53 protein-coding genes and 2 rRNA genes (2 of these 55 running past the window's edge) are annotated in these 56,673 nt (G+C 69.9%); 28 read left to right on the forward strand and 27 right to left on the reverse strand.

The features are described 5' to 3' along the window. Window positions 1-2,893, forward strand: a 23S ribosomal RNA gene (locus K1T34_RS28875); it begins 223 nt to the left of the window's first position. Window positions 2,894-2,949: 56 nt separating this feature from the next. Further along, a 5S ribosomal RNA gene (gene rrf, locus K1T34_RS28880) occupies window positions 2,950-3,066 on the forward strand. Window positions 3,067-3,233: 167 nt separating this feature from the next. On the opposite strand, the gene K1T34_RS28885 is transcribed toward rrf, so the two are convergent. Next, window positions 3,234-3,602 carry a VOC family protein gene (locus K1T34_RS28885; RefSeq protein WP_220237913.1) on the reverse strand — a complete coding sequence of 123 codons (369 nt, stop codon included), beginning with the start codon at window positions 3,600-3,602 and terminating at the stop codon, window positions 3,234-3,236. Between the two features lie 62 nt (window positions 3,603-3,664). Here K1T34_RS28885 and K1T34_RS28890 point away from each other — a divergent pair, with 62 nt between their 5' ends. Then, complete coding sequence (locus tag K1T34_RS28890; protein ID WP_220237914.1) at window positions 3,665-4,123, forward strand: MarR family winged helix-turn-helix transcriptional regulator; 459 nt, start codon at window positions 3,665-3,667, stop codon at window positions 4,121-4,123. Window positions 4,124-4,371: 248 nt separating this feature from the next. On the opposite strand, the gene K1T34_RS28895 is transcribed toward K1T34_RS28890, so the two are convergent. The 6 genes from K1T34_RS28895 to K1T34_RS28920 all read right to left on the reverse strand — a co-directional run bounded on the left by K1T34_RS28895 (window position 4,372) and on the right by K1T34_RS28920 (window position 9,973). Next, window positions 4,372-5,577: an Ig-like domain-containing protein gene (locus K1T34_RS28895; protein WP_220237915.1), complete on the reverse strand. Its 1,206-nt coding sequence runs from the start codon at window positions 5,575-5,577 to the stop codon at window positions 4,372-4,374. 108 nt (window positions 5,578-5,685) lie between these two features. Further along, the gene (locus K1T34_RS28900) at window positions 5,686-6,555 is read right to left on the reverse strand and encodes a patatin-like phospholipase family protein (protein ID WP_220237916.1); all 870 of its coding nucleotides are present in this window, start codon (window positions 6,553-6,555) and stop codon (window positions 5,686-5,688) included. A 64-nt stretch (window positions 6,556-6,619) separates the two neighbouring features. Continuing rightward, window positions 6,620-7,273, reverse strand: coding sequence for a DedA family protein (locus tag K1T34_RS28905; RefSeq protein ID WP_220237917.1), 654 nt, complete (start codon window positions 7,271-7,273; stop codon window positions 6,620-6,622). Window positions 7,274-7,412: 139 nt separating this feature from the next. Further along, the gene (gene lipA / locus K1T34_RS28910) at window positions 7,413-8,414 is read right to left on the reverse strand and encodes a lipoyl synthase (RefSeq protein ID WP_220237918.1); all 1,002 of its coding nucleotides are present in this window, start codon (window positions 8,412-8,414) and stop codon (window positions 7,413-7,415) included. 37 nt (window positions 8,415-8,451) lie between these two features. Continuing rightward, window positions 8,452-9,402, reverse strand: a complete 951-nt coding sequence (locus K1T34_RS28915; RefSeq protein ID WP_220237919.1) for an oxidoreductase — start codon at window positions 9,400-9,402, stop codon at window positions 8,452-8,454. Window positions 9,403-9,436: 34 nt separating this feature from the next. Further along, window positions 9,437-9,973, reverse strand: a complete 537-nt coding sequence (locus K1T34_RS28920; protein ID WP_220237920.1) for a hypothetical protein — start codon at window positions 9,971-9,973, stop codon at window positions 9,437-9,439. A 132-nt stretch (window positions 9,974-10,105) separates the two neighbouring features. On the opposite strand from K1T34_RS28920, the gene K1T34_RS28925 reads away from it, so the two are divergent. Both K1T34_RS28925 and K1T34_RS28930 read left to right on the forward strand, forming a co-directional pair. Next, on the forward strand, window positions 10,106-10,726 hold the full coding sequence (locus K1T34_RS28925; RefSeq protein ID WP_220237921.1) for a TetR/AcrR family transcriptional regulator: 621 nt from the start codon (window positions 10,106-10,108) through the stop codon (window positions 10,724-10,726). 141 nt (window positions 10,727-10,867) lie between these two features. Further along, a complete protein-coding gene (locus K1T34_RS28930; RefSeq protein ID WP_220237922.1) occupies window positions 10,868-11,800 on the forward strand; it encodes an LLM class F420-dependent oxidoreductase in 933 nt (310 codons plus the stop codon). A 76-nt stretch (window positions 11,801-11,876) separates the two neighbouring features. Here the strand turns inward: K1T34_RS28930 and lipB are convergent, their stop codons facing one another. From lipB to lpdA, 5 genes are all read right to left on the reverse strand, one after another. Next, entirely contained in the window at window positions 11,877-12,620 is a 744-nt protein-coding gene (gene lipB, locus K1T34_RS28935) for a lipoyl(octanoyl) transferase LipB (protein WP_220237923.1), read from the reverse strand. Then, entirely contained in the window at window positions 12,617-13,246 is a 630-nt protein-coding gene (locus K1T34_RS28940) for a phosphatase PAP2 family protein (protein WP_220237924.1), read from the reverse strand. Before K1T34_RS28940 ends, lipB begins: the two co-directional genes overlap by 4 nt. Continuing rightward, complete coding sequence (locus K1T34_RS28945; protein ID WP_220237925.1) at window positions 13,243-14,127, reverse strand: TIGR01777 family oxidoreductase; 885 nt, start codon at window positions 14,125-14,127, stop codon at window positions 13,243-13,245. The genes K1T34_RS28940 and K1T34_RS28945 overlap by 4 nt, the downstream gene beginning before the upstream one ends. Window positions 14,128-14,363: 236 nt before the next feature. After that, on the reverse strand, window positions 14,364-16,139 hold the full coding sequence (gene sucB, locus K1T34_RS28950; protein ID WP_220237926.1) for a 2-oxoglutarate dehydrogenase, E2 component, dihydrolipoamide succinyltransferase: 1,776 nt from the start codon (window positions 16,137-16,139) through the stop codon (window positions 14,364-14,366). A 56-nt stretch (window positions 16,140-16,195) separates the two neighbouring features. After that, entirely contained in the window at window positions 16,196-17,569 is a 1,374-nt protein-coding gene (gene lpdA, locus K1T34_RS28955) for a dihydrolipoyl dehydrogenase (RefSeq protein ID WP_220237927.1), read from the reverse strand. 182 nt (window positions 17,570-17,751) lie between these two features. On the opposite strand from lpdA, the gene K1T34_RS28960 reads away from it, so the two are divergent. Next, window positions 17,752-18,096, forward strand: coding sequence for an oxidoreductase (locus K1T34_RS28960; RefSeq protein ID WP_220237928.1), 345 nt, complete (start codon window positions 17,752-17,754; stop codon window positions 18,094-18,096). On the opposite strand, the gene K1T34_RS28965 is transcribed toward K1T34_RS28960, so the two are convergent. Together K1T34_RS28965 and K1T34_RS28970 are read right to left on the reverse strand one after the other, a co-directional pair. Beyond that, complete coding sequence (locus K1T34_RS28965; RefSeq protein WP_220237929.1) at window positions 18,093-19,061, reverse strand: SMI1/KNR4 family protein; 969 nt, start codon at window positions 19,059-19,061, stop codon at window positions 18,093-18,095. The two genes, K1T34_RS28960 and K1T34_RS28965, sit on opposite strands and share 4 nt — an antisense overlap. A gap of 68 nt (window positions 19,062-19,129) precedes the next feature. Continuing rightward, window positions 19,130-20,632: a leucyl aminopeptidase gene (locus K1T34_RS28970; RefSeq protein WP_220237930.1), complete on the reverse strand. Its 1,503-nt coding sequence runs from the start codon at window positions 20,630-20,632 to the stop codon at window positions 19,130-19,132. A gap of 102 nt (window positions 20,633-20,734) precedes the next feature. Between K1T34_RS28970 and K1T34_RS28975 the strand changes: the two genes are divergently transcribed. Continuing rightward, complete coding sequence (locus K1T34_RS28975; RefSeq protein WP_220237931.1) at window positions 20,735-21,592, forward strand: sulfatase; 858 nt, start codon at window positions 20,735-20,737, stop codon at window positions 21,590-21,592. Then, window positions 21,579-22,211, forward strand: coding sequence for a DUF402 domain-containing protein (locus tag K1T34_RS28980; protein ID WP_220237932.1), 633 nt, complete (start codon window positions 21,579-21,581; stop codon window positions 22,209-22,211). Before K1T34_RS28975 ends, K1T34_RS28980 begins: the two co-directional genes overlap by 14 nt. Window positions 22,212-22,226: 15 nt before the next feature. Here the strand turns inward: K1T34_RS28980 and K1T34_RS28985 are convergent, their stop codons facing one another. After that, entirely contained in the window at window positions 22,227-22,532 is a 306-nt protein-coding gene (locus K1T34_RS28985) for a SoxR reducing system RseC family protein (protein WP_220237933.1), read from the reverse strand. Between the two features lie 112 nt (window positions 22,533-22,644). On the opposite strand from K1T34_RS28985, the gene K1T34_RS28990 reads away from it, so the two are divergent. Beyond that, window positions 22,645-23,748 carry a branched-chain amino acid aminotransferase gene (locus K1T34_RS28990; protein WP_220237934.1) on the forward strand — a complete coding sequence of 368 codons (1,104 nt, stop codon included), beginning with the start codon at window positions 22,645-22,647 and terminating at the stop codon, window positions 23,746-23,748. 63 nt (window positions 23,749-23,811) lie between these two features. Here the strand turns inward: K1T34_RS28990 and cobT are convergent, their stop codons facing one another. Beyond that, a complete protein-coding gene (gene cobT / locus K1T34_RS28995; RefSeq protein WP_220237935.1) occupies window positions 23,812-24,891 on the reverse strand; it encodes a nicotinate-nucleotide--dimethylbenzimidazole phosphoribosyltransferase in 1,080 nt (359 codons plus the stop codon). Between the two features lie 152 nt (window positions 24,892-25,043). Between cobT and K1T34_RS29000 the strand changes: the two genes are divergently transcribed. Next, complete coding sequence (locus K1T34_RS29000) at window positions 25,044-25,613, forward strand: dihydrofolate reductase family protein (RefSeq protein WP_220237936.1); 570 nt, start codon at window positions 25,044-25,046, stop codon at window positions 25,611-25,613. A gap of 11 nt (window positions 25,614-25,624) precedes the next feature. Next, window positions 25,625-26,314 (forward strand): 2-C-methyl-D-erythritol 4-phosphate cytidylyltransferase, encoded by a 690-nt coding sequence (locus tag K1T34_RS29005; protein ID WP_220237937.1) that lies wholly within the window; start codon window positions 25,625-25,627, stop codon window positions 26,312-26,314. 36 nt (window positions 26,315-26,350) lie between these two features. Here K1T34_RS29005 and K1T34_RS29010 read toward each other — a convergent pair whose 3' ends face one another. Continuing rightward, entirely contained in the window at window positions 26,351-27,346 is a 996-nt protein-coding gene (locus K1T34_RS29010) for an aldo/keto reductase family protein (protein ID WP_220237938.1), read from the reverse strand. A gap of 192 nt (window positions 27,347-27,538) precedes the next feature. Then, entirely contained in the window at window positions 27,539-28,186 is a 648-nt protein-coding gene (locus tag K1T34_RS29015; protein ID WP_220237939.1) for a DUF3043 domain-containing protein, read from the reverse strand. Between the two features lie 145 nt (window positions 28,187-28,331). On the opposite strand from K1T34_RS29015, the gene K1T34_RS29020 reads away from it, so the two are divergent. Continuing rightward, entirely contained in the window at window positions 28,332-28,709 is a 378-nt protein-coding gene (locus K1T34_RS29020) for an iron-sulfur cluster assembly accessory protein (RefSeq protein WP_220237940.1), read from the forward strand. Between the two features lie 113 nt (window positions 28,710-28,822). Here K1T34_RS29020 and K1T34_RS29025 read toward each other — a convergent pair whose 3' ends face one another. Further along, window positions 28,823-29,005 (reverse strand): hypothetical protein, encoded by a 183-nt coding sequence (locus tag K1T34_RS29025; RefSeq protein ID WP_220237941.1) that lies wholly within the window; start codon window positions 29,003-29,005, stop codon window positions 28,823-28,825. Window positions 29,006-29,150: 145 nt separating this feature from the next. On the opposite strand from K1T34_RS29025, the gene K1T34_RS29030 reads away from it, so the two are divergent. After that, window positions 29,151-30,143: a carbohydrate kinase family protein gene (locus K1T34_RS29030; RefSeq protein WP_220237942.1), complete on the forward strand. Its 993-nt coding sequence runs from the start codon at window positions 29,151-29,153 to the stop codon at window positions 30,141-30,143. Window positions 30,144-30,400: 257 nt separating this feature from the next. Here the strand turns inward: K1T34_RS29030 and asnB are convergent, their stop codons facing one another. Then, on the reverse strand, window positions 30,401-32,335 hold the full coding sequence (gene asnB / locus K1T34_RS29035; protein ID WP_220237943.1) for an asparagine synthase (glutamine-hydrolyzing): 1,935 nt from the start codon (window positions 32,333-32,335) through the stop codon (window positions 30,401-30,403). A gap of 196 nt (window positions 32,336-32,531) precedes the next feature. Between asnB and coxB the strand changes: the two genes are divergently transcribed. Both coxB and K1T34_RS29045 read left to right on the forward strand, forming a co-directional pair. Continuing rightward, a complete protein-coding gene (gene coxB / locus K1T34_RS29040) occupies window positions 32,532-33,479 on the forward strand; it encodes a cytochrome c oxidase subunit II (RefSeq protein ID WP_220237944.1) in 948 nt (315 codons plus the stop codon). A gap of 39 nt (window positions 33,480-33,518) precedes the next feature. Further along, the gene (locus K1T34_RS29045) at window positions 33,519-33,941 is read left to right on the forward strand and encodes a cytochrome c oxidase subunit 4 (RefSeq protein WP_220237945.1); all 423 of its coding nucleotides are present in this window, start codon (window positions 33,519-33,521) and stop codon (window positions 33,939-33,941) included. Here K1T34_RS29045 and K1T34_RS29050 read toward each other — a convergent pair. Further along, window positions 33,886-34,830, reverse strand: a complete 945-nt coding sequence (locus tag K1T34_RS29050; protein ID WP_220237946.1) for a DMT family transporter — start codon at window positions 34,828-34,830, stop codon at window positions 33,886-33,888. The two genes, K1T34_RS29045 and K1T34_RS29050, sit on opposite strands and share 56 nt — an antisense overlap. A gap of 83 nt (window positions 34,831-34,913) precedes the next feature. On the opposite strand from K1T34_RS29050, the gene K1T34_RS29055 reads away from it, so the two are divergent. Beyond that, window positions 34,914-35,885: a GlxA family transcriptional regulator gene (locus K1T34_RS29055; RefSeq protein WP_220237947.1), complete on the forward strand. Its 972-nt coding sequence runs from the start codon at window positions 34,914-34,916 to the stop codon at window positions 35,883-35,885. An 82-nt stretch (window positions 35,886-35,967) separates the two neighbouring features. Here the strand turns inward: K1T34_RS29055 and trpD are convergent, their stop codons facing one another. Genes trpD through K1T34_RS29070 form a run of 3 tightly spaced genes read right to left on the reverse strand, consistent with a single transcriptional unit; the run spans window position 35,968 to window position 37,921 of the window. After that, window positions 35,968-37,017 (reverse strand): anthranilate phosphoribosyltransferase, encoded by a 1,050-nt coding sequence (trpD, locus tag K1T34_RS29060; RefSeq protein WP_220237948.1) that lies wholly within the window; start codon window positions 37,015-37,017, stop codon window positions 35,968-35,970. A gap of 7 nt (window positions 37,018-37,024) precedes the next feature. Further along, a complete protein-coding gene (locus tag K1T34_RS29065) occupies window positions 37,025-37,435 on the reverse strand; it encodes a hypothetical protein (protein WP_220237949.1) in 411 nt (136 codons plus the stop codon). Between the two features lie 60 nt (window positions 37,436-37,495). Further along, window positions 37,496-37,921 carry a ribonuclease E inhibitor RraB gene (locus K1T34_RS29070; protein WP_220237950.1) on the reverse strand — a complete coding sequence of 142 codons (426 nt, stop codon included), beginning with the start codon at window positions 37,919-37,921 and terminating at the stop codon, window positions 37,496-37,498. A gap of 95 nt (window positions 37,922-38,016) precedes the next feature. Here K1T34_RS29070 and K1T34_RS29075 point away from each other — a divergent pair, with 95 nt between their 5' ends. From K1T34_RS29075 to K1T34_RS29090, 4 genes are read left to right on the forward strand one after another with little or no spacing between them, the layout of a single operon-like run. Further along, window positions 38,017-38,643 (forward strand): heme-copper oxidase subunit III, encoded by a 627-nt coding sequence (locus K1T34_RS29075; RefSeq protein WP_220237951.1) that lies wholly within the window; start codon window positions 38,017-38,019, stop codon window positions 38,641-38,643. A 54-nt stretch (window positions 38,644-38,697) separates the two neighbouring features. After that, window positions 38,698-39,516, forward strand: coding sequence for a c-type cytochrome (locus K1T34_RS29080; RefSeq protein WP_220237952.1), 819 nt, complete (start codon window positions 38,698-38,700; stop codon window positions 39,514-39,516). After that, the gene (locus K1T34_RS29085) at window positions 39,513-40,664 is read left to right on the forward strand and encodes a ubiquinol-cytochrome c reductase iron-sulfur subunit (protein WP_220237953.1); all 1,152 of its coding nucleotides are present in this window, start codon (window positions 39,513-39,515) and stop codon (window positions 40,662-40,664) included. Before K1T34_RS29080 ends, K1T34_RS29085 begins: the two co-directional genes overlap by 4 nt. Beyond that, a complete protein-coding gene (locus K1T34_RS29090; RefSeq protein ID WP_220237954.1) occupies window positions 40,661-42,313 on the forward strand; it encodes a cytochrome bc complex cytochrome b subunit in 1,653 nt (550 codons plus the stop codon). Before K1T34_RS29085 ends, K1T34_RS29090 begins: the two co-directional genes overlap by 4 nt. A gap of 111 nt (window positions 42,314-42,424) precedes the next feature. On the opposite strand, the gene K1T34_RS29095 is transcribed toward K1T34_RS29090, so the two are convergent. Both K1T34_RS29095 and K1T34_RS29100 read right to left on the reverse strand, forming a co-directional pair. Beyond that, on the reverse strand, window positions 42,425-42,709 hold the full coding sequence (locus K1T34_RS29095; protein ID WP_220237955.1) for an Lrp/AsnC family transcriptional regulator: 285 nt from the start codon (window positions 42,707-42,709) through the stop codon (window positions 42,425-42,427). Between the two features lie 52 nt (window positions 42,710-42,761). Continuing rightward, window positions 42,762-44,480: a DEDD exonuclease domain-containing protein gene (locus K1T34_RS29100; protein WP_220237956.1), complete on the reverse strand. Its 1,719-nt coding sequence runs from the start codon at window positions 44,478-44,480 to the stop codon at window positions 42,762-42,764. Between the two features lie 268 nt (window positions 44,481-44,748). Between K1T34_RS29100 and K1T34_RS29105 the strand changes: the two genes are divergently transcribed. From K1T34_RS29105 to K1T34_RS29120, 4 genes are all read left to right on the forward strand, one after another. Next, complete coding sequence (locus K1T34_RS29105; protein ID WP_370643846.1) at window positions 44,749-46,047, forward strand: NYN domain-containing protein; 1,299 nt, start codon at window positions 44,749-44,751, stop codon at window positions 46,045-46,047. A 257-nt stretch (window positions 46,048-46,304) separates the two neighbouring features. Then, window positions 46,305-46,496, forward strand: coding sequence for a hypothetical protein (locus tag K1T34_RS29110; RefSeq protein WP_220247473.1), 192 nt, complete (start codon window positions 46,305-46,307; stop codon window positions 46,494-46,496). Between the two features lie 427 nt (window positions 46,497-46,923). Then, entirely contained in the window at window positions 46,924-47,988 is a 1,065-nt protein-coding gene (locus K1T34_RS29115; RefSeq protein ID WP_220237958.1) for a C40 family peptidase, read from the forward strand. A 104-nt stretch (window positions 47,989-48,092) separates the two neighbouring features. After that, entirely contained in the window at window positions 48,093-49,250 is a 1,158-nt protein-coding gene (locus K1T34_RS29120; RefSeq protein ID WP_220237959.1) for a glycosyltransferase family 4 protein, read from the forward strand. Between the two features lie 6 nt (window positions 49,251-49,256). On the opposite strand, the gene K1T34_RS29125 is transcribed toward K1T34_RS29120, so the two are convergent. Then, the gene (locus K1T34_RS29125; RefSeq protein WP_220237960.1) at window positions 49,257-49,883 is read right to left on the reverse strand and encodes a uridine kinase; all 627 of its coding nucleotides are present in this window, start codon (window positions 49,881-49,883) and stop codon (window positions 49,257-49,259) included. Window positions 49,884-49,978: 95 nt separating this feature from the next. On the opposite strand from K1T34_RS29125, the gene K1T34_RS29130 reads away from it, so the two are divergent. The 4 genes from K1T34_RS29130 to K1T34_RS29145 form a co-directional block, all read left to right on the forward strand. Beyond that, window positions 49,979-51,187 (forward strand): cytochrome P450, encoded by a 1,209-nt coding sequence (locus K1T34_RS29130; protein ID WP_370643395.1) that lies wholly within the window; start codon window positions 49,979-49,981, stop codon window positions 51,185-51,187. A gap of 44 nt (window positions 51,188-51,231) precedes the next feature. Then, window positions 51,232-52,518, forward strand: coding sequence for an adenosylmethionine--8-amino-7-oxononanoate transaminase (locus tag K1T34_RS29135; protein ID WP_220237961.1), 1,287 nt, complete (start codon window positions 51,232-51,234; stop codon window positions 52,516-52,518). Between the two features lie 229 nt (window positions 52,519-52,747). Next, window positions 52,748-55,006, forward strand: coding sequence for a bifunctional SulP family inorganic anion transporter/carbonic anhydrase (locus K1T34_RS29140; protein WP_220237962.1), 2,259 nt, complete (start codon window positions 52,748-52,750; stop codon window positions 55,004-55,006). Window positions 55,007-55,144: 138 nt separating this feature from the next. Beyond that, a protein-coding gene (locus tag K1T34_RS29145) for a bifunctional SulP family inorganic anion transporter/carbonic anhydrase (protein ID WP_220237963.1) crosses the window boundary here: on the forward strand, window positions 55,145-56,673 show its 5' portion. The gene runs 646 nt beyond the window's last position; 1,529 of the gene's 2,175 nt are visible here — the first part of the coding sequence; it begins with the start codon at window positions 55,145-55,147; its stop codon lies off the right edge, out of view.

Below are 56,673 nucleotides of genomic sequence, written 5' to 3' on the forward strand. Positions count from 1 at the left end.
AAAACAAAAGTGATTCCGTGAGTAGTGGCGAGCGAAAGCGGAAGAGGCTAAACCGTTTGCATGTGATACCTGTCAGGGGTTGTGTAGACGGTGTTGTGGGACCCGCCTTGAAGAGACTGACATTTCTTCGGGATGGCGCATGTGTTAGTGGAACGCCTTGGGATGGGCGACCGGAGTGGGTGAGAGTCCCGTACGCGAAAACGCATGTTGTTGTTCTTGGTGGTGTTCCCGAGTAGCAGCGAGCTCGTGGAATTTGCTGTGAATCTGCCGGGACCACCCGGTAAGCCTAAATACTTCCTGAAGACCGATAGCGGACGAGTACCGTGAGGGAAAGATGAAAAGTACCCCGGGAGGGGAGTGAAAGAGTACCTGAAACCGTGTGCCTACAAGCCGTCAGAGCTTTCGAGTGATGGCGTGCCTTTTGAAGAATGAGCCTGCGAGTTAGTGCTGCGTGGCGAGGTTAACCCGTGTGGGGTAGCCGTAGCGAAAGCGAGTCTGAATAGGGCGTTTGAGTCGCGTGGTCTAGACCCGAAGCGGAGTGATCTACCCATGGCCAGGGTGAAGCGTCGGTAAGACGTCGTGGAGGCCCGAACCCACCAGGGTTGAAAACCTGGGGGATGAGCTGTGGGTAGGGGTGAAAGGCCAATCAAACTCCGTGATAGCTGGTTCTCCCCGAAATGCATTTAGGTGCAGCGTCGCGTGTTTCTTGTTGGGGGTAGAGCTACTGGATGGTCTAGGGGCCTTACCGGGTTACCGAAATCAACCAAACTCCGAATACCAATAAGTGAGAGCGCGGCAGTGAGACGGCGGGGGATAAGCTTCGTCGTCGAGAGGGAAACAGCCCAGAACACCAGCTAAGGCCCCTAAGTGTGTGCTCAGTGGGAAAGGATGTGGGATTGCCCAGACAACCAGGAGGTTGGCTTAGAAGCAGCCACCCTTGAAAGAGTGCGTAATAGCTCACTGGTCAAGTGGTCCTGCGCCGACAATGTAGCGGGGCTTAAGCACACCGCCGAAGCTGTGTCATTGACACATTAGATCCGCTCAACCTTTCGGGGTTGTGTGTAGTCGTGTTGATGGGTAGGGGAGCGTCCTGCATCCAGTGAAGCCGTGGCGGAAGCTAGCGGTGGAGGGTGTGGGAGTGAGAATGCAGGCATGAGTAGCGAATGCAGAGTGAGAAACTCTGCCGCCGGATGACCAAGGGTTCCTGGGCCAGGCTAATCCGCCCAGGGTAAGTCGGGACCTAAGGCGAGGCCGACAGGCGTAGTCGATGGACAACGGGTTGATATTCCCGTACCCGAGCATGTGCGCCCATGATGAGGCAGTTGATACTAACCACCCAAAGCGCATGGTGAAGTCTTCGGATGGAGCTGTGTTGTGGAGCGTGGGATCTGATTCTGTAGTAGTCAAGCGATGGGGTGACGCAGGAAGGTAGCTCCGCCAGGCGATGGTTGTCCTGGTGTAAGCGTGTAGGCCGGAACATAGGCAAATCCGTGTTCCATATAGGCTGAGACGTGATGCGTAGCCGTTTGAGGCGAAGAGGGTGATCCTATGCTGCCGAGAAAAGCCTCTAGTGAGTGCATGCACGGCCCGTACCCCAAACCAACACAGGTGGTCAGGTAGAGAATACCAAGGCGATCGGGTGAACTGTGGTTAAGGAACTCGGCAAAATGCCCCCGTAACTTCGGGAGAAGGGGGGCCAAACACCTTGAAGTCCTTCGCGGACTAGGGGTGGGTGGCCGCAGAGACCAGCGGAAAGCGACTGTTTACTAAAAACACAGGTCCATGCGAAGTCGCAAGACGATGTATATGGACTGACGCCTGCCCGGTGCTGGAACGTTAAGAGGACCGGTTAATCCCTTCGGGGGTGAAGCTGAGAATTTAAGCGCCAGTAAACGGCGGTGGTAACTATAACCATCCTAAGGTAGCGAAATTCCTTGTCGGGTAAGTTCCGACCTGCACGAATGGCGTAACGACTTTCCGGCTGTCTCAACCACAGGCCCGGCGAAATTGCACTACGAGTAAAGATGCTCGTTACGCGCGGCAGGACGGAAAGACCCCGGGACCTTTACTATAGTTTGGTATTGGTTTTCGGTTCGGCTTGTGTAGGATAGGTGGGAGACTGTGAAGCGGTGACGCTAGTTACTGTGGAGTCAATGTTGAAATACCACTCTGGTCGAATTGGGAATCTGAACCTCGGGCCATGATCTGGTTCAGGGACAGTGCCTGATGGGTAGTTTAACTGGGGCGGTTGCCTCCTAAAGAGTAACGGAGGCGCCCAAAGGTTCCCTCAGCCTGGTTGGCAATCAGGTGTTGAGTGCAAGTGCACAAGGGAGCTTGACTGTGAGACAGACATGTCGAGCAGGGACGAAAGTCGGGACTAGTGATCCGGCACCACCTGGTGGAAGGGGTGTCGCTCAACGGATAAAAGGTACCCCGGGGATAACAGGCTGATCTTGCCCAAGAGTCCATATCGACGGCATGGTTTGGCACCTCGATGTCGGCTCGTCGCATCCTGGGGCCGGAGTAGGTCCCAAGGGTTGGGCTGTTCGCCCATTAAAGCGGCACGCGAGCTGGGTTTAGAACGTCGTGAGACAGTTCGGTCCCTATCCGCCGCGCGCGTAGGATACTTGAGGAAGGCTGTCCCTAGTACGAGAGGACCGGGACGGACGAACCTCTGGTGTGCCAGTTGTCCCGCCAGGGGCATGGCTGGTTGGCCACGTTCGGAAGGGATAACCGCTGAAGGCATCTAAGCGGGAAGCCTGTTCCAAGATGAGGTATCCCACCCCATGTGGGTTAAGGCCCCCAAGAGACGATTGGGTTGATAGGCCAGAAATGGAAGCACAGTAATGTGTTGTTGAGTTGACTGGTACTAATAGGCCGAGGACTTGCCTACAAAGATGTTACGCATCCACTCTACGGTTCTGAAACACCACGCGTGTTTCATAGTGTTTCGGTGGTTATAGCGCCAGGGAAACGCCCGGTCCCATTCCGAACCCGGAAGCTAAGCCTGGTAGCGCCGATGGTACTGCAACCGAAGGGTTGTGGGAGAGTAGGACGCCGCCGAACTAAATGTCAGGGTTAGGCCCCGGTTGAGAATCTTCACGGTTCTCCCGGGGCCTAACTCTATTTCCGCACCTTTTCGACCGCCGCCGGCCGGTCTAACGGACCATCCCCCGGCGGCCCCGTCCATCGAGCGCCCTTGACTGTGGACCGCGGCATCAGGCCCTCGCCTATCAGGTGCGGTCGTGGAGAGTGACTTGGTAGCCGTCGGGGTCGGCGAAGGTGAATGTCCGGCCGAAGGGGCCGTCGATCGGTGCGGAGACGATGGTGTGACCGTCGGCGACGAGCGCATCGTGAATGGGCTGGACGTTTGTGGCGTGGAGCCAGATCGCGGCGCCGATGCCGGGCTGGGCAACGGATGTGAGATCGGTGCCGGGAACGACTTCGCGGAGTGCGAACGCGATCGGCTTCGTCTCGAAGACGACGGCGTGCGGAGGTCCGGCCGGCGAGCGGACGAGGCCGAGGTACTGCTCGTAGAACGCCTGTGAAGCGTCGAGGTCGCGCGCTTGGAGCGAGATGAAGTCGGGGCCGGTGGCGGGCATGATGACGCTCCTTCGTTTCGTGTCAGGTTTCTGACACGGGCAATCTATGTCAGAATGCTGACATGAGTCAAGACGGTGTCGGCGTCGACCTGGAGACGTCACTGGGCTACCTGCTGAAAGAGGCGTCGAGTGTCCTGCGCGCAGCCATGGAGGAGGTGCTGCGGCCGCTCGGGATGAGCGTGACGCACTACTCCTGCCTCGAGCTGCTGGCTCAACGACCGGGCTTGTCGAACTCCGAGCTCGCGCGGGGCGCGTTCGTGACCCGGCAGACGATGAACGTGCTGCTCCAGGCCCTGGAACGAGAGGGCCACGTGACCAGGCCTGCGGAGGCACCCGTCGGAAAGGTTCTTCCCACGCGGCTCACGCCTCGCGGCCGACGGAGCCTTGAGAAGGCGACCGTCGCGGTCCGGTCCGTCGAGGTCCGAATGCTGGCCGGCATGACGGAGGCCGAGCAGTCAGGCGCGTTCCGGAGCCTGCGGAGCATGATCCATTCCCTGCGCGATGGCAACGACGGTGCATAGCTCGTTCCCTGACGCACGTCTCGCCGCGCCCGGATAGGCGTGCAGCCGAGCATGAAAGTCCGTGCAGGCAACCTCGAAACCGACAGACCCCGACTGCACCCTCTTCTGCGACGAGCCACAAAACCCCGGCACACAACCCACGCAGCGCCTCCAGACAACAAGAAAGGCGCCGGAGCAACAATCGCTCCGGCGCCTTCCGCCAGTCCATCACCCGCGTGCCTCACCCCAAGGCGGAGGTTCCCCAAGGCTCAGAGAGCCGAGCCCTTCTGCCAGTCCGTCCAGGACTTGGACCAGTCGCCGTACAGGTCCCACACGGGGAGCTGCGGGCCGCCCGAGTTGGTGACCTCCACGACGTCGCCGAGGCCGAAGTTCTGGAAGAACCATTCGGCGTTGGCGGCGTTCAGGTTGATGCAGCCGTGGGACACGTTGGAGCTACCCTGCTGGCCGACGCTGTTCGGGTTCTCGTGCACGAACTCACCGTCGTTCGAGATGCGCTCGGAGAACTTTTCGTCGGAGCGGTAGGCCTTCGGGTCGGGCGGGCAGACACCGTAGGTGCAGGAGTCCATCGTGTAGTTCGCCTGCTTGAACGAGATCACGTGCGGGCCGAGGTGCGTCGGCGTGGCGTCCTTGCCCATGGAGATCGGCATGGTCTTCACCATCGAGCCGTTGTGGAAGATCTGCATCTGCTCGGTGTTGCCGTCCGCCTTGGCGATCCAGGAGTCGTGCACCTTGTACGTCTCGGTGCGGTCCTCGGCGCCGAACACGCCGTTGCCGAAGTCGACGCCGTAGATCTTCGCCGAGACAGTCAGTGTGGTGTTCGGCTGCCAGTACTCCTTCGGCCGGTAGTGGACGTTCTGGTCGTCCATCCAGTACCAGCTGCCCTCCTGCTGCGGCGACGACTCCACCGACAGGGCCTTCTCCACGGCGGCCTTGTTCTTCACCTTGACGCCGAAGCTGAACACGATCGGCTGCCCCACGCCGACACCGGTCGACTTCACGGCCGACGGCGCCGGGATCAGGTTCGCGTTCGCCTGCTTCGACGGCGAAACCGTGGTGACGTTGCCGTCCTTCTCCACTGGCTTGCCGTCGGTGCCCTGGGCGTGCGCGACGATCTTGTAGGTGCCGCCGTAGCCGAGCACCTCGGAGTTGGTCCAGCTGGAGCCGTCCGTCGCGAGCTTGCCGGCGACCGACTTCCCCTTGGAGTTGGTCACCGTCACGTCGGTCAGCTTGCCGTTGGCGGCCTTGACGACGATCGGGGTGGTCGGGCTGATCCCGGAGGCGTCGGCCGGGTCGATCGACACCGTCGCCGGCGTGGCCGCGGAGGCCGCGCTCGTGCCACCCGGGGTCACGGGCGATGCGCTGCCCCCGGTGTCCCCACCGGAGGAGCAGGCCGAAACCAGCAGGGTTGCCGCGAGAATTCCGGCAACCGAAAGGAAAGTCTTCTTCGGGAACATTTTGTCTCTTTTGCGGGGTATCGCGGGCCGGCAGGCTTCTTCCATTCCAAAACTACGCGATCAGGAAGACGCCCCACGCAGCGGATAGGTGCATCGCAGTGGCGTGGATCACGCTGTGACAAGGCCTGGCGCGCCGTACAGACCGGGGCCGTCGACGACCAGTTCCTTCAGGTAGTCACGGGCCGAATGGTAGGCCTCGTCGGCGAGCTGGTCCGTCTTCGTGAAGTCGAGCGGGCTGACCCGCACGGGCGCCGGCCCGGGCAGGTAGACCACGGGTGCTCGCCGCGCCGCCGCGGGCGCCTCCAGCGCCGCCTGGTTGCGCATGCTGATCAACGCGGTGAACATCATCACCTCGGCGAACGTGCGCGGTGCACCCGGCATTTTGCCCGGAAACGCGCAGTCCAGGACCACAAGTGAGCGAGCGCCCATCGCGAGCGCCTGGCGCATCGGCACGTTGGCCACCAGGCCGCCGTCGTAGAGCAGCCGGCCGTCGTAGTCCACCGGCGGGTAGATCCCCGGGATGGCGCAGCTGGCCAGCAGCGGCTCGCGCACCGGCCCCGTGCGGAACAGCACCGGCTCGGCCGTGTCGACGTCCGTGGTCACCACGCCGAGCGGGAGCTCCAGGTCCTCGAAGCGCCGGCCGGGGCCGAGGTGGTCGTCGATGATCTTCGTGAGACCTGTGTTGGGGAACAGGTTCGTTTTGCTGTGGCGAAGCGTGCGCACCTGGCTGAACACGCCGCCGGGAAAGGCTTCGTGCTTCGTCATGTGCTTCCAGATGTCGTGCAGGCGCCCGAGCCGGTCGGCACCGGGCAGCGCCAGCACGGCCGCGTTGAGCGAACCCACCGACGTGCCCACCACGAGGTCGGGTGTCACACCGGCTTCGTCCAGCGCGCGCAGCATCCCGACCTGCGGCGCGCCCAGGCTCCCTCCGCCGCCGAGCACGAACGCCACCGGCCCGGGGAGATCGAGTGGGGTCATACCGCCGAATGTAGTAAGCGTGAGCGCTCACGGCGGCGTCACGGACGTGTGATGCCGCACCGGATCACTCCGCGACGCGGACCGGTTCCTCGGTCGGCTCGGGCGCCAGTGCCTTGCGCTTCTTCATGCGCACCAGGAAGAACACCAGCACCCCGACGACCACGGCCGCCGCCACGAGGAAGCCCGTGCTGAGCGCGCCCTCCACCTTCTTGGCCGCCTCGCCGAGCGCCGCGCCGAGGCTGATGTGCACGAGCGACCAGCACAGCGCGCCCGCGGCCGTCGCGGGCAGGAACTTCCGGAACGGCAGCCGTGACGCGCCTGCGGCGGCCGGCATTAACGTCCGCAGCACCGGCAGGAACCGCGCGAAGAACACCGCCCAAGCGCCGCGCCGCTCCAGCACGCCGGCGGCTTTGTCCCACGCGTCGAGGCCGTACTTGCGGATCAGCTTCGTCTCGCGCAGCCGTGGTCCGAACCGGCGGCCGAGTGCGTAGCCGACGGAGTCGCCGAGTGCCGCGCACACCGTGACCACGGCCGACAGCGTGAGGAACCGCGGTGTCGTGGTCGCGGTCGTCGCCGCGATGAGCAGCGCCGACTCGCCGGGAGCGATGAACCCCAGGCCGATGGTGCACTCGGCGAACACGAGCCCGCCGGCCGCGGCGACAAGGCCCGGTTCCGGGAGTCCTTGCAGCCAGTTCAGGAGATCCGTTACCAAAGCCACAAGGTAACTTTACGGATTCTTTGGAATCCGTCACTGCGCTCGGCCCGACCTCGGGGACTTCCCAGGGACTGCCCGTAGGGGCCGGGAACGACGAAGGGCCCGCTCGAGGTGAGCGGGCCCTTCACGAAGCGAACGCCGGTCAGCGTGCGAGCAGCGAGCTGGCTTCCTGCGCCGCCGGACCCTGCTCGGCCAGGTGCGCCAGGTTCTCCGGCAGCTCCTCACCGCGGTGGGCCTTGGTCTGCGCGTAGAGCCGTCCGGCGCGGTAGGAGGAGCGCACGAGCGGTCCCGCCATCACGCCGCTGAACCCGAGCGCCTCGGCCGTCTGGGAGTGCTCCACGAACTCCTCCGGCTTCACCCAGCGGTCCACGGGGTGGTGCCGCGGCGAGGGCCGCAGGTACTGCGTGATCGTGAGGATTTCGCAGCCCGCCTCGTACAGGTCGCGCATCGCGGACCCGACCTCGTCGGGCGTCTCGCCCATGCCGAGGATCAGGTTCGACTTCGTCACCAGGCCGGCCTCACGGGCCTTGGTGATGACCTCCAGCGAACGCGCGTAGCGGAACCCGGGACGGATGCGCTTGAAGATCCGCGGCACGGTCTCCACGTTGTGCGCCAAAACCTCCGGCCGCGAGCCGAAGACCTCGGCCAGCTGCTCGGGGTCGGCGTTGAAGTCCGGGATCAGCAGCTCGACACCGGTTCCCGGGTTCAACTCGTGAATCTGCCGGACGGTCTCCGCGTACAGCCAGGCGCCGCCGTCATCCAGGTCGTCGCGCGCGACGCCCGTGACGGTCGAGTACCGCAAACCCATGGCCTGCACGGATTCCGCGACCTTGCGCGGCTCGGTGCGGTCGAGGGCGGACGGTTTCCCGGTGTCGATCTGGCAGAAGTCGCAGCGGCGCGTGCACTGGTCCCCGCCGATCAGGAACGTCGCTTCGCGGTCTTCCCAGCACTCGTAGATGTTGGGACAGCCGGCTTCTTCGCAGACGGTGTGCAGGCCTTCACGCCGCACCAGGCCTTTGAGTTCGGTGAACTCCGGCCCCATCCGCACCTTCGTCTTGATCCACGACGGCTTCTTCTCAATGGGCGTCTCGCTGTTGCGGACCTCGAGCCGCAGCAACTTCCGCCCTTCAGGCGCAGCAGTCACGTCCACCACACTACGCCCGCGGTACCGGGCGAATCGCCTACTGCGGGTCGGGCGTGACGTTCGTCAAGCGGGCCGTCAAGTCCCACAATGCGGTCGCCGTCGCGAGGTCGCGGGCGGCGGCGAGCGGGCGCACCTTCGTGGGATGCCCGCGGGCGCCGAACAGGCGATCCGGGCCGTAGTAGTCGCCGCCCTCGACGTCGGGCTGCGTGGCCGCGTAGAGCTGCGGCAGCGCCCCGTGCGCGAGGTCCTGCGCCAGCACGAGGTTGCCGACATGCATCGTGCCGAGCATCAAGGCGCGCACGACGGGGTTGGGGTAGGACTTCGCCATGCCGGTCTGCAAACCGGTCTCGGTGTAGCCGGGGTGGGCGAGCACGCTGATCACCGGGGAACCGGCCGCGCGGAGCCGCCGGTCGAGCTCCAGCCCGAAGATCTGGTCGGCGAGCTTCGACTGCCCGTAGGCGGCGCCCGTGTTGAACCGGCCGTGCTCGAAGTTCGGGTCTTCCAGCCGGATGCGCGCGCCGGTGGCCGCCATGCTCGAGAGCGTGACCACCCGCGCCGCCGTGCCGCCGCGCAGCGCGGGCATCAGCAGCCACGTGAGCGCGGCCGGCCCGAGGTAGTTGGTGCCGAACTGCAGCTCGAAGCCGTCGGCGGTCTGTCCCTTGGGCGGGCCCATGAGGCCGGCGTTGTTCACGAGCACGTCGAGCGCGTCACCGGTCAGCTCGCGCACCGTCGTCGCCGCCTTGCGCACCGACGCGAGGTCGGCCAAGTCCAGCGGCACGAGCTCGGGCTCGGCGCCGGAGGCCAGCGAACGAACGCGCTCGAGAGCGGCGGCACCGCGCTCGGCCGAGCGGCACGCGAGCAGCACCCGCGCACCGTGGCCGGCGAGGACCTCCGCCGTGCGCAGACCGAGGCCCGAGTTGGCGCCGGTGACCAGGACGGTCCGGCCGGTCTGGTCGGCCAGGTCGGCCTCGGTCCAGCGTCGGTTCATGCGTTCACCTAACTACACGCCTGTAACTACGCGGTCACGCGCTGGGTGCGAGCAGGCGCATGAGGTGTCCCATGGGGCTGCGCCGCCGCACCGGGCGGTCCGCGCGGTCGCTGCCGGCGCGCACCAGCGAATCGAAGGCGTAGCCGACGCGGGTGATCTCCTCGGTGGGCTCGCCGGGCCCGGCCAGCCCCGCTGTGAGCGCCAGCGTGCGCAGCTCGCCCTCGTGCAGGTTCACCAGCGACGGGTGCCGGGTCAGCGCGCCGTCGAGCACCGCACGCAGCGTCTCGTGCTCGGACTGCGCGCGCCGCCACGCGCGGGAAACGGTGTCGACCTGGTCGCCGACGCCGTCGGCCGCGGCGTCCTCCGGGTCGGCCAGCTCGGCGCGCAGGTGCCCCCCGAGCACCTGCGTCCACTTGTACTGCAGCGCCAGCAGCAAGTTCTCTTCACAGCCGAAAACGTCGGTGGCGCCGGGGATCTCGGCGAGAACGAGCGGCTCACCGGGGGTGCGCTGCGCATAGCGCACGGCCGCCTCGAGGATCTCCCGGCGTCGGTAGAAGTCGGTCCAGCTCATGGTGTGGGCTCCCCTTCCGTGGCCCGGGTCGTACCGCGGGTTTGCGGCATACTCCCGGTACGGACCTGACGCAGTGAACATACCATGGGTATGGAGATCGCCGTCCGGCGTAAGGTTGTGAGGGTGCCGACAATGAGGTCCAGACGACTCGACTACTCGGAGTCCACACGATCCGCCCTGGTCGACAGCGCCGTCGAGCTGTTCACGAAACGCGGTTACGCGGGTACCTCGCTCGACGAGGTGGCCAAACGCGCCCGCGTGACGAAGGGCGCGCTGTACCACCACTTCAGCGGCAAGCAGGCTCTGTTCGAAGCCGCGTTCGACTCCGTGGAAAGCCTGGTCTACGACCGGCTGGAGAAGATCATGACCGGCCCCGGCACGCCGTGGGAACGGGTGCTGGGCGCGCTCAACGCGTTCATCAAGAGCTGCCTCGACCCGGCCTACCAGCGCATCGCGATCCACGAGGCGCCAGTGGTGATGGGCTGGGAACGCTGGCGCGAGGCCGAGGAGCAGTGCAGCTTCGGGCTCGTGCGGGCGGGCCTGCAGTCGCTCGTGGACGCCGGCGAGGTCGAGCCCGTGCCGGTCGACATCACCGCGCGGCTGCTGTTCGGCGCGCTGTCCAGTGCGGCCACGGAGATCGCGAGCGCGACCGACCCGAAGAAGATCGGTGAGCAGATCGAGGACGTGATCGTGCGGATGCTGCTGCGCCTGCGCCAGCCCGGCGAGGCGGGGGAGCGACCGGCCGCGAGCTGAGCGGCGTCCTGAACAGCGCCGTGGTTGCCAATCCGGCCAAAAGCAGGCCGACCCCCCGCGCGGCACGTAACCGTTGCTGCGAAGCCATTCGGCCGTGACTGTGGTCGGATTGGAAACGATCGGCACAGCTAGGCTGGCGCCATGGACTTGAGGATCTTCACGGAGCCCCAGCAGGGCGCCACCTACGACGACCTCCTGCGCGTCGCCCAAGCGACCGAGGCCGCCGGTTTCGACGCGTTCTTCCGCAGCGACCACTACCTGAAGATGGGCGACGGCGACGGCCTGCCCGGGCCCACCGACGCGTGGATCACCTTGGCCGGGCTCGCCCGCGAGACCAAGCGGATCCGGCTCGGCACGCTCGTCACCGCCGCGACGTTCCGCCACCCCGGCCCGCTCGCGATCTCCGTGGCGCAGGTCGACCAGATGTCGGGCGGGCGCGTGGAGTTCGGCCTCGGCGCGGGCTGGTTCGACACCGAGCACACCGCCTACGCGCTCACGCTGCCGCCGCTGAAGGAGCGCTTCGACCGCTACGCGGAGCAGCTGGAGATCATCACCGGCCTGTGGAAGACGCCGGTGGGCGAGATGTTCTCGTTCTCAGGTGAGCACTACACCGTCGTCGACTCGCCCGCGCTGCCGAAGCCGGCGCAGTCGCCCGCGCCGCCCGTGATCATCGGCGGCGGCGGCAAGAAGCGCACGCCCGAGCTGGCCGCGCGCTTCGCCGACGAGTTCAACCTGCCGTTCGCGAGCCCGGAAGCCGCGCTGGCGCAGTTCGAGCGCGTGGCCGCCGCGGCGGAGGCCGTGGGCCGCGACCCGAAGGAGATCCTGCGTTCGGTGGCGCTCACCGTCGCGATCGGCCGCGACGACGCCGAGGTGGCGCGCCGGGCCGGGGCCATCAGCCGTGACCTCGGTGAGCTGCGCGAGTCCGGCCTGGCCGGCACGGCGGCCCAGGTCGTCGACCGCATCGGCCAGTGGCGTGAGAAGACGGGTATCACGCGGCTCTACCTGCAGGTTCTCGACCTGCAGGACCTGGACCACCTCGAGTTCATCGCCTCGGACGTGGCACCGCAGCTGTGACTCACTCGTGAGGGGCGGCGCCGGTTCTGTTCGAACGCGGTTCTTATTCGAACGCAGTGCAGCCCCTCACGAGTTCTCAGTTCTGCAGGGCGAAGGTGACGCCCGGCGCCGAAGGCGCTTCCGGGCGCGGCAGCCAGCGGTCGTCACTCACGACCAGCTCACCTTCGAGCGCGGCCAGCACGGCGTCGCGCACCATCGGCAGCACCTCGGCCACGGTAACGTCGCGCTGCAGTTCATACGACAGCGACGTGACACCGGCGTCGCGGAGGCCGCACGGCACGATCGAGTCGAACGCGCCGAGGTCGGCGTTGCAGTTCAACTCGAGGCCGTGCATGGTCACGCCGCGCTGCACGCGGATGCCGATGGCGGCGATCTTGCGCTCGATGCCGCGGTCGTCGGCCGGGATCCACACGCCGCTGCGGCCCTCGACGCGGCCGGTGTGCACACCGAGCTGCTCGCACACCACGATCAGCGCCTCTTCGAGCCGCCGTACGTAGTGCATGACGTCGATCGGGTCGGCGAGCTCGATGATCGGGTAACCGACGAGCTGGCCGGGGCCGTGCCACGTGATCTTGCCGCCGCGGTCCACGTCGATCACCGGTGTGCCGTCGGCCGGCCGGTCCTCGGGCTCCGTGCGCTTGCCGGCGGTGTAGACCGACGGGTGTTCAAGCAGCAGCAGGGTGTCCGGTCCGGTCTGGTCGGCGCGCGCGGTGAGGATGTCGCGCTGCAGGTCCCAGGCCTCGGTGTAGTCGATCGTGCCGAGCTCCCGGACTACGACGGGTTCGGTGGCGGCACGGCAGGAATCGCTCGAAGAACTCACTCGTCGAGGCTACGCCCGTCGGGCCTGCGAAAGGGCACGAGCCGCAGTGCCGTCGCCGACACCAGGCCCATTCCCAGCACCGCGAGCGCGGCGCCGACGGTGTCCGTGACCCAATGCACACCCAGCACGATCCGGCAGGCCGCTGCCACGACGGTCGCGGCCACGGCGATCCCCACCGCCCACCGGACGAACCGCGGTGCGAACCAGCCACACACCAGCACCACGACCAGTCCGGTCGAGGCCACCGCGACGACGTGGCCGCTGGGGTAACTCAGGTCCGGGTACTCGCGCGGACGCCGGCGCAGGAACACGGGTTTGAACGCCAGGCTCGTCAGCCGGCACAGCACCAGCACGACGGCCAGCCGCACGCACAGCGACAGCTTCGAGCGGTCCCGCAACACCAGCGCGAGCAGTGCGACGCCCAGCACCCAGGGCAGCACGGGGCCGAGGACGTTCGTGACAACCCCCGCGACCAGCCCGGCGGGGTGCGTGTCCTCGCCGCGCAACGCATTCGCGACCTCCATGTCGAGCTGCAGCGGCTGCCGGTCGACGAGTAGGCCCAGCGCGACGAAAGCGGCGAACAGCACCACGCCCGTCGCGATCCAGCGGACGCGCGGCACGGTCATGTCGCGGCGGCCAGCGCGCTCTCCAGAGTGCGGTGGCGGAACTCGTAACCCGTGTGCTCCAGCCGCCGTGGAACGGCGCGCTGGCCGTACAACGCCATTTCCTCGCCGGCCTGCCCGAGCGCGAGCTTCAGCGCGACCCCCGGAACCCACCACGGCGCCGGCCGGTGCAGGGCTTGGCCGAGGGCTTTCGTGAACTCTGCGTTGGTGGCGGGCGCGGGGCCGGCGAGGTTGACCGGGCCGGTCAGCGTTTCGTGCTCCAGCGCGTGGACGAGGGCGCCGACCTCGTCGTCGAGCGAGATCCACGGCATGAACTGGCGGCCGTCGCCGAGTCGGCCGCCGAGGGCGAAGCCGAACAGCGGCCGCAGCACGTCGAGCAGGCCGCCCTTGCGCGCGAGTACGAGGCCGGTGCGGACGAGCACCACGCGGGCGCCGGCCGTGGCGGCGGGGGCGGTCGCGCTTTCCCACGTCGTGCAGAGCTCGGCCAGGAAACCCGTGCCCGTACCGGCGGTTTCGTCGACCACGTGGGAACCGGTGTTGCCGTAGAAGCCGACGGCGGAGGCGTTCACCAGCACCTTCACGCCGTGCTCGGCCACGGCTTCGGCGAGCACCTCCGTGGGCTCGACGCGGCTGTCGAGCAGCACCTGCTTGCGCATCGCGCTCCAGCGGCCCGGCAGCAGGGGTGCGCCGCAGAGGTTCACGACGGCGTCGACCCCGTCGAACGCGCCCTCGTCGATTCGCGCCGACGGCGGGTCCCAGCCGTGTTCGTCGGCCGCCCGCGCGGTGCGCCGCACGAGGCGGCGTACGTCGTGGCCGGCCGAGCGCAGCCGCGCCGCCAGTGCCGTGCCGATGAGCCCGCCGGACCCCGCGATGAGTACCCGCATGCCTGAGATCGTGTCCTATCCGTGCGTGTTCCGCACCCCCGGCCCGTGGTCGGCGACCCCGTGCGGGACCGTCCGGAATGGACAGGATGGGGGTGACCGTGGCACCGCCAGTGGCCCAGCCCGGCCGCCGGTTCCGCCACGGGGACCGCGGCCGACCGTCTACATCGGACACCCGGGAACGGCGAAGGCCCCGCACCCCTGGGGAGTGCGAGGCCTTCGACAGACCGGCAATCGCGTCAGAGGCCGAGCTCGTCCTCGAACTTGCCCTCTTCCAGACGCTGCTTGATCGTCGTGAGGAAGCGGCCGGCGTCGGCGCCGTCGACCAGGCGGTGGTCGTAGGTCAGCGGCAGGAACACCATCGAGCGGACGGCGATCGTGTCATTGCCCTCGGCGTCGGACACGACGACCGGGCGCTTCACGACGGCGCCGGTGCCGAGCATGCCGGACTGCGGCTGCACGATGATCGGCGTGTCGAACAGGGCGCCGTTGCTGCCGATGTTCGTGACGGTGAAGGTGCCACCGGTCAGCTCGTCCGGCTTGATGTGGTTGGCCCGGGCCCGCGCCGCCAGGTCGGCGATACGGTGCGCGAGACCGGCCAGGCTCAGCTCACCCGCGTCGTGGATCACGACCGACAGCAGGCCGCGGTCGGTGTCCACCGCGATGCCCAGGTGCACGGCGCCGTGGTAGGTGATCTCCTTCGTGTCCTCGTTGTAGGACGCGTTGACGTTCGGGTGCTGCTTGAGCGCCTCGACTGTGGCCTTCGCGAAGAACGGCAGGAACGTGAGGTTCACGCCCTCGCGCTCGCGGAAGGCCGCCTTCGCGCGCTGGCGCAGCTTGGCGATCTTCGTCACGTCCACCTCGTGCACCTGCGTGAGCTGCGCGGAAATCTGCAGCGACTCGCGGGTCTTGGTGGCCGTGATCTGCCGGATCCGGCTGGCCTTCTGCACCGTGCCGCGCAGGGCGGCGATGTCCGGCGAGACCGCGGCCGGAGCCGACGGGGCAGCCGCGGCCGGGGCCTGCGCGGCCGGGGCCGGGGCAGCAGCCGCGGGCGCCGGAGTGGCCGCCTTCTGCTTGGCCTCGGCCGCCGCGAGCACGTCCTGCTTGCGGATGCGGCCGCCGACACCGCTGCCGGTCAGCGTCGCCAGGTCGATGTCGTGCTCGGACGCGAGCTTGCGCACCAGCGGCGTGACGTACGGGCCGTCGGCCGAACCGTTGTCCTCGGCCTTGGCGGCCGGGGCAGCCGCGGCCGGAGCCGGAGCCGCCGGGACGGGCGCGGCAGGCGCCGGGGCAGGAGCGGGCTTGCTCTCCTGAACCGGGGCCGGAGCCGGGGCAGCCGGGGCCGGAGCGGCGGGCGCCGGGGCGGCGGCCGGAGCCGCACCCGCGGCACCGATCACCGCGAGAACCCCGCCGACCTCGACGGTCTCGTCCTCACCGGCGCGGATCTCGAGCACCGTGCCGGCGACCGGCGACGGGACCTCGGTGTCGACCTTGTCCGTGGAGATCTCGAGCAGCGGCTCGTCGACCTCGACCGGGTCGCCGACCTGCTTGAGCCAGCGGGTCACGGTGCCCTCGGTGACGCTCTCGCCCAGCTCGGGCAGCTTCACCTCGGTGCCCTGGCCACCCGACGCCGGCGCGGTGTCCGGGCGCGACGGGGCCTCGGCCTGAGGAGCCTGCGCGGCGGGCGCCGGCGTCGGCTCGGGCGCCGCCTGCGGTTCCGGAGCGGCTTCCTGCGCCGGCGCGGCGGGCGGCTCGGCAGCGGCGGGGACGCCGCCGGTGCCGTCGTCGATCACCGCGAGCTCGCCGCCGACCTCGACGGTCTCGTCCTCACCGGCGCTGATCTTCACCAGGGTGCCGGCCACGGGGGACGGGACCTCGGTGTCGACCTTGTCGGTGGAGATCTCGAGCAACGGCTCGTCGACCGCGACGGTGTCGCCTTCCTGCTTCAACCACCGGGTGACGGTGCCTTCTGTGACGCTCTCACCGAGCTCCGGCAACGTGACGGAGTAGGCCATCGTTCGCTGACTCCTCTTGATCTGTAAGTCGTGTCTTGGATTGTGCTGGTGAGACGTCAGCTGTGCACGTGCAGCGGCTTGCCCGCGAGGGCGAGGAACGCTTCACCGAGGGCCTCGGTCTGGGTGGGGTGCGCGTGGATGAGGGGGGCGACGTCCTCCGGGAACGCCTCCCAGTTGTAGACGAGCTGCGCTTCGCCGATCAGCTCGCCGACGCGGTCGCCCACCATGTGCACGCCGACGACCGGGCCGTCGGGCGCCTTGACCAGCTTCACGCCACCGGAGGTCTTGAGGATCTGGCTCTTGCCGTTGCCGCCGAGGTCGTAGGTGTAGGTGGTGACGTCGTTGCCGTACTTCTCCTTGGCCTGCGACTCGGTGAGCCCGACCGAGGCGACCTCGGGGTGCGAGTAGGTGACGCGCGGGATGCCCTTCTCGTCGATCACGCGCGGGGCGAGCCCGGCGATCTCCTCGGCGACGAAGATGCCCTGCTGGAAGCCGCGGTGGGCCAGCTGCAGTCCCGGCACGATATCGCCGACGGCGTAGACGTTCGGCAGGTTCGTGCGCAGGCGGTCGTCGGTGAGGACGAAACCGCGGTCGATCTGGACGCCGGCCTCCTCGTAGCCGTGGCCCGCGGAGTTCGGGCCGCGGCCGACGGCGACCAGCAGCAGGTCGGCGTCGATGGTCTCGCCGGACTCCAGCGAAACGCTCACGCCGTTGTCGTCCTGCTTCGCGCCGGTGAACCGCACGCCGGTCTTGAAGGCGATCTTGCGGCGGCGGAACGCGCGCTCGAGCTGCTTGGAGGCGAACTCGTCCTCGGCGGGCACCAGGCGCGGCAGAGCCTCGACCACGGTGACGTCGACGCCGAAGGAGGCCCAGACGCTCGCGAACTCCACGCCGATCACGCCGCCGCCGAGCACCACGACCTTCTTCGGCACCCAGTCGAGCGCGAGCGCCTGCTCGCTGGCGATGATCCGGCCGCCGAGCTCCAGGCCGGGCAGGGTCCGCGAGTACGAACCGGTGGCGAGGATGACGTTCTTGCCCGTGTAGCGGGTGCCCTCGACCTCGACGGTCGTGCCACCGACGAACGTGCCGGTGCCCTCGACCAGGTTGACCTTGTGGGCCTTGGCCAGACCCTGGAGGCCCTTGTACAGGCGGGCGACGACGCCGTCCTTGTACTTGTTGACCCCAGCGATGTCGATGCCTTCGAACACGGCCTTGACCCCGACCGACTCCGATTCGCGAGTTTCGTCGGCGACTTCGGCGGCGTGGAGCAGGGCCTTGGTCGGGATGCACCCACGGTGCAGGCAGGTCCCGCCCAGCTTGTCCTTCTCGATCAGCGTGACGGAAAGGCCCAGCTCGGCCGCGCGGAAAGCCGCGGCGTAGCCGCCCGATCCGCCTCCCAGGATCACAAGGTCGGCGGAGGTGTCGCTCACTTCAATAACTCCTCGGCAGCGGTGTAGGGGTGAAGCTCGGTTGTCGCGCAGCCCCGGTATAACCGCGCGCGCGACACCAGCCATCTTGTCACTACGCCGATCCGGCCGACCAACCCGGCCGTGCGACACCGACCACACCTGATCGTGGGAATAATGGAGTTCGTACTCCTGCAGGAAGAGAGGTGGTCGGAGTGGGGATCTTCGACTCGCTGCGTCGGCGAGGCCGAGGCGGCAGACGTCCGGGAACGATGCGCAAGGCCACCTCCGAAGACACCCGTCACCTGGAGGAATGGGCCGCGTCGCGGCGTGGCGTGGAGGCGTACGTCGAGCCCCGCACCACCGTGACGGAAGCCACTGTGGTCCTCATCGCCCACGACGGCGAGTGGACCCGCCGGCGCATCGGCAGCCTCCAGGCGGCACTGCACTTCGGCGAGAAGCGGTCGATTCCCGTGTACGAGGTGTCGCGGGTCGGCTACCCCAAGCGCATGCGTGAATACACGGAGCGGAAGAAGCGCGGCCAGGTCTAGCGGCAGGCTTCGAGCAGACCGAGGTGGTGTTCGAGCAGCGCGCGGAATGTCGGGTGCGCGGTACTGCCGAACGCGAGGTCGACCTCCACGGCGTGGCCGGTCGCGGTCAGCAGCACGAGTGCGGGGTCGGACACGATGACGACTCCGTTGTCGGCGCGGAGTTCGTGCGCGGGCAGCAGGCGCGGGAAGGTGACGTCGTCGGGGAGGCCGTTCGTTGTGCGGAGGAACTCGCGGTAGTCGGCGGGCAATGCCGTGGCGAGCCGGCGTTCGGCCTCTTGGAGGTCTCCTTCGGACGCCGGTGGCGGGGCCGTCTGGCCGCGTTCGCGCATGATCGCCGCGACGAGCTCCGGCCAGCTGTCCGGCTGCGTCGGGTAGCGCTCGCGCAGCGCGGCGACCAGGGCGCCGGCGCACTGGCCGGGCCACTCCGAGCCGAGGTCCAGCGGATCGGCGCCGGCGACGAGCCGTGAGGCCAGCGCGCGCGTCGCGGCCAGGGCGGCGACGTCCGGGGCCGGGTGCTGGGCAACGAGCTCCGCCCACGCCTCGAGGTCGCCCTCCGCCAGGGCCGTGCGCACGCGGTCGGGGCGGCCCGGGGCGAGTGCGGACACGACGCCCGCGACGGGGGAGCCGTCGAAGACACCGTCCAGATCGGACACCCGGCGGGTCAGGAAGGCTTGGTGCGCCGACTCTTCCGCGTCGAGATCGAGGGGGATGAGTTCGTCCGCCCACTGTGGACGGTTGCCGCGCGCCTCGAACAGCATCGCCCACGCGCGCGCCCGCACGGCGTCGTCGGCGAGCTGCGTGACCGGGCGGCCCGTGACCGCGCGCCAGTGCGTGACGAGCCGGTCGGCGTCGGCGCCCGCTGTGGCGAGCAGCAGAGCGGCGTGCCCGACGCGGCGGTCGAGGGTCGGCTCGTCGGAGGTGAGGACGTCGCGGATCGCGGCTTCGAGGTAGGCGTCACGGTCCATGGTCGCGAGGGTGCCACAAAAGAAGGCCCCCCACCGCGTGCGGTGAGGGGCCTGGCGTCGAGAACGGGTCAGCCGCGGTCGGCGATGTCGGCCAGAACGGCGGCGATGGTGCGGACGGGGACGCCCGTGCCGCCCTTGCCGGTGTAGCCCCAGGGGCCGCCGGTGTTGAAGGCGGGGCCCGCGACGTCGATGTGGGCCCACGGCAGGCCCTCGGCCACGAACTCCTTGAGGAACAGGCCGGCCGCGAGCATGCCGCCCCAGCGGTGGCCCGTGACGTTGGCCAGGTCGGCCAGGCGGGAGTCGAGGTCGGCGCGCAGCTCCTCGGGCAGCGGCATGGCCCAGCCACCCTCGCCGGTGGCCTGCATGATGCTCGCGACGCGGTCGCGGAACTCGTCGGAGCCCATCACGCCGGCGGTGCGGTTGCCGAGCGCCACCACCTGCGCGCCGGTGAGGGTGGCGGTCTCGATGAGGTAGTCGGGGTTCTCCTCGGCGGCGCGCACCATCGCGTCGGCCAGGACCAGACGGCCCTCGGCGTCGGTGTTGAGGACCTCGACGGTCTTGCCGCCGTACATGGTCAGGACGTCGCCCGGGCGGTAGGAGCTGCCCGAGGGCAGGTTCTCCGCCAGCGGGATGTGCGCGGTGACCTCGAGCGGGTACTTCAGCTTCGCGGCCAGCACGACCGACGCCAGCACCGCGGCGGCACCCGACATGTCCGAGGTCATGTGGTCCATGCCCGCGGCCGGCTTGATCGAGATGCCGCCCGAGTCGAACGTGATGCCCTTGCCGACCAGTGCCACGCGCTTGCTCGCCTTGGCCGGCTTCCAGCCCACGCGCAGCAGGCGCGGCGGACGCTCGGAACCGCCGCCGACGCCCAGGATGCCGCCGAAGCCCTTGCGCTTGAGCTGCTTCTCATCGAGCACCTCGAAGTCGAGGCCGTTGTCCTCGGCGAGCTTCTTCGCCCGGTCGGCGAACGAGGCCGGGAACAGGTCGTTGGGCGGGGTGTTGATCAGGTCGCGGGTGATGATCACCGACTCCGCGATGGCGTTGGCGGCCTTCAGCGTCGCCTTGTGCTCGCGCGCGGTGCCGTCCTCCGGGCTGACGAAGTCGGCCTTGGCCAGCGGGGCGTCGCCCTTCGCGGAGCGGTACTCGGTGAAGGTGTACGCGCCGAGCGCGGTGCCTTCGACGGCGGCCTGCAGGTCGAGCGCGGAGAGCGTGACGAACGCGCGCTCCGTGCCGGCCAGCGCCCGCGCGGCTGCACCGGCGGCGCGGCGGACCTGCTCGGCCGTCACGGCACCGTCGGTCGCCTTGCCCAGGCCCACGGCCAGCACGACGCCGGCGGCGAGCTTGCCCAGTGTGGGCAGCTTCACGACCTGCTCGGCCTTGCCGGTGGCGCCGAGCGTGGCGAGCACCTCGGCGAGTTTGCCGTCGAACGCGGCGTCGGCGACCGCGGCGCCCGCGGCGAGCACCGGGCCGTCCTCGCCCTGGAGGGTGCCGATCACCACCACGTCGGCGCGGGTCTTGGCGAGCGCCGCCTCGGTGTTCTCGGACAGGGCAAGCTTCGGCACGGTCACTTCTGGCTCCTCGCGCGTTCGCGGTGGTACCGGGCGACGTGCCCGGACGGATCGTGAGCCATGCTAATGACAAGCGCGGCCGGACGTCGGGAGGGGACCATCGTGCGACTCGGGGGCGGGCTCCTCGTGGTGCTGGCGGTGGGGGCCGCCGGGGCCGGCTACTGGGTGCTGGCGGGCGTCGTGCTCGCGGCGATCGCCGCCGGTGTCACGGCCCGGCTGCCCGAGCTCGGCGAAACGCAGGTCGAGCGCTGGACCGGCGGGATCACGCGGCTGGCACTGGTGGCCGTGCAGGCGATCGTGTTCGGCGCGTATGTCGTCCCGGCGCAACCCGCGTACGCGGCGGCCGGGCTCGTGGTCGTGGTCGCCGTGGCCGATTTCGCCGGCCTGCGGCTGCCCGCCACCTTGGTCCGCTGGCTCACGATCGTGCTGATCGCCGCCGCGGTGGTGCTGATCGTGCTGTGCGCCGTGGTGGCCCCGGTCGTGACGTCCTCGCCGATCGCCGCGCCGGACGTCGCCGGGGTCATCGTGGCGGCGGTGGTCACGCTGCCGTTCCTGCTGCCGGTCGCCGCGGACCGCGTCACCCTTCGCGCGCTGACGCTCGGCGGGCTCGCGGTGCTGGTCACTATCGTCGCGCTCGTGCAGCTCGGCCCGGACCGGCTCGGCCTTTCGGCCACGTCGATCCGCGACCTCCTCTACGCCGCCGACGCGGGTCAGCTGCAGCCGCTGCTCACCGTGGTCGTCGTGCTCGCGACGGTCCCCGCTGCCCTCACCACGTACACCGACGCCCGCGAGCGGTACGCGCCGGACAAGGGCTGGCTCGCCGCCGCGGGAGCCGTCGTCACGCTGGCCGCGGCGCTGTTCGCGACGCCGTACGCGGTGCTGGTCGTGGCCGGGCTCGGCACCGTACTGGAACTGGTGCTGCGGGCCCGCCGCTACCGTGACGCCCATGCCCGCGAGTGATCACCTCTGGGAGCCGGGGGAGACCGTCGTCGAACGGTTCCTGCGGCCCGACGGCAGCATCGGCCAGCACCACCCCTTGCGCGTGGTGTCCGACGACGGGCAGGTGCTGCTCGGCTGGCTCCCGATGGGCACGCCGATCGTCGGCAGCCGGCTCGCCGACGGCCGCACGATGGGCGAGGCCCCGCTGGAAGAGCGCTTCCGCGTGCCGCGCGTGCCGGTGCCCGACACGTGGCGCGGCACTTCGACGCTGCGGATGATTCCCGAGGGCCAGTGGTCCTCGGTGTGGTGGTTCTTCGAGCCGGACGGCACGTTCCGCGACTGGTACGTGAATCTCGAGATTCCGCTCGGACGCACCGCGAGCGGCCCGGACCGCATCGACGGCGTGCTCGACGTAGTGGTGACACCGGGTACCGGCTGGCGCTGGGACGACGAGGACGAGGCCGAAGAAGCACTCGCCGTCGGCAGGCTCACGGCCGAGCAGCTCGACCGGCTGCGCGCGGAGGGGGAGCGGATCGGGGCATTGGCCGACGCCGGCGCGTTCCCGTTCGACGGCACGCACACGGACTTCCGGCCGGACCTGTCGTGGCCCGCGCCGGAGCTGCCGGCCGCTCTGCTGTGACGCCCGGACCGTGGCTCAGGTCGCGGTGAGCAACAGGATCGCGGCGAGCACGACGTTCACCACGAGCAGGATGATCACCGACCGGGTCGGCAGGTCCCTCGCGAACACCTGGCCGTGGAGGCTGCGCCACCAGTAGACGCCGAAACCGCCCGCGGCGAGGCCGAGGACAGCGCCGAACCCGCTGCCCAGCAGCGCCCAGCCCACCATGCCGAGCAGGCCGACGCCGAACGTCAGCAGCACCGCGGTCGCGAAGATCTTCACGTCGAGGCCGACGCCCGGCTGTGCGGGTCGGCGTCCCTGGGAGGTCGCTGGGAAGCTCACCTGTCCATCGTAAGGGCATCCGCGTCTCACGCACCGAACGTGCGGGTGTGCGGCGCGTGAAACAGGCGGTCTTCCGACTAACGCGCTTCCGACCAAGCGCTAAAGTTGGGCCATGACGACAGCGACGCACTTCTCCCGAGTCCCGCACCCGAACCCCGCGACTCCCGAGCGCGTCGCCGAAGTACTCGACAAGCCCGGGTTCGGTCTGTACTTCACCGACCACATGGTCACGGTGCGCTGGAGCGAGGAGCGCGGCTGGCACGACGCCAAGGTCGGGCCGTACGAACCGTTCTCCCTCGACCCGGCCACGTCGGTGCTGCACTACGGGCAGGCGATCTTCGAAGGCCTCAAGGCCTACCGCCAGGCCGACGGCACGGTCGCCGCGTTCCGGCCCGAGGCCAACGCCGAGCGCTTCCAGGCCTCGGCCGAGCGCCTCGCGATGCCGCAGCTGCCCGTGGACGTCTTCCTCGAGTCGCTGCGCGAGCTGATCGCGGTCGACGAGCGCTGGGTGCCGACCCGCAAGGGCGACTCGCTGTACCTGCGGCCGTTCATGATCTCCACCTCGACCGGGCTAGGCGTGAACAAGCCGGCCACCGAGTACCTGTACACGCTCATCGCCTCGCCCGCCGGCTCGTACTTCGCCGGTGGCGTGAAGCCGGTCAGCGTGTGGCTGTCCACGGAGTACGTGCGGGCGGCGCCGGGCGGCACCGGCGCGGCGAAGTGCGCCGGCAACTACGCGGCGTCGTTCGTCGCGCAGGCGCAGGCCGTGGAACAGGGCTGCGACCAGGTGGTGTGGCTCGACGCCGTGGAGCGCCGCTGGGTCGAGGAGATGGGCGGGATGAACCTGTTCTTCGTCTTCGGCTCGGGCTCCGACGCCCGCGTGGTCACGCCGGAGCTGTCCGGCTCGCTGCTGCCGGGCATCACGCGCAAGTCGTTGCTGCAGCTGGCCGAGACGGCGGGTCACCGCGTCGAGGAGCGCCGGATCTCCACCGACGAGTGGGAGAAGGCCGCCGCCTCCGGCGAGCTGACCGAGGTCTTCGCCTGCGGCACCGCGGCGGTGATCACGCCCGTCGGGCACGTGAAGCACGCCGGCGGCGAGTTCACGATCGGCGACGGGCAGCCGGGTCCGATCACCATGAAGCTGCGGGAGGAACTGGTCGGCATGCAGGAAGGCGACCTGGCTTTCCCGGACGGCTGGATGCGTCCGCTGATCTGATCCACTGTGGACACGAAAGGGCCGCCCGGGTTCGTCCCGGGCGGCCCTTTTCGTTGACTGGCTTCAGGAAGCCGGCACCGGCGTGAGCGGGCCGGACACCCCGGACTGCTCGTGCGTGGTCATCTCCGCGAGCACGCGCGCGGCCATCATCAGCAGCGGCAGCGCGGTGACGGCGCCGGTGCCCTCGCCGAGGCGGACGTCGAGGTCGAGCAGCGCGCCGAGGTCGAGGTGCTCCAGCGCGAGGGCGTGGGCGGGCTCGCCGGTGAGCTGGCCGGACATCCACCAGCGGCGCGCACCGGGCGCGAGCTCCTCGGCCACCATCGCCGCCGCGCAGACGACGAGACTGTCGAGGACGACCGGGGTACGGCGGACGGCCGCCTGGGCCAGGAAACCTGCCATGGCGGCGATGTCGGCGCCGCTGGAGGTGCGCAGCAGGGCCAGCGGGTCGGCGAGGACCACGCGGGCGCGGCGCAGCGCGTCGCGCACGGCGGTGGCTTTGCGCATCCACGCGTTGTCGTCGATGCCCGAACCGCGCCCGACCACGGCCACGGGCTCGGTGCCGGTGAGCGCGGCGACCAGCACGGACGCCGGGGTGCTGTTGCCGATGCCCAGGTCGCCCGCGATGAGGAGGTCGGCGCCGCCGTCCACCTCGGCGTCGGCGACCTTGATGCCGGCCAGCACGGCTGCGCGCACCTCGTCGTCGGTGAGGGCGTCCTCGACGTCGATCGAGCCGGAGCCGCGCCGGACCTTGTACTCGCCGATGGAGCGCATGGCCGACTCTTCGGTGTCCACGGCCATGTCGACCACGCGCACGCTGGCGCCGGCCGCGGCGGCGAGCACGTTGATGGCCGCGCCGCCGGTCAGCATCGTGCCGACGAGCTGCGACGTGACCTCCGCCGGATACGCGGACACGCCCTTCTTCGCGATGCCGTGGTCGCCGGCGAACACCACGACCCGGGGCCGCGTGAACGGCCGCGGCGGCGCCTGGCCCTGGCACGACGAGATCCACACGCCGAGCTCCTCGAGCCGCCCCAGCGACCCCGCGGGCTTCACGAGCTTGCCGTGCAGGGCGATCGCCGCCGACCGGGCCTGGTCGCTGGGTGGTTCGATCTCGCCGAACTCGATGCTGGTGTCCGCGTCCACGCCAGGCCTTTCTCTCGCGGGAGTCCTCACGGGTCAACCTACCGGCCGCCGGAGAAAAAACTTCCGCGACCGTGTCGAACCGCGGCGGTACCGTTCGACGCGTCTTCGAGAGCCGCCCAGCGTGGGCGGAACCGGACGGAGGGGAGCCCCCGATGGGCAGGATCGTCAACGCCACGTTCATGACGCTCGACGGCGACATCACCAACATGGCCGCCTGGCACTGGGACTACTTCAGTGAGGAGGCCACCGCCGCCGCGCAGGCCCAGCTCGACCGCAGCGACGCGCTCATCATGGGCCGCAAGACCTACGACGGGTTCTCCGCCGCGTGGCCACAGCGGGGCGGCACCGACCTGTTCGCCGACCGGATGAACTCGATCGACAAGTACGTCGTCTCCTCGTCGCTGACCGATCCCCAGTGGACGAACAGCCACGTGCTCGGCGGTGCCGGTGGCGACGCCGTGGCCGCGGTGCGCGAGGTCAAGGAGCGCACCGACCGCGACATCCTGCAGTACGGCTTCGGCGACGTCACGCGGCTGCTGCTGGCCAACGGCCTGCTCGACGAGCTGCGCGTGTGGCTGCACCCCGTGATCTCCGGTGCGGCCAAGCCCGACGAGCTGCTTTACCGCGACACCGCGAAGGCGAACTTCACGTTCAACGGCAGCGAAGTGTTCGGCAACGGGATGGTGATCCTCAGCTACACCCCGGCGAACGCGGCCCAGTAGGGTCGCCGACCGTGGAGACGACAGCGGCAGGGGTCGTGCTGGCCAGCGGCGCCGGCACGAGGGTCGGCGCGGCGCTCAACAAGGTGTACCTGCCGATGGCGGGCCGCCGCGTCGTGGCGTGGTCGCTGGCGGCGTTCGCCGCGGTGCCCGAGGTCGGCGTGCTGGTGCTCGTGATCCGCGAGCAGGACACCGAGCTGGCCGACGAGGTGCTGGCCGCGCACCCGGGGAAGGTCGAGGTCGTCACCGGCGGTGCGACGCGGCAAGGGTCCGAGCTGAATGCCCTGCGCCACCTCGCCCCGCGCATCGAGTCGGGCGCCGTCGACGCCGTGCTGATCCACGACGCCGCCCGCCCGCTTGCGACTCCGGCGCTGATCGGCGACGTCCTCGCCAGGACCCGCGAGTTCGGCGGCGCCGTGCCGGGGCTGGCCGCCGACGACGTGGTCTCGATGGCCGCCGACGGTTCGGTCGCCGCGCCGCTGCCGGGCGCGATCCGCGTGCAGACGCCGCAGGGCTTCCGCGCCGCGCCGCTGCTGGCGGCCTACGAACAGGCCGAAACCGAGGGCTTCCTGGGCACGGACACGGCTTCGTGCATGGAACGGTTCTCCGCGCTGCCGGTGCACTGGGTGCCCGGCGGCGCGGAGAACCTGAAGATCACCTACCCGCACGACCTCGCGGTGGCCGAGCGGTTGCTCTCCCGCTGAGCGGACGCCTGGCCCGTGCCCGCTCAGCGGCGGAGATCACAGCGCCGGGCTGCGGGTCAGTGTCGCGTCGCGCTCGACGACGGACTCGAGAGCCTCGTCGATCGCCGTCATCAGGTCCTCGTCCAGCTTCACGCCGGCGGCCTTGACGTTCTCGTGCACCTGCTCCGGGCGGGAGGCGCCGATGATCGCCGAGGCGACGTTCGGGTTCTGCAGGACCCACGCCACGGCCAGCTGCGCCATGGTCAGCCCGGCCTGCGCGGCCAGCGGCTCCAGCTTGGCGACCGCGGTCAGCGTCTCGTCGTTGAGGAAACGCTTGACCATGTTCGCGCCGCCGTTCTCGTCGGTCGCGCGCGAACCCTCCGGCAGGGGCTGGCCCGCCTTGTACTTTCCGGTGAGCACGCCCTGCGCGATCGGCGACCAGACGATCTGGCTCAGCCCCTCGCGCTCGGACGCCGGCACGACCTGCGACTCGATGACGCGCCACAGCATCGAGTACTGCGGCTGGTTGGAGATGAACGGCACCTTCAGCTCACGCGCGAGCGCCGCGCCCTGCGTGATCTGGTCGGCCGACCACTCCGAGACGCCCACGTAGAGCACCTTGCCCTGGCGGACCAGGTCGGAGAAGGCGAGCATCGTCTCTTCCAGCGGGGTGCCGTGGTCGAAGCGGTGCGCCTGGTAGAGGTCGAGGTAGTCGGTGCCGAGCCGCTGCAGGGACGCGGTGGCCGACTCCATGATGTGCTTGCGCGAGAGGCCCTTGTCGTTCTGGCCCTTCGGCCCGGTGGGCCAGAACACCTTCGTGAAGATCTCGAGGCTCTCTCGGCGCTGGCCCTTCAGGCCCCGCCCGAGCACGGACTCCGCCGCCGTGTTGGCGTACACGTCGGCCGTGTCGAAGGTCGTGATGCCGGCGTCGAGCGCCGCCTTGATGCAGGCCTGGGCCTGCTCCTCTTCGACCTGGGACCCGTGGGTGAGCCAGTTGCCGTAGGAGATCTCACTGATGTTGAGGCCGCTGCGGCCGAGTCGTCGAAACTCCATGCCGCTCAGCCTAGGCGGAGGTTGTTCGCCTTGCTAACGAACCTCCCCGATCGGGCAGTGGTGGTGCTCACGGGTGGTCGGCCCCGCCGTTCAAGGTGCGTTCACAGCGCTCACCGGGTACTCGCCGGCAGATAGCCGGATACGACAACGGCCGCCTCACCTGCGAAGGTGTGGCGGCCGTCACGAAAGCGCTCAGCCGGGGATCGGGTCGCCCGGGCGCAGGCGCGGCTTCGGGACCCGCAGCTTGCGGATCTGGCTCGCGCGCACGAAGGCGTACCAGCCGACGCCGCGGGTGGGCTCCTTCGGGAACCGCTCGCGGGCCAGGCGGGAGATCTTGCGGCCGTTGACCACGCCCTCGATGGCCATGACCAGCAGCATCGCCATGCAGATGAGGGTGATGTACTGCTGCGCCGCGGGCACCGGGATCAGCAGCGCGAGGAACACGAGGATCGCGAGCGGCATGAACAGGCCCAGGATGTTGCGGCGGGAGTCCACGAGGTCGCGCACATACGCCTTGACCGGGCCGCGGTCGCGCACGGGCAGGTACTTGTCGTCACCCGACATCATGCGTTCGCGGCGCTCTTTGGCGGCAGCCCGGCGGTCGTCCTTGCTGACCGGGTTCTCCTTGCGGAGCTGCTTGTTGCGCTTCATCGCCTCGCGCATGCTGGTGGGCGGCGGGGCGACCGGTCCACGCTTGCGCCCTTCCGCTTCCCGCCGCGACGGTGTCGCCCGGCCTTTGCCCGGCGTATACGCCTTCCCGGTGGTCGACGCGGGGTCGACGACGTCGGCGTCGACGTCGTCGGCGGGGGTCTTGGTGGTGCTTCGGCGCAGGAACCTCACCTCACCAGGGTATTGCAGGCGTCACGACGATGTTCGGCAGGTCGTGCGATGTGCGACGATGGAGGGGGAACAGATCGGGTACCCGGAGAGTTGAACTTTTTCGGACGACAAGTACCCGCAGTGAGTTCGACCTAGAGGGAGTGCCATGACGACCGCTGAGCAGACCGGTGCGGCGCAGGCCGAGACCGCCGAGGAGACCCACGGCGTGACCTTGACCGACGCCGCGGCGGTCAAGGCGAAGGCCCTGCTCGAGCAGGAGGGCCGCGACGACATGCACCTGCGCATCGCCGTCCAGCCCGGTGGCTGCGCGGGTCTGCGCTACCAGCTGTTCTTCGACGAGCGCGAGCTCGACGGTGACCTCTTCCGCGACTTCGACGGTCTGCGCGTGGCGGTCGACCGGATGAGCGCTCCGTACGTGTCCGAGGCTGTGATCGACTTCGTCGACTCGATCGAGAAGCAGGGCTTCACGATCGACAACCCGAACGCGACCGGCTCGTGCGCGTGCGGTGACAGCTTCCACTGAGCCGCGCGCTCGGTCAGCAAGCACAGATCAGTCAGCAAGCAGAGACACGAAGAAGGGCCCCAGCCGACTCGGCCGGGGCCCTTCTTCGTGCTCGAAGGCGGGGTGCCGGGGCCTCAGACGTAGGCGTCGAGGTCGGCGACCTGCGCGTGGCAGGCGTCGTCGACCTGCCACGGCCGCGCGGCCCGCGGGTGCGGCATCCGGTCGGTCGTGAGTCCCTCGCTGCGGAGCGCGGACGGGATGTGGGCGCAGTCGGCGATGAGCTCGCCGAGGTCTTCCGGTTCAGTGGCCGTGTTCACTTCCGTAACGCTATTGATCCTTCAGCGACTGGGAAAGCGGTACCAGCCGGTAGTGTCGGCCGAGGCGCGGGAACTACCCGGACGGGTCATGACCTGCGGGTAACCACGCCAGAGTCGCACGCACACGACAGCCAGAGGAGAACCGGTGGCAGACAAGGCCAGGATCGCCGTGTCCGGCAGCATCGCAACCGATCACCTGATGCACTTCCCCGGCAGGTTCGCCGAGCAGCTCGTGAAGGAACAGCTCCACCGGGTGTCCCTGAGCTTCCTGGCCGACGACCTCGTCGTCCGCCGCGGCGGCATCGGCGCCAACATCGCGTTCGGCCTCGGCGTGCTGGGCGTGAACCCCGTGCTCGTGGGTGCCGTGGGCTCCGACTGGGCCGATTACGCGTCGTGGCTGGAGCGCCATGGCGTGGACACCTCCGGGGTGCTGGTGTCCGAGGTCGCGCACACCGCGCGGTTCGTGTGCACCACCGACGAGGACCTGTGCCAGATCGCGACGTTCTACGCCGGCGCCATGGCCGAGTCGCGCAACATCGAGCTCAAGCCCATCGCCGACCGCACCGGCGAGCTGAGCCTCGTGCTGATCAGCCCGGACGACCCCGAGGGCATGGTCCGCCACGCGCAGGAGTGCCGCCAGCGCGGCTACACCTTCGCCGTCGACCCCTCGCAGCAGCTGGCCCGCATGGACGGCGCCCAGGTGCGCGACTTCATCGCGGGCGCCAAGTATCTGTTCAGCAACGACTACGAGTGGGAGCTGCTGCTCCAGAAGTCGGGCTGGACCGAGGCCGACGTGCTGGAGCGCGTGGGCATGCGCATCACGACGCTGGGCGAGAAGGGCGTGGAGATCATCGGCCGCGACGGCCTCGCCCTGCAGATCGGCGCCGTCCCGGAGCGCGGCAAGGCCGATCCGACGGGCGTCGGCGACGGCTTCCGCGCCGGCTTCCTCGCCGCGCTCGAAGGCGGCCTGGAGCTGGAGCGCGCCGCGCAGCTCGGCTCGCTCATCGCCGTGCTGGTCCTGGAGACCGTCGGCACGCAGGAGTGGATCTTCGACCGCACCGACGCCCTGGCCCGCCTCGGCGACGCGTTCGGCCCGGAAGCGGCGGACGAGATCGCCACGGTGCTGCCCGCCGCCTGACGTCCCGCGCAACACGAGAGTGGCCGCCCCCGGATGCGCAGGGCGGCCACTCTCGTATCAGCGGGTCCGCACCAACCGGTTCACACGCCGTAGTACCTCAGGTCGACCCGCAACGAGTGCAGCGTGCCGTCCGAGCCGGCCGTGGTCAGAATCACTTTCCGAAAAGTTTCAGGTGAAGCACGCTGCCGGACGAGGATCTCGCCGCCAAGCTGTTCAAGCTGCGTCGAAATCCCCGTTCGGATCTGGCGGAAACCGCGTCAGAGCTTCACCGGGTAGGCCGGTTCCGGAATCTCCGGCTTGATGCGGTGCTCGACGAAGATGCCGTGCCACAGCATGAACACCAGCAGCGCCCAGATCTGGCGGCTGCGGTCGAGCTGGCCGGCCTTGTGCTCCTCCAGCAGGCGCAGCACGGCGGGCTTGTCGAGCAGCTCGTCGGTCTTCGAGTCGTTGATGATGCCGCGCGCCCAGTCGTACATCTCGTTGCGCAGCCACAGGCGGATCGGCACGGGGAAGCCGAGCTTGCGTCGGTTGAGCACGTGGGCGGGGATGATCTTCGCGAGTGCCTGGCGCAGCGCGTACTTCGTGGTGCCGTGCGCGAGTTTCTGGTCCAGGGGAATGGAAGCGGCGACCTTGAACACCTCGGCGTCGAGGAACGGCACGCGCAGCTCCAGCGAGTTGGCCATGGTGACCTTGTCGGCCTTCACGAGGATGTCGCCGCGCAGCCAGGTGAACAGGTCCACGTGCTGCATGCGCGCCACCGGGTCCCAGCCGCGCGAGATGTCGTACCAGGGCGCAGTGACGTCCTTGAAGCCCACGCCGTCCTGATAGGTCCGCAGCACGTTGCGCAACTGGTCGTCACGGAAGTTGCGGGCGTTGCCGTAGTAACGGTCCTCCAGCGGCAGCGCGCCGCGGCGCAGCAAGTCTTTGCCCCGCGTGCCTTCCGGGATCTTCGTGGACACCTTGCCGATGAGCTTGCGCACACCGCCGGGCACCTTTTCGAACGGTGCCAGCGAAATCGGCTCGTTGTAGATCGTGTAGCCGCCGAACAGCTCGTCGGCGCCCTCGCCGGACAGCACGGCCTTCACGTGCTTGCGCGCCTCGCGGGCGATGAACCACAGCGGCACCAGCGCCGGGTCGGCCACCGGGTCGTCGAGGTACCAGACGATGAGCGGCAGCGCCTCCATCATCTCGTCGGCGGAAACCGTGCGCACCACGTGCTTCACGCCGATCGCCGCGGCCGACTCGGCGGCCACGTCCACTTCGGAGTAACCCTCGCGCTCGAACCCGGTGGTGAACGCGATGAGGTTCGGGTTGTGCTCCTTCGCCAGCGTCGCGGTGGCCGTGGAGTCGATGCCGCCGGACAGGAACGCGCCGACCGTCACGTCCGGGTCGGAGATCATGTGCTTGCCCACCGAGTCGCGCATCACATTCGCGATGCGCTCGTACAGCGCTTCGGCCTCACCGGCGCCGTTCACCGGCTTCGCCGCGAACTGCGGGTGGAAGTAGCGGGTGAACTCGACCTGCCCGCCCGGCACCACACGGAACGAGGTGCCCGACTCGACGCGGCGCACCGCCGTGTGCAGCGACTCGGGCTCCGGCACGTACTGCAGCACCAGGTAGTGCTGCAGGGCCTTGCGGTCCAGCTCCTGGGCCACGCCGAGCGTGTCGGTGAGCTCCAGCAGGCTCTTCTTCTCGCTGGAGAACGCGACGCCGCCGGGGCCGGCGGCGTAGAACAGCGGCTTGATGCCGAACGGGTCCCGCGCGCCGAACACGACCTTCTCGGCGGAGTCCCAGATCATGAAGGCGAACATGCCGCGCAGCTTCTTCACTGCGTCGGCGCCCAGGTAGTGGTAAGCCGCGACGATCGCTTCGCCGTCGCCCTCGGTTTCGAACTTCGCGCCGAACTTTTCAGCCAGCTCTTCGCGCAGCTCACGGTAGTTGTAGATCTCGCCGTTGAAGTTCATGGTGTAGCGGCCCGGCGCCTCCGGCGGACCCCAGTGCAGCGGCTGGTGGGCGTGGTCGACGTCGATGAACGCCAGCCGGTTGAAGCCGTAGACGACCTCGCCGTCGGCCCAGGTGTCCTGCTCGTCGGGGCCGCGGTGGCGCTGGCAGCGCATCGCCGCGCCCACTGCTTCACGGGCGTTCGCCGCGTCGGTCTCGGTACCGCAGATCAGTCCAAGCAGGCCGCACACGCGTACTCACACACCTCAGGGTCTTCGCCGGTCCGGGGAAGGGCCCAGTATGCCGCGAACCGTGCACCGCGGACCGCATCGGGTGGACGCGCGCGCGTTGTGGTCACCCCTTGGACAGCGGGAACCGTGAACTCGGCTAGGCTCCGCCTGTCACGAAGATCGGTCGAGGAGGCTCTGGGTGAAAGGGCGAGGCGCAGTGGGAAAACCAGTGCACACCCACAGGGGTAAGCGAGTCGGCCGCGTTGCTGCGCTCGCCGCGCTGGTGGCGCTGACCGCGACGGGCTGCTCCGGGGACGAGATCCTCCGATTCGGCTGGCCGGTCGGGGTCACCCCGCAGGCCGAGGAGATGCAGAACCTCTGGACGTGGACGGTCGTCGCGGCGCTCGCCGTCGGTGTCATCGTGTGGGCCCTGATCTTCTGGACCGCGACGTTCCACCGCAAGAAGAAGAACTCCGCGGTCGAGGGTCCCGACGACCTCCCGCGGCAGTTCCAGTACAACATTCCGCTCGAGATCTTCACGGTCGTCGTCCCGACGATCATGGTCTGCGTCCTGTTCTTCTTCACGGCGACGACCGAGAGCAACGTCCTCGACAAGAAGCCCGACCCGGACGTGACCGTCGACGTGGTGGCCTTCCAGTGGAACTGGGAGTTCAAGTACGACGACGCGAACGCGAAGCGCCCGGACGGCACCCAGGTGAGCACCGTCGGCTCGTCCGGCGAGATCCCGCTGCTCGTGCTCCCCACGAACAAGACGATCGAGTACCGCTTGCGGTCCACCGACGTCATCCACTCGTTCTGGGTCCCGGAGTTCCACTTCAAGCGCGACGTGTTCCCGGACCCCGAGAAGAACAATCAGGACAGCTCGTTCCAGAACTCGATCGACCGCGAAGGCTCCTTCGTCGGCCGGTGCGCGGAACTCTGCGGCACGTACCACTCGGTGATGAACTTCGAGGTCCGCGCGCTCTCGCCGGACAAGTACGACCAGTACATCAAGCTGCGCACGGAAACGAACCCGAAGACGGGCCTGCCGAACACGGCTTCCGAGGCGCTGACGGCGATGAACTGCGGCGTGCTGTGCACCCCGCACTCGGTGACCACGCAGCCGTTCAACACCGACCGCACCGCGCGCACCGCGTCCAACTGACCGGTTCCGGCGAACCAGAGGAGTAGGGGAGAAAGTCCCATGAAGGTCGAAGCCCGGATTTTCTACATGGTGGCGGCGTTCGCCGTCGTCATGGCCGTCATCTACTGGGTCATGACCGCCCTCTACGCGACCGACCAGAAGGCCGAGCCCGTCGGCATCGTCTCGCTCTTCCTGACCGGTGGTCTCGCGTTCCTCGCGGGCAGCTACATGCAGTTCGTGTCCCGCCGGATCGAACCGCGCCCCGAGGACCGCGAGGACGCCGAGATCAGCGACGGTGCGGGCGAGCTCGGCTTCTTCAGCCCGGGCAGCTACTGGCCGATCGCCATGGCGGCCTCGGCCGCGCTGGGTGGTCTCGCGCTCGCGTTCTTCCACATCTGGCTGCTGGTCATGGCGCTCGTCGCCCTGCTCATCGCCGTGGGCGGGCTGGTGTTCGAGTACCACACGGGTCCGAACCACGAGTGACGTTTTCCCCGGTCGTTCGCGACCGGGACCTGCCGCCGCGCTGGGGTGCCAGCGCGGCGGCGAGCACCGCCAGCATTCCCAGGCCCTCCGGCCACGACAGCCGGTGGCCGAACGCCAGCACGTCCACCACCACCGCGACCACCGGGTACAGGTAGGACAGCAGCGCCACCGTCGTGGTGGGCAGCTTGCCGATGCTCGCGTACATCAGCACGTACATCACCGCTGTGTGCACGGTGCCGAGCAGCACCAGCCACAGCAGCCCCGGAACCGAGTGCGGTAACGGCGTGAACGCCAGCGCCGGGGCCAGCAGCACCGTCCCCACCGCCAACTGCACCGCCGCGAGCAGGTGCGGGCGCACGTGGGTGAGCTGCTTCGCCACGAACGACGTGCCGGCGTAGAGCACCGCCGCGCCCAGCGCGAGCGCGATCCCCGCGAACCGCACCGGTTGCCCGTCGTCGCCGTGGGCCGAGAGGGAGATCACCACCACGCCGGCGAACGCGACGCCCGCCCGGGCCAGGTGCGTCTTCGCGACTTTTTCACCCAGGAACGCCGCCGCCAGACCCACCAGGATGAGCGGCTGCGTGTGGTAGACGACGGTGCTCACGCCGATCGACGACAGCGTGTACGACGTGAACAGCAGCACCCAGTTGGCCACCAGCAGCACTCCGCCGAGCGCGGCCAGCAGCAGGTCGCGCAAGGACGGTCGCCAGCTGCGCAGATAACCGCGCGCGAGGCACCACACCACGAGCAGGACACCGCCGACGAGACAGCGGGCGAACGCGACGGCGGGCGCGGCGGCACCGCTTTCCAGCACTACCGCGCCGATCGTGCCCGACAGGGCCATGGCAGCCGACCACTGCAGGACCGGGCGGGTTTCGGGGTTCTTCATGCGTCACAGATTCGGCCCGCGAGGCCCGCGCGAACAGTGTCAGAGATGACAACGACCGCAAAACTTGTGACACGCTGGGGTGCGTGGATGTGCAACGGGTCGCGGTGGTGCTGGCCGACCGGGTCTCACCGTTCGAGCTGGGCGTCGCGTGCGAGGTGTTCGGCACCGACCGCAGTTCGGACGGAATCGAGGGCTGGGAGTTCGGCGTGTGCTCGCCGAAGGGGTCCGAAAACCACACAGTGGACACCTGGTCCGGTTTCGGGCTCACGGGACTGTCCGGATTGGACTTCGCCGCGACGGCCGATCTGCTGATCGTGCCGACGTGCGAACCGCGCACGGTGGCGCCGCCGGAACCGGTTCTTGATGTCCTCCGTGACGCCCGGGAGCGCGGCGCGTGGGTCGCCGGGTTCTGCGCCGGCGTGTTCTCCCTCGGCTACGCGGGCCTGCTCGACGGCCGCCGCTGCACCGTGCACTGGGTGTACGAACAGGACTTCCGCCGGCTCTTCCCGAAGGCTCTCGTGGACCCGCAGGCGCTGTACGCGGACGATGACGGCGTGTCGACGAGCGCGGGCACCGTCGCGGCCGTGGACCTGTGCCTGCACCTCGTGCGGCGGCTGCGCGGCGTCGCGGCGGCCACCACGCTCGCGCGGCGGATGGTCGCGGCCCCGCACCGCGCGGGCGGGCAGGCGCAGTTCGTCGAGGCACCGCTGCCCGCCACCGCCTCGCCGGACGACGCCGTGGTCGCCGAGGCGCTGGAGTGGGTGGAACGGCGGCTGGACCGGCCGTTCACGGTCGCGGAGCTCGCGCGCCGCAGCGGGCTGGGGGAGCGGACGTTCCTGCGCCGGTTCTCCGCCGCGACGGGCACCACGCCGCACCGCTGGCTCACCGAACGCCGGCTCGACCGCGCGCAGGCGCTACTGGAGGAGGGCCGGCTGTCTGTCGAGGACATCGCGACGGCCTGTGGCTACGCCTCAGCGGCCGCGCTGCGCCACCAGTTCACGCGCCTGCGGGCAACCACCCCGAGCGCCTACCGTGCGGCCTTCCAGGGCTCCTAAGCCGCTTTTCTCCCCGGCACCGCTCCCGCACACGACGAAGGCGGCACCGGAAGATTCCGGTGCCGCCTTCGTCGTGGTCAGGTCAGCGAGACGCCGAGGAGAACGTGATCCAGCGCTCCAGCAGGGCCGCCGCCGCGCCGGAGTCGATGGCGCGGTTGGCCTGCTCCAGCCCGGTGGCCAGATCGTCCTCCAGCGAACCGGAGAAGCCTCGGAACGCGGCTAGCGCGGCCGCCGCGTTGAGCACCACGGCGTCGCGCACCGGACCGGTCTTGCCGGCCACGAGCTGGCGCACCACTTCGGCGTTGGCCGTCGCGTCGCCGCCGCGCAGGTCCTCGGCCGTGGCGCGCGGGATGCCGAGCGCACTGGGGTCGAAGCTGCGTTCGGTCACGGTGCCGTCCGAGACCATCCAGACCGACGTGGTCGTGGTGGTGGTGATCTCGTCGAGGCCGTCGTCGCCGCGGGCCACGAGCACCGAGAAACCGCGCTGTGCGAACACTTCCGCCAGCACACGGGTCTTGTCCGCGTACGCGCAGCCGATCAGCGCGCTGCGCGGCTGGGCCGGGTTGGTGAGCGGGCCGAGCAGGTTGAACGTCGTCGGCACGCCCAGCTCCCGCCGCGGCGGGCCGGTGTGGCGGAACGCCGGGTGGAACGCGGGCGCGAAGCAGAAGCCGATGCCGATCTCGCGCAACGACCGGTGCACCGCGTCCGGTGCCAAGTCGATCGCGACGCCGAGCGTCTCCAAAACGTCGGCCGCGCCCGACTTCGACGAAGCGCTGCGGTTGCCGTGCTTGGCAACGGGCGCGCCCGCGGCCGCTGTGACGATCGTCGCCATCGTGGAGATGTTGACCGAGTTGGACCGGTCGCCGCCTGTGCCGACGATGTCGACGGCGGGCGCGTCCAGTTCGATGCGGCGCGCGTGCGCCAGCATCGCCTCGGCCATGCCGGAGATCTCCTCCGGCGTCTCGCCCTTGGCGCGCAACGCGATCGCGAACCCGGCGATCTGCGCCTGCGTGGCCGCTCCGGACATGATCTGGTCCATGGCCCACGCCGTGTCGTCGGCGGACAGGTCCGAGCGCCCGATCAGCTGCGTCAGCAGGCCGGACCAGGTGTGGGGGACCGGGGTGGTGCCCATCCCCGGCTCAGCCGTTGACGGCGGGCACACGCCCGGCGCGCAGCACGCCGGCGACGGTCTCCGCCGCGGTCAGCGGGTCGAGTGGGTGCACCAGCACGGCGTCGGCCTGCGACCAGGTGGCGAGCCAGCGGTCGTCCTTGCGCCGCACGGCCACCACGATCGGCGGGCAGTCGGTGATCTCGTTCTTGAGCTGGCGGGTCAGGCCGATGCCGCCGGTGGGTTGGGCCTCGCCGTCGAGGATCGCGAGGTCGACGGTGCCGGCGTCCACCTCGGACAGCACGTCGGCGATCCCGGCCGCCTCGACGTACTCCACGCGGTCCAGGTCGGCGGCGGGCCGCCGGCCGACGGCGTTGATGATCGCGTCGCGGACCTCGGCCTTGTGGCTGAACACCAGGATCCGCTTCGTCTGCTCGCCCATTGAGCACGCCTCCGTCTCGTCACGGGTGGAACTTCGCGATCGTATCGGCCGAGATGCATCTCACGCGGACGCGGTGGGCGACTCACCCGGTTGCCGGGCGTCCCAGCCGAGCGCGTCGCCGCCGAGGCGCTGCGCCAGACCGGCCATCCGCGAGCGTTCCTGGGCGCAGTGCAGGGCGTCGAGCACCTGCACCCGCAGGGCGTGGACCAGCACTCGGTCACCGTCGGGGCCTTGCTCGCGCAGCTCCCACCCGTCCTGCGCGAGGATCGCCGCCGCCTCGGCCACGCGATCGGGCGGCAGGCTCAGGTGGTGGACGAAGACGGCGGGTGCGGATGCGACCCAGCCGGGTGAATTCGCGAGCACCGCCGAGTCGGCCACGGCGGGGTCGAACGCCTTCGCGACGATCATCAAACCGGGCGCATCAGGCGTCAGACCGGGACTTTCGCGCTTTCGGGCCAGGTCACGAAGCCGACCGAGCAAACTCACGAGTAGCTCCTGCCTGTGCCGGGTTCGGGTGTGATGCGAAGCTCCCACGACCCGCCGTGGACCCGAAGGGCGGGGTGCCCGCGCGGGAGGACATAATGCGATCCGTGACAACGGCAGCTTCCACCATCAGCCAGCGGGTCCACTCGCTGAACCGGCCGAACATGGTCAGCGTCGGCACAGTCGTGTGGCTGTCCAGCGAACTGATGTTCTTCGCCGGACTGTTCGCCATGTTCTTCACCGTCAAGGCGCAGAACGCGGCCGGCGCACCCTGGCCGCCTCCCCTGCACGGCGAGGAATTCCACCTCAACATCCCGTACGCGATCCCGTTCACGGTGATCCTGGTGCTGTCCTCGCTGACGTGCCAGTTCGGCGTCTTCGCCGCGGAGCGCGGCGACGTCTACGGGCTCCGGCGCTGGTACATCGTCACGTTGATCATGGGCGCGATCTTCGTCGCGGGCCAGGCCAACGAGTACCACAACCTGGTGGAGGAGGGGCTGACGATCCCGTCCGGCCCGTTCGGCACGGTGTTCTACCTCGCCACCGGTTTCCACGGCCTGCACGTGATCGGCGGGCTCATCGCGTTCGTGTATCTGCTGATCCGCACCAAGCTCAGCAAGTTCACGCCCGCACAGGCCACCTCGGCGATCGTCGTGTCGTACTACTGGCACTTCGTCGACATCGTGTGGGTGGGCCTCTTCGCGGTGATCTACATCCTCCCCTGATCCCGCCCGCCGCCACCACCATCGGCCTGAACTGACAGCAAGGGTTGCCGCAAGATGACCACCAGCAAGAAGTCCCCGGAGCGCCGGTTCCGCGCGCGTTCGAAGCTGCGCAGGCGTTTCGCCGGCCTGCTCGCACTCGGTGTCGCGCTGGTGGGAGCCGGCGCCCTGTACGCCGTGTTCGCGCCCGAGCCCCAGACCGCGCAGGCCCAGGGCGACCCGGCTCTGCTGCGGCAGGGTGAGCAGGTCTACAACAACACCTGCATCGAGTGCCACGGCAAGAACCTCGAGGGCGTGCAGGACCGCGGTCCGAGCCTCATCGGCGTCGGCGACGCGGCCGTGTACTTCCAGACCTCGTCCGGCCGCATGCCCGCCGCGCGCCAGGAGGCGCAGATCGAGCGCAAGCCGCCGAAGCTCACGCCGAGCGAGATCGATGCCGTCGGCGCCTTCGTGCAGGCCCACGGCGGCGGCGCGCAGCGCCCCGACGAGACCGGTGCCGCGCTGCGCGGCAGCGACCCGGCGCGCGGTGGCGAGCTGTTCCGCCTCAACTGCGCGTCGTGCCACAACTTCACCGGTCGCGGTGGCGCGCTCTCCGCGGGTAAGTACGCGCCGGACCTCGACCCGGCCACCGAAGAGCAGATCTACGACGCGATGCTCACGGGGCCGCAGAACATGCCGAAATTCTCCGACCGGCAGCTCAACCCGGAGGAGAAGAAAGACATCATCGCTTATGTAAAGTCGGTGTCGGACGGCAACAACAACCCGGGTGGTAACGGCCTCGGCGGGTTCGGTCCCGCTTCCGAAGGCCTTATCGCTTTCGTCGTCGGAATTGCCGCGCTCGTGGGCATCACACTGTGGATTGGATCGAAGGCATGAGTGCCGAAGGGCCCCAGCCGCCCTCGGAGGCGGAACTGGCCGAGATGGACCGCGACCAGCTGCTCAAGCTGGGCGGTCAGCTGGACGGCGTCGAGATCGTCGACTACCCGGAACCGTGGCCGGTCAAGGACACCCGCGCCGAACGCCGCGCGCAGCGGCTCGTCGCGTTCTGGTTCGCCCTGTCCGCGCTCGCGGGCCTGGCGTTCGTCGTGGTCGTCGCCTGGCCGCATTGGTGGGAGTACAAGGACCCGAGCGACGCGAGCGGGCACGCCACCTACAGCCTGTACACCCCGGCACTGGGCGTCACGCTGGGCATCGCGGTACTCGCGCTCGGCATCGGCGTGATCCTGTACACGAAGAAGTTCGTGCCGCAGGAGACCGCGGTGCAGCAGCGCAGCGACGGTCCGTCGGCCGAGGTCGACCGCGCCACGATCCTCGCGCACCTGGCCGACGCCGGGGCCCGCAGCACCATCGCCCGCCGGTCGCTGATCAAGCGCACCGCCGGTGCGAGTGCCGGAGTGCTGGGTCTCGCGGTCGCGGCCCTGCCGCTGGCGTCCTTCATCAAGGACCCGTGGAAGGACACCGAGAACGAGAACTCGCTGTGGCACACCGGCTGGCAGCCGCAGCACCCGGGTGAGGTCGTCTACTTGCGCGCCAACACCGGCAGCCTGGACGACGACGTCGAGAAGGGCGTGACCCTGCTGCGCGTCGAAGACCTCGACGCCGGCGGCATGGAGACGGTGTTCCCGTACCGCAAGACCGAGGCGGGCAACCGCGAGGCGCTGGCCGCCGCGCTGACCCGCGTCGACAACCCGGTGATGCTCATCCGGCTGCGCCCCACCGACGCCGCGCGCGTGGTGAAGCGGAAGGGCCAGGAGGACTACAACTTCGGCGACTACTACGCGTACACGAAGATCTGCAGCCACGTCGGCTGCCCGACCTCCCTGTACGAGCAGCGCACGAACCGCATCCTCTGCCCGTGCCACCAGTCGCAGTTCGACGCCCTGCACTACGCCAAGCCCATCTTCGGCCCGGCGACGCGTCCGCTGGCCCAGCTGCCGATCACGGTTGACTCAGAGGGATACTTGATCGCACGGGGCGACTTCAACGAGGCCATCGGTCCGGCCTTTTGGGAGCGTAAGTCATGAGCTCACTGACCACGCCCACCAAGGGCACGAGCGCGCTCGAGCAACACCTCGGCGAGGCCGCGGACAACGCGGACCAGCGGTACAAGCTGGCCAAGGGCCTGCGTCACCAGATGAACAAGGTCTTCCCCACGCACTGGTCGTTCCTGCTGGGCGAGATCGCGCTGTACAGCTTCATCATCATCCTGCTCTCGGGTGTGTACCTGACGCTGTTCTTCGACCCCTCCATGCAGGAAGTCACCTACCACGGGAGCTTCCAGAACCTGCAGGGCGTCGAGATGTCGCAGGCGTTCCGCACCACGCTGGACATCTCGTTCGACGTGCGCGGCGGCCTCTTCGTGCGGCAGCTGCACCACTGGGCCGCGCTGATCTTCGTCGCCTCGATGATGATCCACATGTTCCGGATCTTCTTCACCGGCGCGTTCCGCAAGCCGCGTGAGGCCAACTGGATCATCGGTGGCCTGCTGCTGGTCCTGGGAATGTTCGAGGGCTTCTTCGGCTACTCGCTCCCGGACGACCTGCTCTCCGGTACCGGTATCCGCGCGACCCTGTCGGGCATCGTCCTCTCGGTGCCGGTCATCGGCACCTGGATCCACTGGGCGCTGTTCGGCGGCGAGTTCCCGGGCGACCAGATCATCCCGCGCCTGTACACACTGCACATTCTGCTGATCCCAGGCATCATGCTCGCGCTCGTCGGTGTGCACCTGGCGCTGGTCTGGTACCAGAAGCACACGCAGTTCCCGGGTGTGCGGCGCAAGGAGACCAACGTCGTCGGCGTGCGGATCATGCCGTACTTCGCCCTCAAGGGCGGCGCCTTCTTCACGCTGGTCACCGGTGTCATCGCGCTGATGTCCGGCCTGTTCCAGATCAACCCGGTCTGGAACTTCGGGCCGTACAACCCGTCGATGGTGTCGGCCGGGTCGCAGCCTGACTTCTACATGGCCTGGGCCGACGGCATGCTGCGCATCTGGCCCGCGTGGGAGGTCTACCTCGGGAACTACACGATCCCGGCGGTGTTCTTCCCCGGCGCGGTGGGCATGCCGCTGCTGATCGGGCTGCTGCTGGCGTACCCGTTCATGGAACGCAAGCTGTCGAAGGACAACGCGGCGCACAACCTGCTCCAGCGGCCGCGCGACGCACCGGTCCGCACCGCGCTGGGCATGATGGCGCTCGGGTTCTTCCTGGTCATCGAGCTGTCGGGCTTCAACGACATCATCGCCGACCAGTTCGACATCTCACTGAACGCCACCACATGGGCCGGCCGCATCGGCGTGCTGATCGTGCCGCCGATCGCCTACTACATCACCTACCGGATCTGCCTGGGTCTGCAGCGGGCCGATCGCGAGGTGCTGGAGCACGGCGTGGAAACGGGCATCATCAAGCGCCTGCCGCACGGTGAGTTCATCGAGGTCCACCAGCCGCTGGCCGGCGTGGACAGCCACGGCCACGCGGTCCCGCTCGAGTATCAGGGCGCCGCAGTGCCGAAGAAGATGAACAAGCTCGGCACCGCCGGGCACGCCGTCCCGGGTTCGATCTGGACCCCGGACCCGCCGGAGGAGTCGGCCGCTCTCGAGCGGGCGTCGCACGGCAACGGGCACGCCGAGCTGGAAAGCTCGGAGTCCGAGTCGCACGAGGTCGGGACCAAGCACTAGCTCTCCATACGACGGAGGCCCCTTCACCCAGGCGGGTGGAGGGGCCTTCCTCGTTGTCCGGAGCTGTGTTGTCCGAAGTTGTTCGCAGCGCAGGGCCTTTTACCTAAACGATCAGGCGCCTTCGACGCCGATCTCGAACGCGGAGTCCGTGTCGGCCCGTGAGTACGAGCGGAACGCGATGTGCGTGACGGTGTCCAGCACGCCGCTCACCTTGCCGATGCGGCCGGGGATGAGGTCGGCGAGGTCCTCGTGGGCCTTCACGCGCACTGTGGCGATCAGGTCGACGTCACCGGCGCACGAGTAGACCTCGTTGACCCCTTCGAGGTCCGCGATCGCCTGTGCGGCCTGCGGGATCTCCTCGGCCTCTACGTTGATCAGCACGATCGCCGTGATCACAGCGTTCCTCCACTCCCTGGCGGTACCCGACGAGCGCTGATCGTAGCCTTCATCACCCCGCCACCCGTTCCAGCGTCCGCGCACCGGCCGCCAGGTCGAGCCACCCGCGCCAGCCGGCGACGGCGGTGGGTTCGGCCCAGGGCCGCGTGGTGCGCACGAGCCGCACGCCGGGCCGGGCGAGCCAGCGCAGCAGCACCGTGACTTCTTCTCCGGACGCGCCGCGCAACGGCCCTTCGCCGGGCAGCACGGTTTCCGCGGCGGCGACCAGGTGTTCCACCACCGGCATCGGCGGCACTCCGCGGCGGGCTACCCCCGCGGACGCCAGGCGGCCGTGGCGGATCACCGACAGCTCCCAGCCGCCGTTGCCGTCCGGGTTGGCGGCGATGAGTTCGGCGATGTCGGCGAGCGCGGCTTGCCGGTGGGACCGGCCGACGGAACGCACGAGGTCCGCCAGCTCGTCGCGATGGCGGGCGGCCTGCTCGTAGTGCCGGCCCTCCGAGAGCCGGTCGAGCTGGGCCGCGGCGATCTTCAGGGGACGCCCGTCGTCGCCGGAGATGAGGTCGCGCGCGGCCGTGACGGCGGGGGAGTAGTCGTCCACGCTCTGCCGGCCGGCGCACGGCGCGCCGCAGCGGCCCAGCTCGGCCAGCACACACGGGGTCGCGGAGCCGCCGCGGGCCGAAATCCGCATCGTGCACGTGCGCAGCCCGGCGGCGCCCGCGAGCGTGTCGGCGGCCGTGCGGGCGTCGGCCTGGCTGCGGAAGGGGCCGAGGGTGCCTTCGCGCGGCAGCCGGACCACGGACAGGCGCGGGAAGGCCTCGTCGGTGAGCCCGACCCACCACGCGTGGTGGGGATTTTTCGAGCGCCGGTTGTACATCGGCCGGTGGGCCGCGATGAGCCGCAGCTCGCGGATCTCGGCCTCCAGCGAATGGGCGCATTCGATGGCCTCCACGCGTTCGGCCAGCGCCACCATCTCGCGGATGCGCCCGCGGCTTTCCGAGCCCGTGAAGTACTGCCGCACGCGCCGGCGCAGGTCCCGCGCGGTGCCGACGTAGAGGACCTCCTCACGCGGGCCGCGGAACAGGTACACCCCGGGCCGCGCCGGCAGGTCGGCCGCGAGGTGGCGTTTGCGCCGCTGCGCGGTGGTCACCTCGGGCAGGTAGTCGACGAGCTCTTCGACCGTGTGCACGCCGACGTTGCCGACCCGCTCCAGCAGCGCGTGGAGCACGTCGACGGTGGCACGGGCGTCGTCGAGCGCTCGGTGCGTGGGCCGGGTGCGGGAGCCGAGCAGCATCGCCAGGTTCGAGAGCCGGTAGCTGCGCGCCTCCTCGCGCGGGATCACGCGCCGGGCGAGCTTCACCGTGCAGATCACCGTGGCGCGCGGCCAGACATAGCCGTGGCCCTCGCACGCGGCCCGCATGAAGCCCGTGTCGAACCCCGAGTTGTGGGCCACGAGCACCGCGCCGGAGATGAACTCGAGGAACGCGGGCAGCACGCGCTCGATGCGCGGCGCGTCGTAGACCATCGCCTGCGTGATGCCCGTGAGCTCCACCACCTGCGGCGGGATCGGCGAACCCGGGTTCACCAGCGTCGCGAACTCGGCCACCACCTCACCGCCGCGCACCTTCACGGCCCCGATCTCGGTGATCGCGTCCGGTCCCGGCTTCGTGCCCGTGGTCTCGAGGTCGAAGACGACGAACGTGATGTCCCGCAACGGGGTGCCGAGCTCGTCGAAGGCCAGCTGAGCCTGGCCGGGCCGCGGTCGGGTGTCCATGATCGCGCACTTTAGGACCGCCCACCGACAATCCCGGACGGCGCGATCCGTGTGACGGGTGTGGCGCGGGTGCCTGGTGGGGTGGTTCCCACGTCCGGTGACCAGCGGCGCGCGATCCGGCCCCGGGGCCTACCCTGGACCAATGCACCCCCAGCCCGTGGATCCGGTCGCACCCGAGGACGCCGTCGGCCCCTCGGCCGTGCCGGCGCGGGCTGACGCGACCGCGGTGCCGGCCGAGACCGGCGCTGCCGAGATCCCCGAAGCCGACATGGCGGCGCCCGAGCCCGCTTCCTGGACGGGCCTGCCGGACGCCGTGCGCGAGCGTATCGCCGAGCTGGCGGCCACTGCCGTCGCGAAGCTGCCGCCCACCGACGTGCCGCGGCAGCTGCGTCCCGTCGCGAAGTTCGCGCCCGCGAAGCGCGCGAAGCTCGGCGGCGCCGCGTTGCTGGCCGCGCTGGGCGACTCAGCGCAGTTCCGCACCGCCGTGATCGAGTGGCTGCGCGAGCACCGCACCGACGCGCTGGACCCCAACGCCGCCGATTCCGTCGTCGGCGCGGCCGCCGCGGTGCTGCTGGGGGAGTCGGGCGCGGCCGGGCGCGTGCGGCTCGTCGCGAAGAACGCGGAAGAGACGGCGCTGCGGGCAGAACGCGACGCCGCGCTGGCTCGTAACCAGAAGCTCGAGGCGGAGCTCGCCGAGCTGCGCGGGGAACTGGACCAGGCGCGCGGCGCCGTGGAAGCCGCTCGCGGTGAACGCGAGGCCGAGGTCGAGAAGCTGCTGCGCCGGCTGCGTGAGCAGGGCGTGCAGCTGCGGCAGGCCCGAGACGCCGCCGAGCAGGCCCTCGCCGAGGTCGCGCGCGGCGGCACGGCGAAGGCCGAGGAGATCGACGCCCTGACCACGCAGCTGGACCGCGAGCGTCGCCGCGTGGCGGCCGAGCGCGCGCGGGCGGAGCGGGCGGTCACCGACGCCGAGATCGCCCGTCAGTCGGCCCGTGAGGCCCGGGAAGCCGACGAGGTGCGCCTGGCGCTGCTGGTCGACACGATCGACGGCGCCGTGACCGGCCTGCGCCGCGAGCTGATGCTGAGCGACCGCGGCGCGCGGCCTGCCGACATGGTGCGCGGCGCCACGTCGGGGCTCGGCCCGGGCGGGCGCGTGCAGGACGTCGGGGCGCTCGACCGCTACCTCGCGCTGCCCAACGTGCACCTCATCGTCGACGGCTACAACGTCACCAAGACCGGCTACCCCGAGCTGGCGCTGGCCGATCAGCGCGACCGGCTCATCCACCAGCTCTCCGCCCTCGCCGCGCGCACGAGCGCCGAGGTCACAGTGGTGTTCGACGGGGCAGGCGTGCTGTCCGTACCGGCGTCGGTGCCGCGCGGTGTGCGCGTGCTGTTCTCCGACCGCGGCGTGCTGGCCGACGACGTGATCCGCTCGATCGTGGCGGCCGAGCCGAAGGGCCGGCCGATGGTCGTGGCGACGTCCGACCGGGCGGTCGCCGACTCGGTCCGCGCGACCGGTGCCCACTCGGCGCCCTCGGCGGTGCTGGTCAGCCGCCTGAGCCGCGTCTGAGACCCGTCCGGGGGACGGCTGAGGCCGGCGGGACGGAAACTGTCGGTGGTGGCTCCTACCGTGCGTCCCAGGAAGCACGACAGCCAACTTGCGGTGAGGAGCCTCCCGTGACCGAGAACACGAACCACCACCCGCCCGACTGGACCGACTTCGACGAACCGGCCGACCGCGACCTCGATCTCGGCAGCGTTGATTTCGGCGACGTTGACCTCGATAGTGTCGATCTCAGCGACGTCGATCCGGCGGACCTCGACACGCTGGTCGTCGACTGCGACCGCTGCGCCGTGCGGGGCCACGCGTGCCACGACTGTGTGGTGAGCGTGCTGCTCGGCCCGCCGGTCGCCCTGGCGTGGGACGCGGACGAACGGCGAGCCGTCGACGCGCTCGCCGAGGCGGGGATGGTGCCCCGGCTGCGCTTGGTTTCGGAGCCCGAACGTAAGCCAGCGTGACACTTCTGGGTGATAACGGCGCGACGAGTGGTCGATCTAGTCGGATGAACGGTCGGTAGCGAATTCACGCAATTTAGACACCACAGAGTATGACCGCGATCACACAAACCCTCCCTCGCTGGTCCGATGGTGTTTCGGCGAACTACGGAGAGTTTTTATGTGGGGCCCGGTGGACGCGGTGACGGTCTTTTCGTAACCTGTCCGAGATCTCGTGGCCAGCAGCCGTCGGCAAGACGGCGACGCGAGATCGCCGCCGGAAAAGGCTTTGTCGGGGAGCCAACACCGGAACCACACCGTGCGCGTGAGGCTGTTGCAGTGAAACGCGGCCCGGAAACGCGCGGGGTGGACGCACGGAAGAGGGCCCCCGACCTCTTCGGCGTCACGAGGTTCCGACGGCGGCCCGACAGCAAAGGAGACACGCGCGACCGTGCAGTCGCATCCAGTGAAGCGCGTGGTGTCAGGTGCCCTCGCGGCAGCTTCGGTGATCGCCATGGTCACCATCGCCCAGCCCTCGGCCACGGCCATCGCAGCTCCCATCCCCGCCCTCCAGACCCCGCCCGACTCCGGTTCGGACGCCCTCGCGAAGTACCGCGACCTCGCCTCGCAGGCCGAAAAGGCCAACGAGGACCTCCTCAAGGCCCAGGACGACCAAGCGGCCCGCCAGAAGGACCTCGACAAGGCCAACGGCGACGTCGAGAACGCGAAGAAGTCCGCGCAGCAGGCCGAGAACAACGAGAAGCTCTACCGCGTCGACGTCGACAAGTTCGCCGGCGCCTCGTTCCTCAGCGGCGTGCAGATGAACAAGCTCTCGGCGCTGCTCGCGGGCACGTCGACGCAGGAGTTCCTCGAGCGTTCTTCCGCGCTGGACCAGATCGCGTCCCAGAAGGACGCCGCGCTCGACGCGCTGGCCGGTGCCGTGAAGCAGGCTCAGGACGCCACGAAGCTGGCCGCCGACGCCGCCAAGCGCGCGACGGACGCCCGTGACGCGGCTGCGAAGCTGGCGAACGACATCAAGACCAAGCAGAAGACGCTCAAAGACCAGATCGACCAGCTCAAGAAGACCGAGCCCGCGCTGTCCACACTGGACCAGGCCCTGCGCGGCGACAAGGGCAGCGCCCCGCCGGTGAACATCAAGGCGCCCGGGCCCGCGGCCCAGGCGGCCGTGGACGCGGCGCTGAGCCGTCTCGGCGACGCCTACGTGTGGGGCGCCACCGGCCCGAGCACGTTCGACTGCTCGGGCCTGATGCAGTGGGCCTACCGGCAGGCGGGCATCACGCTGCCTCGCTCGAGCCGGGAGCAGTCGACCTTCGGCACCCCGATCCCGCGCAGCCAGCTCCAGCCGGGCGACCTGGTGTTCTACTACACCCCGGTCTCCCACGTGGGCATGTACATCGGCGAAGGCAAGATGGTGCACGCTCCGACCACCGGCGACGTCGTGAAGATCTCGCCGCTGCAGAGCCAGTACGTGGGCGCCCGCCGCCCCAGCAGCTGAGCAGCAACCCTTCCCTGACCACGGGGCGGTACCGCGCACGCGGTGCCGCCCCGTGGTCGTTGGTGGGCCACAGCGCCGGCGAGCGTGCCCAGTAGCCTGCCCGTGTGCTGAGGACGCTGCTCGTGACCAACGACTTCCCGCCGCGGCCCGGGGGGATCCAGAACTACCTCAACTCGCTCGCCACGCGGCTCCCGGCCGACGACCTGGTGGTCTACGCGCCGTCGTGGGAAGGGAAAGCCGGCTCGCACGTCGACTTCGACGCCGAGGCGCCGTTCGAGGTCGTGCGGCACCCGACGTCGCTGATGCTGCCGACGCCCGACGTGCTGCGCCGCGCGAAGCAGATCATGCGGGCCCGCGACTGCGAAGCCGTGTGGTTCGGTGCGGCCGCGCCGCTGGCGCTGCTGGGGCACCCGCTGCGCCAGGCCGGCGCGAGGCGGGTCGTCGCGTCCACGCACGGGCACGAGGTCGGCTGGTCGATGCTGCCGGGTTCGCGCCAGGCGCTGCGGCGCATCGGCGACACGGTCGACGTGCTCACCTACGTCAGCAAGTACACGCGCCGCCGCTTCGGCGCGGCGTTCGGGCCGATGGCGGGGCTCGAGATGCTGCCGTCCGGCGTCGACACCACGCTCTTCGCGCCCGACGCGGGGGCGCGCGAGGAGATCCGCGCCCGCCACGGCCTGGGCGACCGGCCGACGGTCGTGTGCGTGTCGAGGCTCGTGCCGCGCAAGGGCCAGGACATGCTCATCCGCACGCTGCCGGAGCTGCGCAAGCGCGTGCCGGACGTGGCGCTGCTGCTGGTCGGCGGCGGTCCGTACCGCAAGCGGCTCACGGAGCTCGTCGCCGAGCTCGACGTGGCCGACAACGTGGTCATCACCGGCTCCGTGCCGTGGGCCGAGCTGCCGGCGCACTACAACGCGGGCGACGTCTTCGCGATGCCCGCGCGCACCCGCGGCAAGGGGCTCGACGTGGAGGCGCTGGGGATCGTCTACCTGGAGGCGTCGGCGACCGGCTTGCCCGTGGTGGCCGGCACGTCGGGCGGCGCGCCCGAGGCGGTGCTCGACGAGGTGACCGGTCACGTCGTGGACGGTCGCGACGTCGGCCAGCTGCGCGACACCCTCGAGGCCCTCCTGTCCGACCCCGTGCGGGCCCGCCGCATGGGCGAGGCGGGGCGCGCGTGGGTCGCGGAGAACTGGCGCTGGGACACGATGGCGCAGCGCCTGTCCGGCCTGCTGGACGGCGATCCGGTCGCCGCCGTGCGCTAGGGCTCGTCAGGGCTCGTACACGGCCGGGTGGCGCGGGTCGTCGACGCGGACCGTGACGTCGGCGAGCGCGCCCGGGTCGACCTCCGACTCGTAGCGCTCGTACGCGGGCAGCGCCCACGCGTCGTCGTCGGGCAGGCGGCGGTGCAGCGCGGCGGGGGAGAGCCACAGGTGCACCACGAGGTCGAACGCGAGGCCGGCGCCGAGCAGGAACTCGCCGTTGACGAGCACCACGCCGCCTTCCGGCACGGGCACGCGCGCCATCCGCGTGGCGCGGTCGCGCTCGGTGTCCCACAGCGCCGGCAGCACCTCGCCGCTGCCTTCGCCGGCGAGCGGGTCGAGGACCTCCCGGCGCAGGGCGCCGAGGTCGAGCCAGTCGGTGTAGCGCGCGTCGGGGTTGCGCTTGCCGTGCTCGAAGCGCAGCGACGCCGGACGCAGGAACCCGCTCGCGGGCACGCGCACCGCGGCGCGGCCCAGCAGCCGCAACGGGTCCACGAGCGCGTCGGCGAGACCCGCGGTATCGGTGGCATCGTCGGCGCCGTCCACGGCGACCGCCAGCCGGCGGTGCGGCAAGGCCGCGACGCGCTCGGTCAGCTCGGCGGCCAGCACGTCGGGGGAGATGGGTCGGTAGCGCACGGAAACCCATCCTGCCCGCGAGCGCCACACAGCACACCGGCGCGTGGGCATACTGGGAGGCACGAGACCAGTCAGACGGAAACCTTGGGGGCGAAGTGGCCGTCGAAGAAATTCCCGTGATCGACGACAAGTTCATGCAGCACACGCACGAGACGCTGGGGCGGTTTCACGACCAGGGCGCCGTGTGCCCGATCCGCATGCCGCACGGCACACCGTCTTACCTCGTGACGGGCTACGACGAGGCGCGGGCGCTGCTCGCGGACCCGCGGCTGAGCAAGGACAATCGCGGCGCCTACGACCTGATGATCGCGAAGGCCGGGGGCGAGAACATCAACCGGTCCTTCGGCCAGCTGCTCGGCGCGCACATGCTCAACACCGACGCGCCGGACCACACACGGCTGCGCAAGCTCGTGAACAAGGCGTTCACCTCGCGGGCGATCGCCGGGCTGCGCCCGCGCATCGAGCAGATCACCACCGAGCTGCTCGATGCGATGGAGGAGCACGAGCAGGTCGACCTCATGGCCGCGTTCGCGGGCCCGGTGCCGATCACCGTGATCTGCGAGCTGCTCGGCGTGCGCGAGGAGGACCGCGGCGAGTTCACCGGCTGGTCCAACATCCTGCTGGGCGCGGGCGACCTCGACGAGATGCAGGCGGCCGCGGTGGCCATGCACACCTACCTCGTGGGGCTGGTCGCGCAGAAGCGCGCCGAACCGGGCGAAGATCTGCTCTCGGGCCTCGTGCAGGCCACCGACGAAGGCGATTCGCTGAGCGAGGAAGAGCTCGTCGCGATGGCCTTCCTGCTGCTCGTCGCGGGCCACGAGACCACCGTGAACCTGATCGGCAACGCGGTGGTGGCGTTGCTTCGCGCGCCCGAGCAGCGCGCGAAGCTGGTGGCGGACCCGTCGCTGATGCCCGGCGCCGTCGAGGAGTTCCTGCGTTTCGACGGGCCCATCAACATCGCCACCCTCCGCTACACCGTCGAGGACGTGGAGGTCGGCGACCACAAGATCCCCGCGGGTGAGTTCGTGCAGGTCTCGCTGCTCGCCGCCAACCGCGACGAGGGCCGCTTCCCCGACCCGGCCGACCTCGACGTCACGCGCGCGGCCGGCGGCCACCTCGCCTTCGGCCACGGCATCCACTACTGCGTCGGCGCCCCGCTGGCGCGCATGGAGGCGGAGATCGCGCTCACGGCGCTGCTCGCGCGCTTCCCGCAGCTGCGAGCGGCCGTGCCGGAGGAGGACCTGGTCTACCGCACGAGCCCGCTGGTGCACGGCGTCAAGACGCTGCCCGTGCTGCTCCGCTGAGCTCTTGTGCGCGGAGCGGGCGGGGCGGCACGTAGGGTCGGCGCGTGGACTCCAGCGCCGACCACCTGCTCGCCCTCGACGCCGCGCACGTGTGGCACCCGTACGCGCCGATGCCGGGACGGGTGGCGCCGCTGCTCGTCTCCGAGGCGAGCGGGGTGCGGCTGAAGCTGGCGGACGGCCGTGAGCTCGTCGACGGCATGTCGTCGTGGTGGGCGGCGGTGCACGGCTACCGGCACCCGGTGCTCGACGCGGCGCTGGCCGAGCAGGCCGGGCGGATGAGCCACGTGATGTTCGGCGGCCTCACGCACGAGCCGGCGATCACGCTCGCCAAGACCCTTGTGGACCTCACGCCCGAGGGTCTCGAGCACGTGTTCCTGTGCGACTCCGGCTCGGTCTCGGTCGAGGTCGCCGTCAAGATGTGCCTGCAGTACCAGCGTTCGCGCGGGTTGCCGGAGAAGCGGCGGCTGCTCACGTGGCGCGGTGGCTACCACGGTGACACGTTCACGCCCATGAGCGTCTGCGACCCCGACGGCGGCATGCATTCGCTGTGGCGCGGAGTCCTGCCGGAACAGGTGTTCGTGCCCGAACCGCCGGCCGGCTTCGACGCGCCGGTTGACCAGTCCTATGTGGACATTCTCGCCACCGCGCTGGAGAAGCACGCGCACGAGCTGGCCGCGGTGATCGTGGAACCCGTGGTGCAGGGCGCGGGCGGGATGCGTTTCCACCACCCCGGCTACTTGCGCGCGCTGCGCGAGCTCACGCGCGAGCACGACGTGCTGCTCGTGTTCGACGAGATCGCCACCGGCTTCGGGCGCACGGGCCGGATGTTCGCGGCCGAGCACGCCGGCGTGACGCCCGACGTGCTGTGCCTCGGCAAGGCGCTCACCGGCGGCTACCTCACGATGGCCGCGGCGCTGTGCACGCCCGAGATCGCCGCCGGCATCGCGCGAGGTGACCTGCCGGTGCTGGCCCACGGGCCGACGTTCATGGGCAACCCGCTGGCCTCCGCCGTCGCCAACGCGTCGCTCGGGCTGCTGGCCGAGGGCCGGTGGCGCTCGGACGTCTCGCGGATCGAGGATGGGTTGCGGCGTGGTCTCGAGCCGGCGTGGGACCTGCCGAACGTGCGCGATGTGCGGGTGCTCGGCGCGATCGGCGTGCTGCAGCTCGACCACGAGGTCGACCTCGGCGTGGCCACCGACATCGTGACGGCGGAGGGCGCGTGGCTGCGGCCGTTCCGCGACCTCGTGTACGCGATGCCGCCGTACGTCACGGACGACGCGGACCTGGCCGTGATCACCGGTGCGATGCTCGCGGCGGCTGAAAAAGCCTGAATTCACCCGGTCGAGTGTGACCGCGGCCATAAGAAACGGGCTGCATACTGTGAGTCACGTAAAGTTGCCGGAACTCTGGGGTTTCCACGCGATCAGGTCTGAGCCGCTTCGTGAGTTTCTGACGGATTGGTGAGCTTTGCCGGAAACGTCCTAGTTCTCCGGTTCACAAGCAAACCTGAAGATCGTTCGCGTAGCGGACTTTTCGATCTTTTTCCGCTTTCCTGTCGCCATGATCGAGATCGTTCGTGGCGAGCACGACACCGGACCCCCGTCGCGCCGCGCCCAAGCCAACCGGACCCTCCAGAACATCCTGCGCCACGACGTGCCGGCCTCGCTGGTCGTCTTCCTCGTGGCCGTGCCGCTCTCTCTCGGCGTCGCCCTCGCTGTCGGCGCGCCACTCCTCGCGGGCCTCGTCTCCGCCGTCGTCGGCGGCTTGGTCGCGAGCCTGCTCGGCGGGTCGGCCCTGCAGGTCAGCGGGCCGTCCGCAGCCCTGACCGTGGTGCTCGCCGACACCATCGCCACCTACGGCTGGGCCGTCACCTGCGCCGTGACCGTCGGCGCCGGCCTGCTGCAGATCCTTTTCGGGCTCCTGCGCTTCGCCCGCGCCGCGCTGGCCATCTCACCCGCGATCGTCCACGGCCTGCTGGCCGGCATCGGCGTGACGATCGTGCTCGGCCAGCTCCACGTGGTGCTCGGCGGCCGGGCCCAGGGCTCCGCGCTCGCGAACCTCGCGGCGCTGCCCGGGCAGATCGTCGGCCACCACGACCAGGCCGTGCTGATCGGCGTGCTCACCGTCGCGATCCTGCTGGTGTGGCCGAAGCTGCCGGCGCCGGTGCGGAAGGTGCCGGGGCCGCTGGCCGCCGTCACGGTCGCGACGGGGCTGTCCGTCGCCGCCGGGATGTCGTTGCCGCGCGTGGACCTGCCCGCCGCGCTGCCGTCGTTCGGGTTTGTGCCGCAGCTGCCTTCGGGCGGCTGGAGCGGCGTGGCCTTCGCAGCCGTCACGGTCGCGCTCATCGCGAGCCTGGAGAGCCTGCTTTCCGCGGTGTCCATCGACAAGCTGCGCGGCGGGCGCCACACGGACCTCAACCGTGAGCTCATCGGCCAGGGCGCCGGCAACGTCGCGTCCGGCGCGCTCGGCGGGCTGCCCGTGACCGGCGTGATCGTGCGGACCATGACCAACTACGAGGCCGGCGCGAAGACCCGCGCGTCGGCGCTGCTGCACTCGTGCTGGATCCTCGGGTTCTGCCTGCTGCTCACCGGCGTGCTGCGCTACATTCCGCTCGCCGCGCTGGCCGGGCTGCTCGTGTACGTGGGCGCCAAGCTCGTGAACCTCCCGGCGCTGAAGGAAGTGCTGCGCCACGGCGACCTCGCGGTGTATGCGGTGACGCTCGTCGGCGCGGTGTTCGTGAACCTGCTGACCGGCGTCGCGGCCGGCGTGCTGCTGGCGCTCGCGTTCATGCTGCGGCGGATGGTCCACTCCGGCGTGCACGTGGAGACGGGCGAGCGCGGCACGCGCGTGGTGATCGAGGGCGCGCTCACGTTCCTTTCGGTGCCCCGCTTGACGAAGGTGCTCGCCGGCGTGCCCGAGCGCGCCGACGTGACGCTGGAGCTGCTCGTGGACTACCTCGACCACGCGGCGTTCGACTGCCTGCGCGGCTGGCAGCAGGCGCACGTGAAAGCCGGCGGCACGGTGACCGTCGACGAGATCGGGCACCCCTGGTATGGCCGCGGCAGCTCCGGCGAGCCCACCGTGCGACGCAGCCTCGCGGCGCGCGTGCTGCCGCGGTGGCTCGCGCCGTGGTCGCAGTGGCAGGCCGAGCACGTTTCGCTGCCCGGACCGCGGGACGGCGCCTCGCCGTTGTCCCGTGGCGCATCGGAGTTCCAACGCCGCACCGCGCCACTGCTGCGCGACACCCTCAGCGGCCTCGCGCACGGCCAGCAGCCGCACACCCTTTTCATCACCTGTGGCGACGCGCGGATCGTGCCCAACCTGATCACCACGTCGGGCCCGGGCGACCTGTTCGCGGTGCGCAACATCGGCAACCTCGTCCCCGCCGCCGGCGACGGAACCGACTCCTCGGTGGGCGCGGCCGTCGAGTACGCCGTGGGGGTGCTCAAGGTGCCCGAGATCGTGGTGTGCGGCCACTCCTCGTGCGGCGCGATGAAGGCGCTCCTCGGGCAGGCCCCCGAGGGCCTCACGCGCCTCGGCAACTGGCTGCGCCACGGCGAACCCACCCTCCGTCGCCGCGCATCGGAGGCGGCCTTGCTGCTCGACGGCCGGCGCCCGACCGCCGAGTGCGACCAGCTGGCGCTGCACAACGTCGTCCAGCAACTCGACCACCTCCGCACCCACCCGGTCGTGGCCGACGCCCTGGCCGCCGGCGACCTGACGCTGACGGGCATGTACTTCGACGTCGGCGCCGCCCAGGTCTCGTTGCTGGACGCAGCTCACCGCAGCTTCGTCCCGGCCGGCTCGACGGTGCACTGACCAGCTGGGCCGGTGCGCACACGCACCGGCCAGTGGTCGAGCTCCCGCGCAACCCGAGAGTGGGGTGTCCGATAAAAATTCATGCCATCAGGTGGGACATAGCGGACATTTAACCCACACTCGGGTTACCTGGTGATCATGAGCCGACTTGCCGTGCTTCGCCACGACGTGCCCGCCTCGCTCGTGGTCTTCCTCGTCGCCGTGCCGCTCTCGCTGGGCATCGCGCTCGCGTCCGGGGCGCCGATCGTCGCCGGGCTGATCGCCGCTGTGGTCGGCGGTGTGGTCGCCGGAGCGCTGGGCGGCTCGCCGCTGCAGGTCAGCGGGCCCGCGGCCGGCCTGACGGTGATCATGGCCGAGACGATCGCCACCTTCGGGTGGGCCGTCACCTGCTTGATCACGGTGCTCGCCGGTGCGCTGCAGGTGCTGCTGGGCCTGAGCCGCATCGCACGGGCGGCGCTGGCGATCTCGCCGGCCATCGTGCACGGGATGCTCGCCGGCATCGGCGTGACGATCGTGCTGGGCCAGCTCCACGTCGTGCTCGGCGGGCAGGCGCAGAGCTCCGCGCTGGAGAACATCGCCGAGCTGCCCGCGCAGGTCGTGGCCCACCACGACGCGGCGGCCGTGATCGGGCTGCTCACCATCGTGATCCTCGTGGTCTGGCCGCGCCTGCCCGCCGCTGTGCGCAAGGTGCCCGGGCCGCTCGCGGCGATCGCTTTCGCCACGGTGATCTCGCTCGTCGCGGGCATGACGTTGCCGCGCGTGGAGCTGCCCGGCGACCTGCTGCAGATCCGCTTCGCGCCGCAGCTGCCCGGCGAGGGCTGGACCGACGTCGCGCTGGCGGCGGTGACCATCGCGTTGATCGCGAGCGTCGAGAGCCTGCTCTCGGCCGTCGCCGTGGACAAGCTGCACACCGGCCCGCGCGCGAACCTCGACCGCGAGCTCGTGGGCCAGGGCGCGGCCAACCTCGTGTCCGGCGCGCTCGGCGGCCTGCCCGTGACCGGCGTGATCGTGCGCAGCTCCACCAACGTCGCCGCGGGCGCCAAGACCCGCGCGTCCGCGATCCTGCACGGCGTGTGGGTGCTGGTCTTCGTCGTCGCGCTCGCCGGGCTGATCGGGAACATCCCGCTGGCCGCGCTCGCCGGCCTGCTCGTGCACGTCGGCGTGAAGCTCGTGAACCCCGGCCACCTCAGGCAGGTCCTGCGCCACGGCGACCTCGCGCTCTACCTCGTGACGCTCGCTGGGGTGGTGGTGTTCGACCTGCTCACGGGCGTGCTCGCCGGGATCGTGCTGGCCGTGGCCCTCATGCTGCGCCGCACGGTGTGGTCCGGTGTCCACGCCGAGCGGGACGGCGACGAGTGGCGCGTGGTCGTGGAGGGCGTGCTCACATTCCTGTCCGTGCCGCGCCTGTCGAAGGTGCTCGGCGCCGTCCCGCCCGGCACGGTCGTGACCCTCGAGCTGGTCGCCGACTACCTCGACCACGCCGCCTTCGAAAGCCTGTCGAGCTGGCAGCAGGCCCACGAACGGGCCGGCGGCACCGTGGTCGTCGACGAGGTCGGCCACCCGTGGTTCGGCAAGGGCAAGGAGGGCACCCCGACGCTGCGGCGCACGGCTGCGGCCGGCGCCGTGCCCCGCTGGCTCGCGCCGTGGTCCGACTGGCAGGCCGTCGA

It is taken from the genome of Amycolatopsis sp. DSM 110486 (assembly GCF_019468465.1).
GTDB lineage: Bacteria > Actinomycetota > Actinomycetes > Mycobacteriales > Pseudonocardiaceae > Amycolatopsis.

Bases quoted from the DNA above. Each gene is read 5' to 3' on its own strand.
- K1T34_RS29090 (WP_220237954.1), top strand. From the start codon at position 40,661: ATGAGCTCACTGACCACGCCCACCAAGGGCACGAGCGCGCTCGAGCAA.
- K1T34_RS29080 (WP_220237952.1), top strand. From the start codon at position 38,698: ATGACCACCAGCAAGAAGTCCCCGGAGCGCCGGTTCCGCGCGCGTTCG.
- K1T34_RS28915 (WP_220237919.1), bottom strand. From the start codon at position 9,402: ATGAACCGACGCTGGACCGAGGCCGACCTGGCCGACCAGACCGGCCGG.
- trpD (WP_220237948.1), bottom strand. From the start codon at position 37,017: ATGGGCACCACCCCGGTCCCCCACACCTGGTCCGGCCTGCTGACGCAG.
- K1T34_RS29085 (WP_220237953.1), top strand. From the start codon at position 39,513: ATGAGTGCCGAAGGGCCCCAGCCGCCCTCGGAGGCGGAACTGGCCGAG.
- K1T34_RS28925 (WP_220237921.1), top strand. From the start codon at position 10,106: ATGAGGTCCAGACGACTCGACTACTCGGAGTCCACACGATCCGCCCTG.
- sucB (WP_220237926.1), bottom strand. From the start codon at position 16,139: ATGGCCTACTCCGTCACGTTGCCGGAGCTCGGTGAGAGCGTCACAGAA.
- K1T34_RS29100 (WP_220237956.1), bottom strand. From the start codon at position 44,480: ATGGACACCCGACCGCGGCCCGGCCAGGCTCAGCTGGCCTTCGACGAG.
- K1T34_RS28965 (WP_220237929.1), bottom strand. From the start codon at position 19,061: ATGGACCGTGACGCCTACCTCGAAGCCGCGATCCGCGACGTCCTCACC.
- K1T34_RS29140 (WP_220237962.1), top strand. From the start codon at position 52,748: ATGATCGAGATCGTTCGTGGCGAGCACGACACCGGACCCCCGTCGCGC.
- K1T34_RS28920 (WP_220237920.1), bottom strand. From the start codon at position 9,973: ATGAGCTGGACCGACTTCTACCGACGCCGGGAGATCCTCGAGGCGGCC.
- K1T34_RS29020 (WP_220237940.1), top strand. From the start codon at position 28,332: ATGACGACCGCTGAGCAGACCGGTGCGGCGCAGGCCGAGACCGCCGAG.
- K1T34_RS29105 (WP_370643846.1), top strand. From the start codon at position 44,749: ATGGCGGCGCCCGAGCCCGCTTCCTGGACGGGCCTGCCGGACGCCGTG.
- K1T34_RS28945 (WP_220237925.1), bottom strand. From the start codon at position 14,127: ATGCGGGTACTCATCGCGGGGTCCGGCGGGCTCATCGGCACGGCACTG.
- K1T34_RS28890 (WP_220237914.1), top strand. From the start codon at position 3,665: ATGAGTCAAGACGGTGTCGGCGTCGACCTGGAGACGTCACTGGGCTAC.
- K1T34_RS28940 (WP_220237924.1), bottom strand. From the start codon at position 13,246: ATGACCGTGCCGCGCGTCCGCTGGATCGCGACGGGCGTGGTGCTGTTC.
- K1T34_RS29065 (WP_220237949.1), bottom strand. From the start codon at position 37,435: ATGGGCGAGCAGACGAAGCGGATCCTGGTGTTCAGCCACAAGGCCGAG.
- K1T34_RS28885 (WP_220237913.1), bottom strand. From the start codon at position 3,602: ATGCCCGCCACCGGCCCCGACTTCATCTCGCTCCAAGCGCGCGACCTC.
- K1T34_RS29000 (WP_220237936.1), top strand. From the start codon at position 25,044: ATGGGCAGGATCGTCAACGCCACGTTCATGACGCTCGACGGCGACATC.
- K1T34_RS28990 (WP_220237934.1), top strand. From the start codon at position 22,645: ATGACGACAGCGACGCACTTCTCCCGAGTCCCGCACCCGAACCCCGCG.
- K1T34_RS29050 (WP_220237946.1), bottom strand. From the start codon at position 34,830: ATGAAGAACCCCGAAACCCGCCCGGTCCTGCAGTGGTCGGCTGCCATG.
- K1T34_RS29045 (WP_220237945.1), top strand. From the start codon at position 33,519: ATGAAGGTCGAAGCCCGGATTTTCTACATGGTGGCGGCGTTCGCCGTC.
- K1T34_RS28900 (WP_220237916.1), bottom strand. From the start codon at position 6,555: ATGACCCCACTCGATCTCCCCGGGCCGGTGGCGTTCGTGCTCGGCGGC.
- K1T34_RS29010 (WP_220237938.1), bottom strand. From the start codon at position 27,346: ATGGAGTTTCGACGACTCGGCCGCAGCGGCCTCAACATCAGTGAGATC.
- K1T34_RS28980 (WP_220237932.1), top strand. From the start codon at position 21,579: ATGCCCGCGAGTGATCACCTCTGGGAGCCGGGGGAGACCGTCGTCGAA.
- K1T34_RS29075 (WP_220237951.1), top strand. From the start codon at position 38,017: ATGCGATCCGTGACAACGGCAGCTTCCACCATCAGCCAGCGGGTCCAC.
- K1T34_RS28895 (WP_220237915.1), bottom strand. From the start codon at position 5,577: ATGTTCCCGAAGAAGACTTTCCTTTCGGTTGCCGGAATTCTCGCGGCA.
- K1T34_RS28930 (WP_220237922.1), top strand. From the start codon at position 10,868: ATGGACTTGAGGATCTTCACGGAGCCCCAGCAGGGCGCCACCTACGAC.